Annotated in this window: 57 protein-coding genes and 1 pseudogene (2 of these 58 running past the window's edge); 21 read left to right on the top strand and 37 right to left on the bottom strand. The window is 66.4% G+C overall.

Annotated features, from left to right (window positions below; translation table 11 throughout):
• The 3 genes from ACFTS5_RS08800 to ACFTS5_RS08790 form a co-directional block, all read left to right on the top strand.
• Positions 1 to 560, top strand: the 3' portion of a protein-coding gene (locus tag ACFTS5_RS08800) for an alpha/beta fold hydrolase (RefSeq protein WP_378629018.1). 289 nt of this gene lie to the left of the window's left edge; the window shows 560 of its 849 coding nt (coding positions 290–849); its start codon lies off the left edge, out of view; its stop codon occupies positions 558 to 560.
• Between the two features lie 79 nt (positions 561 to 639).
• Complete coding sequence (locus tag ACFTS5_RS08795; RefSeq protein WP_378629016.1) at positions 640 to 1,824, top strand: NAD(P)/FAD-dependent oxidoreductase; 1,185 nt, start codon at positions 640 to 642, stop codon at positions 1,822 to 1,824.
• Between the two features lie 10 nt (positions 1,825 to 1,834).
• On the top strand, positions 1,835 to 2,773 hold the full coding sequence (locus ACFTS5_RS08790; protein ID WP_378629014.1) for a sigma-70 family RNA polymerase sigma factor: 939 nt from the start codon (positions 1,835 to 1,837) through the stop codon (positions 2,771 to 2,773).
• 9 nt (positions 2,774 to 2,782) lie between these two features.
• Here the strand turns inward: ACFTS5_RS08790 and ACFTS5_RS08785 are convergent, their stop codons facing one another.
• The 6 genes from ACFTS5_RS08785 to ACFTS5_RS08760 all read right to left on the bottom strand — a co-directional run bounded on the left by ACFTS5_RS08785 (position 2,783) and on the right by ACFTS5_RS08760 (position 10,749).
• On the bottom strand, positions 2,783 to 3,400 hold the full coding sequence (locus tag ACFTS5_RS08785; RefSeq protein ID WP_378629013.1) for a class I SAM-dependent methyltransferase: 618 nt from the start codon (positions 3,398 to 3,400) through the stop codon (positions 2,783 to 2,785).
• Positions 3,401 to 3,445: 45 nt separating this feature from the next.
• Complete coding sequence (locus ACFTS5_RS08780) at positions 3,446 to 4,522, bottom strand: metallophosphoesterase (RefSeq protein ID WP_378629011.1); 1,077 nt, start codon at positions 4,520 to 4,522, stop codon at positions 3,446 to 3,448.
• 142 nt (positions 4,523 to 4,664) lie between these two features.
• Positions 4,665 to 5,891 (bottom strand): hypothetical protein, encoded by a 1,227-nt coding sequence (locus ACFTS5_RS08775; RefSeq protein ID WP_378629008.1) that lies wholly within the window; start codon positions 5,889 to 5,891, stop codon positions 4,665 to 4,667.
• 136 nt (positions 5,892 to 6,027) lie between these two features.
• Positions 6,028 to 6,786: an HAD family hydrolase gene (locus ACFTS5_RS08770; RefSeq protein WP_378629007.1), complete on the bottom strand. Its 759-nt coding sequence runs from the start codon at positions 6,784 to 6,786 to the stop codon at positions 6,028 to 6,030.
• Positions 6,783 to 9,185 (bottom strand): glycoside hydrolase family 65 protein, encoded by a 2,403-nt coding sequence (locus ACFTS5_RS08765; protein ID WP_378629998.1) that lies wholly within the window; start codon positions 9,183 to 9,185, stop codon positions 6,783 to 6,785. The genes ACFTS5_RS08770 and ACFTS5_RS08765 overlap by 4 nt, the downstream gene beginning before the upstream one ends.
• 85 nt (positions 9,186 to 9,270) lie before the next feature.
• Positions 9,271 to 10,749 carry a sugar porter family MFS transporter gene (locus ACFTS5_RS08760; protein WP_378629005.1) on the bottom strand — a complete coding sequence of 493 codons (1,479 nt, stop codon included), beginning with the start codon at positions 10,747 to 10,749 and terminating at the stop codon, positions 9,271 to 9,273.
• 244 nt (positions 10,750 to 10,993) lie between these two features.
• On the opposite strand from ACFTS5_RS08760, the gene ppk2 reads away from it, so the two are divergent.
• Positions 10,994 to 11,929: a polyphosphate kinase 2 gene (gene ppk2 / locus ACFTS5_RS08755; RefSeq protein ID WP_378629995.1), complete on the top strand. Its 936-nt coding sequence runs from the start codon at positions 10,994 to 10,996 to the stop codon at positions 11,927 to 11,929.
• Between the two features lie 5 nt (positions 11,930 to 11,934).
• On the opposite strand, the gene ACFTS5_RS08750 is transcribed toward ppk2, so the two are convergent.
• Positions 11,935 to 12,672, bottom strand: a complete 738-nt coding sequence (locus tag ACFTS5_RS08750) for a hypothetical protein (protein WP_378629004.1) — start codon at positions 12,670 to 12,672, stop codon at positions 11,935 to 11,937.
• Between the two features lie 134 nt (positions 12,673 to 12,806).
• On the opposite strand from ACFTS5_RS08750, the gene ACFTS5_RS08745 reads away from it, so the two are divergent.
• The 3 genes from ACFTS5_RS08745 (at position 12,807) to ACFTS5_RS08735 (ending at position 15,424) form a co-directional block, all read left to right on the top strand.
• A complete protein-coding gene (locus ACFTS5_RS08745; RefSeq protein ID WP_378629002.1) occupies positions 12,807 to 13,553 on the top strand; it encodes an NAD-dependent deacetylase in 747 nt (248 codons plus the stop codon).
• 9 nt (positions 13,554 to 13,562) lie between these two features.
• Positions 13,563 to 14,210 (top strand): CPBP family intramembrane glutamic endopeptidase, encoded by a 648-nt coding sequence (locus tag ACFTS5_RS08740; RefSeq protein ID WP_378629001.1) that lies wholly within the window; start codon positions 13,563 to 13,565, stop codon positions 14,208 to 14,210.
• Positions 14,211 to 14,272: 62 nt separating this feature from the next.
• Positions 14,273 to 15,424: a glycosyltransferase gene (locus ACFTS5_RS08735; protein ID WP_378628998.1), complete on the top strand. Its 1,152-nt coding sequence runs from the start codon at positions 14,273 to 14,275 to the stop codon at positions 15,422 to 15,424.
• Between the two features lies 1 nt (position 15,425).
• Here ACFTS5_RS08735 and ACFTS5_RS08730 read toward each other — a convergent pair whose 3' ends face one another.
• Together ACFTS5_RS08730 and ACFTS5_RS08725 are read right to left on the bottom strand one after the other, a co-directional pair.
• Positions 15,426 to 16,124: a GNAT family N-acetyltransferase gene (locus tag ACFTS5_RS08730; protein WP_378628997.1), complete on the bottom strand. Its 699-nt coding sequence runs from the start codon at positions 16,122 to 16,124 to the stop codon at positions 15,426 to 15,428.
• Positions 16,125 to 16,297: 173 nt separating this feature from the next.
• Positions 16,298 to 16,516 (bottom strand): annotated as a pseudogene (locus tag ACFTS5_RS08725) (FAD-dependent oxidoreductase); the annotation flags it as partial.
• Between the two features lie 1,007 nt (positions 16,517 to 17,523).
• On the opposite strand from ACFTS5_RS08725, the gene ACFTS5_RS08720 reads away from it, so the two are divergent.
• Positions 17,524 to 17,841, top strand: a complete 318-nt coding sequence (locus ACFTS5_RS08720) for a hypothetical protein (RefSeq protein WP_378628995.1) — start codon at positions 17,524 to 17,526, stop codon at positions 17,839 to 17,841.
• A gap of 4 nt (positions 17,842 to 17,845) precedes the next feature.
• Complete coding sequence (locus ACFTS5_RS08715; RefSeq protein ID WP_378628992.1) at positions 17,846 to 18,787, top strand: DUF6602 domain-containing protein; 942 nt, start codon at positions 17,846 to 17,848, stop codon at positions 18,785 to 18,787.
• A gap of 108 nt (positions 18,788 to 18,895) precedes the next feature.
• Here ACFTS5_RS08715 and ACFTS5_RS08710 read toward each other — a convergent pair whose 3' ends face one another.
• The 4 genes from ACFTS5_RS08710 to ACFTS5_RS08695 all read right to left on the bottom strand — a co-directional run bounded on the left by ACFTS5_RS08710 (position 18,896) and on the right by ACFTS5_RS08695 (position 21,004).
• Positions 18,896 to 19,312, bottom strand: a complete 417-nt coding sequence (locus ACFTS5_RS08710) for a hypothetical protein (protein WP_378628991.1) — start codon at positions 19,310 to 19,312, stop codon at positions 18,896 to 18,898.
• Positions 19,313 to 19,448: 136 nt separating this feature from the next.
• Positions 19,449 to 20,303 carry a helix-turn-helix domain-containing protein gene (locus tag ACFTS5_RS08705; protein ID WP_378628989.1) on the bottom strand — a complete coding sequence of 285 codons (855 nt, stop codon included), beginning with the start codon at positions 20,301 to 20,303 and terminating at the stop codon, positions 19,449 to 19,451.
• Positions 20,275 to 20,802 carry a DUF6879 family protein gene (locus tag ACFTS5_RS08700; RefSeq protein ID WP_378628987.1) on the bottom strand — a complete coding sequence of 176 codons (528 nt, stop codon included), beginning with the start codon at positions 20,800 to 20,802 and terminating at the stop codon, positions 20,275 to 20,277. The genes ACFTS5_RS08705 and ACFTS5_RS08700 overlap by 29 nt, the downstream gene beginning before the upstream one ends.
• Complete coding sequence (locus ACFTS5_RS08695) at positions 20,783 to 21,004, bottom strand: hypothetical protein (protein WP_196153660.1); 222 nt, start codon at positions 21,002 to 21,004, stop codon at positions 20,783 to 20,785. The genes ACFTS5_RS08700 and ACFTS5_RS08695 overlap by 20 nt, the downstream gene beginning before the upstream one ends.
• Before the next feature lie 269 nt (positions 21,005 to 21,273).
• On the opposite strand from ACFTS5_RS08695, the gene ACFTS5_RS08690 reads away from it, so the two are divergent.
• On the top strand, positions 21,274 to 21,420 hold the full coding sequence (locus ACFTS5_RS08690) for a hypothetical protein (protein WP_378628983.1): 147 nt from the start codon (positions 21,274 to 21,276) through the stop codon (positions 21,418 to 21,420).
• 445 nt (positions 21,421 to 21,865) lie between these two features.
• Here ACFTS5_RS08690 and ACFTS5_RS08685 read toward each other — a convergent pair whose 3' ends face one another.
• On the bottom strand, positions 21,866 to 22,699 hold the full coding sequence (locus ACFTS5_RS08685) for a hypothetical protein (protein WP_378628980.1): 834 nt from the start codon (positions 22,697 to 22,699) through the stop codon (positions 21,866 to 21,868).
• A 32-nt stretch (positions 22,700 to 22,731) separates the two neighbouring features.
• Here ACFTS5_RS08685 and ACFTS5_RS08680 point away from each other — a divergent pair, with 32 nt between their 5' ends.
• Together ACFTS5_RS08680 and ACFTS5_RS08675 are read left to right on the top strand one after the other, a co-directional pair.
• Positions 22,732 to 23,676: a restriction endonuclease gene (locus ACFTS5_RS08680; RefSeq protein ID WP_378628977.1), complete on the top strand. Its 945-nt coding sequence runs from the start codon at positions 22,732 to 22,734 to the stop codon at positions 23,674 to 23,676.
• A gap of 125 nt (positions 23,677 to 23,801) precedes the next feature.
• Positions 23,802 to 24,506 (top strand): hypothetical protein, encoded by a 705-nt coding sequence (locus tag ACFTS5_RS08675; protein ID WP_378628975.1) that lies wholly within the window; start codon positions 23,802 to 23,804, stop codon positions 24,504 to 24,506.
• A gap of 43 nt (positions 24,507 to 24,549) precedes the next feature.
• Here the strand turns inward: ACFTS5_RS08675 and ACFTS5_RS08670 are convergent, their stop codons facing one another.
• Both ACFTS5_RS08670 and ACFTS5_RS08665 read right to left on the bottom strand, forming a co-directional pair.
• Positions 24,550 to 24,795: a hypothetical protein gene (locus ACFTS5_RS08670; protein ID WP_378628972.1), complete on the bottom strand. Its 246-nt coding sequence runs from the start codon at positions 24,793 to 24,795 to the stop codon at positions 24,550 to 24,552.
• A 38-nt stretch (positions 24,796 to 24,833) separates the two neighbouring features.
• Positions 24,834 to 25,793 carry an FAD-dependent oxidoreductase gene (locus ACFTS5_RS08665; RefSeq protein WP_378628970.1) on the bottom strand — a complete coding sequence of 320 codons (960 nt, stop codon included), beginning with the start codon at positions 25,791 to 25,793 and terminating at the stop codon, positions 24,834 to 24,836.
• Here ACFTS5_RS08665 and ACFTS5_RS08660 point away from each other — a divergent pair.
• A complete protein-coding gene (locus ACFTS5_RS08660; protein ID WP_378628969.1) occupies positions 25,763 to 26,260 on the top strand; it encodes a MarR family winged helix-turn-helix transcriptional regulator in 498 nt (165 codons plus the stop codon). The genes ACFTS5_RS08665 and ACFTS5_RS08660 overlap by 31 nt on opposite strands.
• A gap of 98 nt (positions 26,261 to 26,358) precedes the next feature.
• On the opposite strand, the gene ACFTS5_RS08655 is transcribed toward ACFTS5_RS08660, so the two are convergent.
• Entirely contained in the window at positions 26,359 to 27,576 is a 1,218-nt protein-coding gene (locus ACFTS5_RS08655) for a helix-turn-helix domain-containing protein (protein ID WP_378628967.1), read from the bottom strand.
• Between the two features lie 804 nt (positions 27,577 to 28,380).
• On the opposite strand from ACFTS5_RS08655, the gene proC reads away from it, so the two are divergent.
• Positions 28,381 to 29,187, top strand: coding sequence for a pyrroline-5-carboxylate reductase (gene proC, locus ACFTS5_RS08650; protein ID WP_378628965.1), 807 nt, complete (start codon positions 28,381 to 28,383; stop codon positions 29,185 to 29,187).
• A 189-nt stretch (positions 29,188 to 29,376) separates the two neighbouring features.
• Positions 29,377 to 29,736, top strand: coding sequence for a hypothetical protein (locus ACFTS5_RS08645; RefSeq protein ID WP_378628964.1), 360 nt, complete (start codon positions 29,377 to 29,379; stop codon positions 29,734 to 29,736).
• Here the strand turns inward: ACFTS5_RS08645 and ACFTS5_RS08640 are convergent.
• The 8 genes from ACFTS5_RS08640 to ACFTS5_RS08605 form a co-directional block, all read right to left on the bottom strand.
• Positions 29,716 to 29,937, bottom strand: coding sequence for a hypothetical protein (locus ACFTS5_RS08640; protein WP_378628962.1), 222 nt, complete (start codon positions 29,935 to 29,937; stop codon positions 29,716 to 29,718). The two genes, ACFTS5_RS08645 and ACFTS5_RS08640, sit on opposite strands and share 21 nt — an antisense overlap.
• A gap of 41 nt (positions 29,938 to 29,978) precedes the next feature.
• Positions 29,979 to 31,217 carry an MFS transporter gene (locus tag ACFTS5_RS08635; RefSeq protein WP_378628960.1) on the bottom strand — a complete coding sequence of 413 codons (1,239 nt, stop codon included), beginning with the start codon at positions 31,215 to 31,217 and terminating at the stop codon, positions 29,979 to 29,981.
• 94 nt (positions 31,218 to 31,311) lie between these two features.
• Complete coding sequence (locus ACFTS5_RS08630; protein WP_378628958.1) at positions 31,312 to 31,599, bottom strand: hypothetical protein; 288 nt, start codon at positions 31,597 to 31,599, stop codon at positions 31,312 to 31,314.
• Positions 31,600 to 31,623: 24 nt separating this feature from the next.
• Complete coding sequence (locus tag ACFTS5_RS08625; RefSeq protein ID WP_378628955.1) at positions 31,624 to 31,926, bottom strand: hypothetical protein; 303 nt, start codon at positions 31,924 to 31,926, stop codon at positions 31,624 to 31,626.
• Between the two features lie 52 nt (positions 31,927 to 31,978).
• A complete protein-coding gene (locus ACFTS5_RS08620) occupies positions 31,979 to 32,539 on the bottom strand; it encodes a DUF4334 domain-containing protein (RefSeq protein WP_378628953.1) in 561 nt (186 codons plus the stop codon).
• A 15-nt stretch (positions 32,540 to 32,554) separates the two neighbouring features.
• Entirely contained in the window at positions 32,555 to 34,219 is a 1,665-nt protein-coding gene (locus ACFTS5_RS08615) for a GMC oxidoreductase (protein WP_378628951.1), read from the bottom strand.
• Complete coding sequence (locus ACFTS5_RS08610; RefSeq protein WP_378628949.1) at positions 34,216 to 35,664, bottom strand: flavin-containing monooxygenase; 1,449 nt, start codon at positions 35,662 to 35,664, stop codon at positions 34,216 to 34,218. The genes ACFTS5_RS08615 and ACFTS5_RS08610 overlap by 4 nt, the downstream gene beginning before the upstream one ends.
• Entirely contained in the window at positions 35,661 to 36,455 is a 795-nt protein-coding gene (locus tag ACFTS5_RS08605; RefSeq protein ID WP_378628947.1) for an alpha/beta fold hydrolase, read from the bottom strand. Before ACFTS5_RS08605 ends, ACFTS5_RS08610 begins: the two co-directional genes overlap by 4 nt.
• A gap of 139 nt (positions 36,456 to 36,594) precedes the next feature.
• Here ACFTS5_RS08605 and ACFTS5_RS08600 point away from each other — a divergent pair, with 139 nt between their 5' ends.
• Positions 36,595 to 37,254, top strand: a complete 660-nt coding sequence (locus ACFTS5_RS08600) for a TetR/AcrR family transcriptional regulator (RefSeq protein WP_378628944.1) — start codon at positions 36,595 to 36,597, stop codon at positions 37,252 to 37,254.
• A gap of 40 nt (positions 37,255 to 37,294) precedes the next feature.
• Here the strand turns inward: ACFTS5_RS08600 and ACFTS5_RS08595 are convergent, their stop codons facing one another.
• Genes ACFTS5_RS08595 through ACFTS5_RS08585 form a run of 3 tightly spaced genes read right to left on the bottom strand, consistent with a single transcriptional unit; the run spans position 37,295 to position 39,505 of the window.
• A complete protein-coding gene (locus ACFTS5_RS08595) occupies positions 37,295 to 37,921 on the bottom strand; it encodes a TetR/AcrR family transcriptional regulator (protein WP_378628943.1) in 627 nt (208 codons plus the stop codon).
• A gap of 25 nt (positions 37,922 to 37,946) precedes the next feature.
• The gene (locus ACFTS5_RS08590) at positions 37,947 to 39,035 is read right to left on the bottom strand and encodes an NAD(P)-dependent alcohol dehydrogenase (protein ID WP_378628940.1); all 1,089 of its coding nucleotides are present in this window, start codon (positions 39,033 to 39,035) and stop codon (positions 37,947 to 37,949) included.
• On the bottom strand, positions 39,035 to 39,505 hold the full coding sequence (locus tag ACFTS5_RS08585; protein WP_378628939.1) for a DUF4334 domain-containing protein: 471 nt from the start codon (positions 39,503 to 39,505) through the stop codon (positions 39,035 to 39,037). Before ACFTS5_RS08585 ends, ACFTS5_RS08590 begins: the two co-directional genes overlap by 1 nt.
• A gap of 92 nt (positions 39,506 to 39,597) precedes the next feature.
• On the opposite strand from ACFTS5_RS08585, the gene ACFTS5_RS08580 reads away from it, so the two are divergent.
• Together ACFTS5_RS08580 and ACFTS5_RS08575 are read left to right on the top strand one after the other, a co-directional pair.
• The gene (locus tag ACFTS5_RS08580) at positions 39,598 to 40,155 is read left to right on the top strand and encodes a TetR family transcriptional regulator (protein WP_378628936.1); all 558 of its coding nucleotides are present in this window, start codon (positions 39,598 to 39,600) and stop codon (positions 40,153 to 40,155) included.
• A gap of 311 nt (positions 40,156 to 40,466) precedes the next feature.
• Positions 40,467 to 41,075, top strand: coding sequence for a GDSL-type esterase/lipase family protein (locus tag ACFTS5_RS08575; RefSeq protein ID WP_378628933.1), 609 nt, complete (start codon positions 40,467 to 40,469; stop codon positions 41,073 to 41,075).
• Between the two features lie 3 nt (positions 41,076 to 41,078).
• On the opposite strand, the gene car is transcribed toward ACFTS5_RS08575, so the two are convergent.
• Both car and ACFTS5_RS08565 read right to left on the bottom strand, forming a co-directional pair.
• Positions 41,079 to 44,534: a carboxylic acid reductase gene (gene car, locus ACFTS5_RS08570; RefSeq protein WP_378628930.1), complete on the bottom strand. Its 3,456-nt coding sequence runs from the start codon at positions 44,532 to 44,534 to the stop codon at positions 41,079 to 41,081.
• The gene (locus tag ACFTS5_RS08565; RefSeq protein ID WP_378628927.1) at positions 44,531 to 46,030 is read right to left on the bottom strand and encodes a carboxylesterase/lipase family protein; all 1,500 of its coding nucleotides are present in this window, start codon (positions 46,028 to 46,030) and stop codon (positions 44,531 to 44,533) included. Before ACFTS5_RS08565 ends, car begins: the two co-directional genes overlap by 4 nt.
• Before the next feature lie 95 nt (positions 46,031 to 46,125).
• Here ACFTS5_RS08565 and ACFTS5_RS08560 point away from each other — a divergent pair, with 95 nt between their 5' ends.
• From ACFTS5_RS08560 to cydB, 3 genes are all read left to right on the top strand, one after another.
• A complete protein-coding gene (locus ACFTS5_RS08560) occupies positions 46,126 to 46,869 on the top strand; it encodes a uracil-DNA glycosylase (RefSeq protein ID WP_378628925.1) in 744 nt (247 codons plus the stop codon).
• 162 nt (positions 46,870 to 47,031) lie between these two features.
• Positions 47,032 to 48,525 (top strand): cytochrome ubiquinol oxidase subunit I, encoded by a 1,494-nt coding sequence (locus ACFTS5_RS08555; protein WP_378629993.1) that lies wholly within the window; start codon positions 47,032 to 47,034, stop codon positions 48,523 to 48,525.
• Between the two features lie 9 nt (positions 48,526 to 48,534).
• Positions 48,535 to 49,557: a cytochrome d ubiquinol oxidase subunit II gene (cydB, locus tag ACFTS5_RS08550; RefSeq protein ID WP_378628922.1), complete on the top strand. Its 1,023-nt coding sequence runs from the start codon at positions 48,535 to 48,537 to the stop codon at positions 49,555 to 49,557.
• Here the strand turns inward: cydB and ACFTS5_RS08545 are convergent.
• The 7 genes from ACFTS5_RS08545 to ACFTS5_RS08515 form a co-directional block, all read right to left on the bottom strand.
• The gene (locus ACFTS5_RS08545; RefSeq protein ID WP_378628919.1) at positions 49,485 to 50,243 is read right to left on the bottom strand and encodes a DUF998 domain-containing protein; all 759 of its coding nucleotides are present in this window, start codon (positions 50,241 to 50,243) and stop codon (positions 49,485 to 49,487) included. The genes cydB and ACFTS5_RS08545 overlap by 73 nt on opposite strands.
• Before the next feature lie 54 nt (positions 50,244 to 50,297).
• Positions 50,298 to 51,155 carry a helix-turn-helix domain-containing protein gene (locus tag ACFTS5_RS08540; protein ID WP_378628916.1) on the bottom strand — a complete coding sequence of 286 codons (858 nt, stop codon included), beginning with the start codon at positions 51,153 to 51,155 and terminating at the stop codon, positions 50,298 to 50,300.
• A 71-nt stretch (positions 51,156 to 51,226) separates the two neighbouring features.
• The gene (locus ACFTS5_RS08535) at positions 51,227 to 51,952 is read right to left on the bottom strand and encodes a GNAT family N-acetyltransferase (RefSeq protein WP_378628913.1); all 726 of its coding nucleotides are present in this window, start codon (positions 51,950 to 51,952) and stop codon (positions 51,227 to 51,229) included.
• Between the two features lie 69 nt (positions 51,953 to 52,021).
• Positions 52,022 to 52,993, bottom strand: coding sequence for a glycine betaine ABC transporter substrate-binding protein (locus tag ACFTS5_RS08530; RefSeq protein WP_378628910.1), 972 nt, complete (start codon positions 52,991 to 52,993; stop codon positions 52,022 to 52,024).
• Positions 52,990 to 53,727, bottom strand: coding sequence for an ABC transporter permease (locus tag ACFTS5_RS08525; RefSeq protein ID WP_378628907.1), 738 nt, complete (start codon positions 53,725 to 53,727; stop codon positions 52,990 to 52,992). Before ACFTS5_RS08525 ends, ACFTS5_RS08530 begins: the two co-directional genes overlap by 4 nt.
• Positions 53,724 to 55,004 carry an ATP-binding cassette domain-containing protein gene (locus ACFTS5_RS08520; RefSeq protein WP_378628904.1) on the bottom strand — a complete coding sequence of 427 codons (1,281 nt, stop codon included), beginning with the start codon at positions 55,002 to 55,004 and terminating at the stop codon, positions 53,724 to 53,726. Before ACFTS5_RS08520 ends, ACFTS5_RS08525 begins: the two co-directional genes overlap by 4 nt.
• Positions 55,004 to 55,047, bottom strand: the end of a protein-coding gene (locus ACFTS5_RS08515; RefSeq protein WP_378628901.1) for an ABC transporter permease. The gene runs 598 nt beyond the window's last position; only the last 44 of its 642 coding nucleotides appear in the window; the start codon falls outside the window, past its right edge — the gene reads right to left on this strand; it ends in the stop codon at positions 55,004 to 55,006. The genes ACFTS5_RS08520 and ACFTS5_RS08515 overlap by 1 nt, the downstream gene beginning before the upstream one ends.

The following is a 55,047-nucleotide window of genomic DNA, read 5'->3' as shown; positions in this document are numbered from 1 at the left end:
GCGGGGCCCTGTTCCTCACCGCCTACGGCCTCGACGAACGGGTCGGGCGCTTGATCATCTTCCCCAGCGAAGCCTTCGACAACTTCCCGCCCGGCCTCCCGGGCAAAACCGCCACGCTCGCCTCAGCCCTGCCCGGCGGCATCAGCCTGGCCCTGCGTCAGATGCGCATCGGCTGGCTGCGCCGCAGCCCCGTGATGTTCGGCTGGATGGCGAAAACTCCCCTCCCCGACGCCCTGGTCCACGCCTGGACCGAACCGGGCCTGCGCGACCCCCGTATCCGCGCCGACCTGCTCGCCTACACCCGTGCCGGCTTCGACAAACGCGAACTCGTCACCAATACCGAAGCCCTGCAACACTTCTCCGGCGAAACCCTCATTCTGTGGTCGTCCGCGGGCAAAGTCATGCCCCGCTCCCACGGCCCCCGCCTGGCCGCCCTGATCCCGCGGTCGCGCCTGGTCGAAATCGACGATGCCTATGTCTTGTCGATGCTCGACCAACCCACTGCCGTCGCCACCGCGATCACCGAATTCCTCGCGACCTCACGTGCCACCCGCGCGTGACCCACATCACTGATTGATCCTGTCAGGATTTCGTCGGCTGTCTCGTTCAGATGGCACGCGAACCAGACAGGAGCCAATCATGAAGCACCGCATCGTCGTCCTCGGGGCCGGATACGCCGGGGCCTTCTCCGCCGGGGTACTGGCCCGCCGACTCCATTCCGACGACTTCGAGATCACCGTCGTCAACGCTGAACCCGATTTCACCGAGCGGCTGCGCAATCATCAACTCGCCGCCGGGCAGAATCTGCGCCACCTGCCGCTGGCGGAGATGTTCGCGGGCACCGGCATCCGGCTTCGGGTAGCGCGGGTGCGCGGCGTCGATGTCGACCACCGGACGGTCACGATTGCCGACGGCGACGACATCGACAGGCTCGAATACGACACCCTGCTCTACTCGCTCGGCAGTACCGCCGACATCCACGGCGTCGCCGGGGCCGCCGAGCACGCCTTCCACGTGGCGTCTCGCCCGGCCGCGCTGCGCCTGCGCGCCCGCCTGACCGAGCTGGGCGCGGACGGAAAGGTCCTGGTGGTCGGCGGCAACCTGACCGCGATCGAGGCCGCCACCGAGATCGCCGAATCCCATCCAGGGCTTCAGGTCGGCCTGGCCACCCGCGGCGAACTCGGCGGGTGGCTGGGCAGCAAAGCCCGCCGCCACCTGTTCGACGCCTTCGACCGGCTCGGGATCACCGTCCACGAGAACACCACCATCACCCGTGTCGACGCGGCGGGCGCGGTGGCCGCCGACGGCGCCGCTTTCCCCGCGCAGGCGACGGTGTGGGCAGCCGGGTTCGCCGTGCCTGCGATCGCCGCGACCAGCGGTCTCGCGGTGCAACCCAACGGCCAGATCACCGTCGACCGGCAGATGCGGTCGGTCTCGCACCCGGATGTCTACGTCGCCGGTGACAGTGCCTTCGTCATCGGCGACAACGGTTTACCGTTGCCGATGTCGTGCGCGTCCGCGGGATTCACCAGCATGCAGGCCACGGCCACGATCGTCGGGGACCGGACCGGGCGCAAGATCTCGACGACCTCACTGTCGTATGTGGGCAACCACATCAGCCTCGGCCGCAAGGACGGGATCTTCCAGGTGGTCGACGGTGACGCGCGATCGAAGTCGTGGGCCCTGCGCGGGCGAGCGGCCGCCCGCGTCAAAGCGGTGATCCTCGGGGTCAACCCGTGGAGTCTGAGCCATCCCACCTTCGGCATGCCCAGCCGCCGCTACCGCGCGGTCACCGATCGACCCCACGCCGTGGTCGCGACCTAGAGTCGTGCTCATGGACACTGCCACCGTGGCGCGTTTCGAGGCCAGCCGCAACCGGCTGGCCTCGATCGCCTACCGTCTGCTCGGTTCGGCCGCCGACGCCGAGGACACGGTCCAGGACGCGTTCCTGCGGTGGCAGGCCGCCGACCGCGACTACGTCGAGGTGCCGGAGGCGTGGCTGACCAAGATCGTCACCAATCTGGCGCTGGACCGGCTCCGCTCGGCCAAGGCGCGCCACGAGCGTGCGGTCGGCGCCTGGATGCCCGAACCGCTGCTCGACGGCGACCCGATGCTCGGGCCCGCCGACACCGTCGAGCAGCGTGAATCGGTGACCCTGGCGGTGCTGACGCTCATGGAACGGTTGTCGCCCACCGAACGTGCCGTGTACGTGCTGCACGAGGCCTTCTCATACCGGCATGCCGAGATCGCCGGCATCCTCGACATCACCGTGTCGGCGAGTCAGCAACACCTCCACCGTGCGCGTGGGCGGATCACCGTCGCGCGCACCACCATCGACATCGATCACGGCTTCGCCCGCCGGGTCGTCCAGGCGTTCATCGAGGCCGCCACCTCGGGTCGCACCGATCGGCTGGTCGCGCTGCTGACCGATGACGCGACCGGCATCTCCGACGGCGTCGGCGGCCTGGCCGCGAAGCTGATCCGCTACGCGAGCCCGCAACGCCTGGCCACCGCGGTGCGGGCCGGTTTCACACCGAGTCCGGCCAAGCGACGCCTCGCCGGTGGCTCACCATCGATCTACGCCGTCGTGGCCAACGGCTGCCCGGCCGTGCTCGTCACACTCGGCGATCGAGTCCTCGGCGTCGCGATCCTGGAGATGCGCGCGGACAAGATCGCCGGCATGCGCAGCATCGCCGCACCGCACCGGCTGGGACGTCTCGCCGCCGAATGGCAGCGGCGCGAGCATGACGCCCCGCTGGTCCGATCGTGGTGATCGGCCGTTTCAGGAAGAACGCGCGACGCCGAGGGACAACGCAGCCCATGCTTTCGGCGCACCCGGCTGGTAGAACCGGTCGAGTTCGGTGACCTCGAAACCCGCTTGGGTGATCAGTCCCGCGATGTCGCGCGAGAGGTGACAGCCGCCGGCGATCTTCTGCTGGATCGGGTCGAGGCGATGCTGCCAGGTCTGCACCGATTCCTCCGGTGCGAGTCCGTGTTCGACGAAGTGCAAGGTGCCACCGGGCCGCAGGACCCGGCCGATCTCGGCGAGTGCCGCCGCGATGTCGGGGATGGTGCACAGGGTGAAGGTGGACAGGGCGGTATCGAAGGTGGCGTCGGGAAACGGCAGCGACTGGCCGTCCAGGCCCGCGCGTTCGATCGGGGTCGAGCTGCCCGCGACACGTTTCGCGGCGATCTTCCACGCGGTGTCGGCGGGCTCGACCCCGCTGACCCGCTCGACCGCGGCCGGATAGAACCCGATGTTGTTGCCCGACCCGAATCCGACTTCGAGCACCGCGCCGTGTAGCCCGGCGCAGGTTCGCTCGCGCAGCGGCCCGTTCTGGGCGACGCCGCAGACTTTGTCGGTGATGTGCGGGAGAATCCGGTCGGTGTAGAAGCCCATCCACCGATCATCCTCCCGCCACCGCGCTTTCTACACCGGTGGCGCTCAGCCGAGTCGTCGGTCGAAGACCTCGGTGCTCGCGCCCGAGGCCGGATCGACAGTGAGCACTGTGAGGTTCGCCGAGTCCGCGGTGAGGTCCAAGACCATGAAACCCAGTTCGTGCTGGGTTTCGAACAGCGCGCTGTGCGCGCCGCTCGTCAGCCGCGGCTGACCGCCCGCGGTCTTGCCCGCGGCACCCGACACGATCTGGCGGGTGCCCTTGGTCGCCGGGGTGGGTTCGAGCACCTGCAGGGTGTGGTCGTGGCCCGACAGCAGAAACGACACTTTGCCCAGCACGTGGTCTTCGAAGAAGCGCTTGGCGTGCACGCCGTTGATCGGTTCGACCGGCAGGCCCTCGTAGTTGCCCGCGTCGCCGTGCGGGCCGTTGCTGATGTAGGCCTGATGGGTGCAGGCGATCTTCCACGGCGCGGTGGACTCCGCGAGTGCGGTGTCGAGCCAGGCGCGCTGTTCGTTCATGTACGGCCCGTCGACGGCCCAGTACGGGTCGAGGAACGGCGGGATGTAGGCCGCGAGGGGGTTGATGTCGAGCACGAAGAACTCCACGACCGGGTTCTGTTCGGGCACGCGCACCGAGTAGTAGCGGCTCGGCATCCACCAGCGCTGTGACTTCGCGTGGTAGGCCACCTCGAAGTTGCCGCGTGCCAGCCAGCCGCCGTCACCGGGGAACACCGAGCTGGTGTCGTGATTTCCGAGCACCATGGCCCACGGAATGTCCAGTCCCGCATTGGGATTCTCGAATTTGGTGGCGAACTGTTCGTCGTCGGGCCCGTTGGGTCCGGTGTCGTAGATGTTGTCGCCCAGACCCACCGCGAGTGAGAACGGCCGGCGTGCGTGGAATTCGCGTGCCGCGTCGGCGACCGCCCACTGGGTGCGGGTTCCGGTGCCCGCGTCACCGGTGACCAGCACCCGCACGTTACGCCCGGCCTGCGGGGTGAACTTGGGCACTTCGGCAGGCACCGCCGCGGCGGGGGTGAGCCCCACCAGCGACAGGCCCGCGACGACGCCGGCGGCGCCTGCCAGAACTTCACGACGGCCGATTCCGGACGAGAACTGATCGTGCATGGTCACCTTCTGGGTAATGGCTTCTGTTGGACAACTGACCTGATCGAAGCACACTGACATGATCGCGACGCCGCCGCAGCCTAACGGGCGCGGCCGCGGATCGTTCGTCAGCCGCGCGCATGTCGGCGAAGCGAAGCCCCGACTACACCGCGCACATCGATTGGATGACACCGCGCACGATCGGCGCGCCGTAGTCGGTCGGTGCGAACACCAGTTTCTGCACGATCGACAGCGGCGTGGTGACCGTCTCGGTGATGCCGGCGAACCCGGCGATGGTGGTGCCCGCCGAGAACAGCAAGCTGGTGATGTCGAGGGTCAGCGTCGCGAGATCGAAGGCATTCTCGACCTGGACCTGCGCCAACGGCACCGTATCGAGGGCCTTGCCTTCGGTCAGGTCGGCGCCGAAGTTGGCCAGGAAGGTCAGCGGGCCCAGGTCGAGGGCCTCGACCAGCGGGCCGAGGTCGTCGGCGCGACGCATCAGCATCACCTTGGCGACCCGGTTGCTCGCCAGGAATTCCTGGAGGGCGTCGGCGGCCTGGTGCATCGCGACCCGGTCCACCGCCACGGCGCCACTGTCGAGGAAGGCGCGTGCGCGCTCCACGACGGTGGCTAGGGTCAGTTCCGCGACGGGCGTGCAGGTGCCGTCGGCATTCATGACCAGTGCGGCCAGATCCTCGATGGGCTGGGGAACCTGCACGGGTTCGATGACGGCGTCGCCGAGTTCGAGCGGCGGGTACACGTTCGGCGCCACGCAGCCGGCGTCGATCGAGTCCTGCACCGCGCGGGCCAGCGCCTTGGTTCCGGTGAACATCGCGCCGACCACCGGCTCGAGGAACATGCCGACGGTGGGCACCATGCCCGCGACGAGCTTGGCCGGGATCTTGACGATGCCGGTCGCCAGGATGAACACCTCGATGGCGTCGTTGACGGTCAGCTGCGAGACCGACACCGTCTCGTCGATGCGCCCGGTGCGCACCGCGTCCAGACCGTTGACCAGGTAGGTGACGATCGGATCGTCGAGTTCGGCGGGCTGCACGCCGACCTGTTCCGGGCGCAGCGGCAACCCGTCGCGGTGCACCCGCAGTGCGGCGATCCCGGCCCGGAAATCGGCGACCTGCTGGTCGTAGGCGAGCACCTGCGCGGGCCCGACGGTGCCGCGCAACACCGAGGCGGCGGCGGTCACCACGTCGTCGAAAGTCGGTGCGCCGCTAGCGCACACGGCGGTGGCATCGCTGATCGGCGTCGTGGCCAGGGTCGGGGAAACCTCGGCCGCTGCGGTGCCGGGCGCGAGCATCATGCCCGCGACAAGGGTCAAGGCGGTGAGGGAGCCGACGCAGGGCGCGGCACGGCGAGGCAAGGGCATTCGCATGCGCGGTGATCTCCGACCAGGGGGGTGACAGGGTGAATCGTTCGATCCGAACCTATTGCCGCCTGGTTTCCGAAACAGTCCCGTTCACATGAACACTTGCCCAATTTGGACGCTCGTTCAGTTTAAGTCGAGTAACTCAGATCTCCTCCGCCGCGGCAGACCTGCGCCGACCCCTGTGGTCTTCGAGCAGATCCGCCAGGTCGCTGACAACGACGTCGGCACCGGCGGCTACCAACGCCGAGGCGCCGGTCCCCCGGTCGACCCCGATCACCCGGAATCCGCCCCGGTGCCCCGCTTCGACCCCCGACACCGCGTCCTCGATCACCACCGTGCGTACCGGATCCACGCCCAAACCCCGTGCGGCCGTGAGGAACATGTCGGGCGCCGGTTTGCTCGCGAGGCGCTCGTCGTGGGCGACCACACCGTCGATCACCACCGTGAACCTGCCCAGCAGCCCGGCGGTGTCGAGCACGAGCACCGCATTACGTGAGCTCGACACCACCGCCATCGGGACACCCGCGGCCGCGAGCGCCTCGACCAGGCGCAACGACCCGTCGAACACCTCGACACCGTCACCACGGATGATCTCGGTGAAACCGACGTTCTTGCGGTTGCCCAACCCGTGCACCGTCCGCGCGTCGGGTGGATCATCGAGCTCACCGTCGGGCACGCTCACGCCCCGCGACGCGAGCACCGACCGCACGCCCGCCGCGCGCGCTTTGCCGTCCACCAGTGCGAAGTAGTCGGCATCGGTGTAAGGGGCGGCTGCCGGCGCGACGGCGGGCAGGAACTCGGTGAACAGCGCCGACCACGCCCGCCGATGCACCGCCGCGGTGTCGGTGAGGACGCCGTCGAGATCGAACAGCACTGCCTGCGCATCGAAGACGCCCGTCATGGCGCCCCGACCTCGGCCACGACACCGGGTTCGAGTGTCACCGGCCGACCCCACACGGTGATCTCCACCGATGGCCCCGCACCGACCAGCTCGAAGCGCGCGTCCCGGTGCCCCAGATCGGCTCGCACCGACCGGCCCCGCCAGTGCACCGCGAACCGTAACCGCTGCCAGGACGCCGGAAGCGCGGGTGCGAAACGCAATCCGCCGGCGTCGGCGCGCAACCCGCCGAAGCCGTGCGTCGCGACCTGCCAGGTGCCCGCCGCCGACGCGATGTGGATTCCCTCTTCGGTATTGCCCTGGTTGTCGTCGAGATCGACGAACGCCGACCGCTCGAAATACCTTTCCGCCGTGCGGGAATCGCCTACCTGCAACCCCACGATCGCATGGATCGATGGGCTGATCGAGGACTTGTGCATCGTGCGCTGCTCATAGAACTCATAGTTCAGCCGCCGGGTGGCCGGCGAATATTCGTCGGGCAGCATGTGCAGCAGCATCACCACATCGGGCTGTTTGAGCAGCGAGGTGGTCTCGCAGTCGAAAGGGCTGTAGCCGACCGGAAGTCGCGGCATCCCGTTGTCGTCCCAGTCGACGATGGGCACCACCGTACGATCGAAATAGCCGTCGAATTGTTCGATGACACCGCAGTCGGGATCGATCGGCGCCCGCAGCCGGTCCGCGGTGGCGAGCCACTGGGCCGGCTCACCCGCGTCCAGCCCGATCGAGGCCATGAGCTCGTGGACACGCTCGGGCCGTTCCCGCGACATCCGTTCGTACACCGCCGCCGCCTGCTGAAGATGCCAGTGCACCAGCCTGTTCGTGTACGCGTTGTTGTCGACGTGGGAGTGGAACTCGTCCGGCCCCATCGCCGTCCGGAGGGCGAGCCGATCACCGTCCTCGACGCACCGCTGCACCCAGAATCGGGCGGTCTCGAACAGGATCTCGGCGCCTTCCCCGAACAGGTAGTCGTCATCGCCGGTGACGGCGGCGTAGCGCATGATCGCGTAGGCGATATCGGCGGTGATGTGCAGTTCTTCTTCGCGCGTGTAGAAACGGTCTTTCCCGTCCGGGGTGTATCGCGGACATTCCTCGCGGCCGGTATCGGCCGATTCCCACGGATAGCGCGCGCCGCCGGTTCCGTTGTCGGCGGCGACTTCCCGTGCCCCGGGCAGGGTGTGGTGCCGGTAGCCCAGCAGCGCGCGGGCAGCGCGGGGCTGGGTGAACAGGAAGAACGGCAGCAGCATCACCTCCGTATCCCAGAAGACATGCCCGCGATAGCCTTCGCCGGACAGCGCTTTCGCGCCGATGCTCACAGTCGGATCGTGGGGGTTCGCGGCGATGAGCAGGTGATAGATCGCGAACCGCAGCGCCTGGGTCACCCGATCGTCGCCGACCACTTCGCAATCGGCGCCGGCCCACAGCTCATCCCACGCTGCCCGGTTGGCCGCTGCGGCGGTATCGAACGAGTCTGCGCGCGCGACGGTGTCGAGTGCGCGCGCCCGAGGTGGGTACACCGCTCGGTAGTCGCGGCTGGTGGCGATACCGACGAGCTTGTCCACCCGCACGGTTTCGTCTGCGCGCACCTCGCAATGCCATTGCACCTCGATGCCGTCGTGGCGGACCCGCTGGTGACGCTGCCCGCTGTCGGCGGAGCAGGTGAAGGCGTAGGCCAGGTCGACCCCGCTGTCGATGGTGCGGCTTTCGATGACACCGACCTCACCGTCGAATCCCGCACCGACCGACACCAGGTGCGTGGACTTGGCCCACTTGTCCCACTTGCGTTCGTAGCCGAATGCCGTCTGTTCGTGGTAGTTCGGCAACCGTTCGAGGTTGCGCCGGTTCGCGTCGATACCGGTTCGCACCGTGACCGCCCCCGCGTGGTCCAGGCACGTCACTTCGATCCGCAGACAGCACAGATTCCGGTCGGCGGTGCTTGCGAACCGCTCGGTCCGCAGCCTGACCCGCGCGCCGCCGGTCAGCCGGAACACGGTGTCGCGGTGCAGGACTCCGCTGCGCAGATCCAGTGCACGACGGTGCTCGACCACCTGCGCGGATTCGGTGTCCAGGCGCAGACCGTCGACGAAGACCTCGCTGTCGAGCCAGTCCGGTGCGTTCACCAGATCGATGACCGGGGAGTCGTAGGCGTCGTAGACACCGGCGATGAACGTGCCCGGCAAAGCCCCTGTGTGCCGTTCCTCGAGCGATCCACGGGTTCCGAGGCGCCCGTTGCCGATGGTGAACATCGTCTCGAAGTAGTTGGCGCGCTGCGGGTTCCAAGCATCCTCGACCACCGTCCACGAGGTGGTCTCGCTCGTGTGGGTCCGGGCGTTGACAGTCTCACCGCCGCGGACCGCGCGCGATGCCCGGTTCGTCTGCGCCGGGTAGCCGTAGGCCGAATGCATCACACAGCCTTCCTCGTCGAAGGGTGATCGATGACCGCACTGCGATGGTGACGACGTGGTCGAGCCGGTGGAAACTCGGGCAGGGTCAGGCGCTGGCGATGGGCCGTTCGTAGCCGGCGGCCTCGTCCATGTCCTCGAGCGACATCCCCTTGGTCTCGGGCACGAACTTGGCGACGAAGCCCAGCGACAGCAGCGCGAACACCGCGTACATCCCGTAGGCGAAGCCGAGCGAGAAGGTTTTCAGGCTGGGGAACGAGACGGTGATCGCCCAGTTCGCCGCCCACTGGCCTGCCGCCGCGAGCGACAGCGCGGCGCCACGGATCCGGTTGGGGAACATCTCCCCGAGCAGCACCCACACCACCGGGCCCCAGCTCATGCCGAAGAAGACGACGAACAGGTTGGCCGCGACCAGCGCGATCGGGCCGAGCGCACCGGTCAGGTGTGGCTCCATGACGCCTTCGGCGTCGGGCACCTGGTCGGCGCCGCCGAAGCAGATCGCCATCGTGGCCAGCGTGACGGTCATGCCGATCGAGCCGGTCAGCAGCAACGGTTTGCGGCCCACCTTGTCGATGAGCATGATCGCGACGATCGTGGTGGCGATATTGACCACCGAGGTGAACACGCTGATCTGGAACGACTGGGATTCCTCGAAGCCGACGGCCTCCCACAGCACATTCGAGTAGTAGAAGATCACGTTGATGCCCACCGCCTGCTGGAACACCGACAGCATCAGCCCCACCCACACGACGGGATAGAGCCCGCCCGCCGGTCGGCGCAGGTCCTTCCAGGACGGCTTGGTATCGCTGCGCAGGCTCTCCTCGATCCGGCCGATGGTGAGCTCGAGGTTCTTCTCACCGAACAGCATCGACAGCACGCGCCGCGCCTCGGGGATCTTGTGCGTGGCGACCAGGTAGCGCGGCGACTCCGGGATCGTGGAGGCCAATACGCCGTATACCACCGCAGGCACCACCATGGACAAGAACATCCAGCGCCAGGCTTCGAGCCCGAACCACAGGATCTCGCTCGCGCCACCCGCGAGGTGGGCGAGCACGTAGTCCACCAGCAGTGCCAGGAAGATGCCGAGCACGATCGCCAGCTGTTGCAGCGATCCGAGCCTGCCGCGGATCCGCGCGGGCGAGGTCTCGGCGATGTAGGCGGGGGCGATGACCGAAGCCACACCGACACCGAGACCACCGATCACCCGGCCCACGACCAGGATCCACACATCGGGCGCGAAAGCAGTGACCACCGCGCTGATGAAGAACAGGACCGCGGCGATCCTCATCACCTTGAGCCTGCCGATACGGTCGGCGATCCGGCCCGCGGTCATGGCGCCCGCGGCGGCGCCGAGCAGCGCCGAGGCCACAGCGAAGCCGAGAACGGCATCGGCGACATCGAATTCGGATTGGATCGCCGAGACAGCCCCGTTGATCACAGCACTGTCGAAACCGAACAACAATCCACCCAGCGCCGCGACGGACGCGATCCGGATCACGCGGCTGCCCGAGGCCGGCTCGCCATCGGGGAGAGCGGACCGGTCGGTGAAGGAGCCTCCATCATGCATCGGCGTCGTCCTCTCCACGGCGGGCAGCAGTGCCTCGCGAGTAGCGGCGTGAGACCACAGTCTGCCCCGAACAAGGTGCCATCTGCAGGAATTGACGATAGCGAGCCCACATCGCCGTGTTGTCGTCGAGAAAATGAACACGCGCGCCGTGCCCGTTCGCAGTGCGGCGGGATCGGCGTGGCTTCGCTGCGCTGGGCACCGCACGTTCATCTTCGCGACACGCACACCATTTAGCGTCACGGGGATGACCGATGTCGAGATTCGTCCGATCCCCCGTGATGTCAGCGAGATCGCCGATCTCGCGACCGTCGTGAACCTGGCCGACACCACCGGATTCACCGTCGACGACAGCGACGACGACGATCCGATCCTGCTCACCGAACCCGGCGGCCTGGTCGTCGACACCTGGCGCGAGGGCTACCCCTACGACGAGCGCCTCTCGCGCCTGCAATACGACCTCGACAAGCGGTTACTGCAGATCGAGCTGCTGAAACTGCAGAACTGGGTCAAAGCGACCGGCCGCCGCGTCGTCATCGTGTTCGAAGGTCGCGACGCCGCGGGCAAGGGCGGCACCATCAAACGCTTCATGGAGCACCTGAATCCGCGCGGGGCCCGGGTCGTGGCACTGGAAAAGCCCTCCGCGCGCGAATCCACCCAGTGGTATTTCCAGCGCTATGTCGAGCACCTGCCCGCCGCGGGCGAGATCGTGCTGTTCGACCGCTCCTGGTACAACCGCGCCGGTGTCGAACGGGTGATGGGCTTCTGCACGCCCGAACAGCATCGACGGTTCCTGTCGCAGGTGCCGCTGTTCGAACGGATGCTCGTCGACGACGGTATCGACCTGGTCAAGTTCTGGTTCTCGGTCTCGCCGCTGGAGCAGCGCACCCGCTTCGCCATCCGCCAGGTCGACCCGGTGCGGCACTGGAAGCTCTCGCCGATGGACCTGGCCTCGCTCGACAAATGGGACGACTACACCGCGGCCAAGGAAGAGAACTTCGAGCACACCGACACCGATCACGCACCGTGGATCGTGGTCAAGAGCAACGACAAGAAGCGTGCCAGGCTCAACGCGATGCGGCACGTGTTGAGCGGGTTCGATTACGGCAACAAGGATGTCGAGATCGTCGGCACCGCCGACCCACTGATCGTGGGCCGCGGGCGCGACGTCATCGGTTCCTGAACGTTCTAGCGAGTCAAGGCGACTCGGTGCGCGTCGAGCATCAGCGTGGCGAGCTCGTCGCGCTCGGCGTCGTCGAGGACGTCGAAGCAGGGTGCGATCAGTTCGTCGGTCAGCTTCTCCGCCGCGTTCCAGCGCACCCGCACATCGTCGGTGACCGTCTCGAACGGTTCGGTCCAGCCGAGGAATTTCGCGTGCCCGGGTCCGTCGAGGATCGGGGAGCCCGCGACCAGGATCGCCTGCAGTGGGGTGAGGCCGTTGGCCATCACCGCGACCAGGTGCAGTCCGCCGCGAAGCTCGCGCAGCACATGGGTCAGTTGCAGCACCGCGGCCCGCCCGTCCTCGGGCACCGGCATCGCCCGCCAGCCGGCGAACAGGGGCAATCCGGTCGAGGGCGCGGCATCGACCACGCGGCCCAGCAGGTACGCGAGACGGTCGGCCTGCTCGAACGCGGCCAGTTTGCGTTGCCCGAAATCGCGACACGCGAGCATGTATTCCGCCGCGGCGTCGGCGGCGGGCATCGGCACCGATTCCCAGGCGGCACGCACGCATCCGGGTTCGAAGAAGCCGAAGGCGGCGGTCACCACGTCGGCGTCGACGTCACCGAGCACCCCGCCACGGCCTCGCGTGTAGGCGCCGTGAAACCCGGCCACACCGGTCGTCTCCCCGAACGCCCTGGCCTCGCGCGAGATCATGAACGCCCCACCGAGTTCGAGTACCTGCCGTTTGACCGTTGCCGACGTCATTCGCCTGCCACCTTCCGCTGTTGTCCACTCCTGGCAGACTTTAGCGTTCCATAGCCAGATGGGGTAGCCCTTCGCGAGGACAACGACCGAAATCCCGTCGACCGCACCGCTCGACCGGCCCTAGTCTGGATCCCATGACCAACCAGCTCGTGGCGATCCTGTCCGGCGCCGGTGTCTCCACCGACAGCGGAATCCCGGACTACCGTGGCCCGGCGGGCCTGTGGCAGCGCGACCCCGACGCCCAGAAACTGGTCACCTACGACTACTACATGGCCGATCCCGACATCCGCCGCCGATCCTGGCTCATGCGCGGCGAACACCCCGCCTGGCGCGCTCAGCCCAACCCCGCCCACCAGGCCGTCACCGCGCTCGCCGCCACCGGGACGGCAGTGCGCGTGATCACCCAGAACGTCGACGGGCTGCACCAGCTCGCCGGCCTGCCCGACCGCAAAGTCCTCGAACTGCACGGCAACGCCCGCACGGTGCTGTGCACGTCCTGCGACGACCGCACCACCACCGAGCAAGCCCTCGACCGCGTCAGCGCGGGCGAACCCGACCCCGCCTGCCTGCGCTGCGGCGGCATCCTCAAAACCGCGACGGTCATGTTCGGCCAAGCACTCGACCCCGAAGTGCTCGCTCACGCCATGGCGATCGCCCAGGCTTGCACCGTGTTCATCGCCGTCGGCACCAGCCTGCAGGTCCAGCCGGCCGCGTCGCTGGCCGGTGTCGCCGCCGATCACGGCGCCCGCCTGATCATCGTCAACGCCGAACCCACCCCCTATGACGAGCTCGCCGACGAGGTCATCCGCGAACCCATCGGCACCGCCCTGCCCGCTCTGCTGGCAACATTGGCCGCGACGAAGGCCGAGCGCAGCGGCTAATCTCGGCAGATGACCGTCGACACCGGCCGGAACGCCTGGCTCACAGTCGAATTCGTCGCCCTCTTCTTCGGCCTGACCGGCTCGGTCGCGGTATTGCTGCGCGGTGTGAGCCCGCTGCCGTTCCTTGCGGTGATCACCGTCGTCATTGTGATCTATCTGCGCCGCACCGGTTTCGACCGCCGCAACTTCTGGCGAGCCGACGCACTGCGCCCCGCCCTGCCCGGCATCCTCGCACTCTGGGCGATCTCGGCCCTCGCCCTCACCGCCGCGGTAGCGCTGTCGCGGCCCGGCTCGCTGTTCGATCTACCGCGCGAACGTCCCCTGATCTGGGTGCTGGTCCTGGTGTTCTATCCGCTGGTCAGCGTCTATCCGCAGGAACTGCTCTTCCGCGCGTTCCTGTTCCACCGCTACGCCCCGATCTTCGGCGACGGTCCGCGCATGATCGCCGCCAGCGCCCTCGCGTTCGGTTTCGCCCACTTCATCGTCGGCAACTGGATCTCGGTGCTGCTGAGCACGGCGGCCGGGGCTCTCTTCGCAGCCCGCTATCGGCGCACCCGCTCGCTGCTCACCACCTCGGTGGAGCACGCTCTCTATGGCATCCTCGTCTTCACCGTCGGCCTCGGCGACTTGTTCTATCACGGTGCCGCGGCCGCGTAACGCTGTCTGGATGCGGCGAGGGCCGAGGTGAACTATCGGCATCGTTGCGCCGTAGTGCTTGGATGGTGGGGGTCGAGACCGCGGCCGCCGAGGGCGATGACGGAGACCGGATGCGAGTGCTGTTCGTGGCGATGCCGTTGATCGGGCATCTGTTCCCGATGATGCCGCTGGCCGAAACTCTGCGCGAGCGCGGGCACGAGGTCATGGTGGCCACCGGCGGCGACGCGGCCGCGGTGGTGCGGGCGCGATTGCCGGTCGCCGAGGTCGCCCCGCCGATCGACTATCTGCGTGCCGCGGTGCGGGGGCTGGGCAGGCATCCGGTGCTGGCGTGGCGATCGGGGCAGGGGATGGCGGATGCGCGCGGCGGTGCCCACGTGTTCGCGGTCACCAATCGGCCGATGATCGAACCGCTGCTGCGTGCCGCCACCGAGTTCGGGCCGGAGGTGATCGTGCACGAGCCGTTCGCGTCGGCGGCGGCGATCGTGGCCGACCGGCTCGCAGCACCCACGGTCCTGCACAACATCGCCCTCGACAACGGCACCGTCATCCGCCGCGAACTCCTGCGATTGCTCACCGACGCCGCCCTGCCCGCACCGGCGAGCACCCTGTCCATCGCCCCGCCCAGCATCGTCCGGGTCGACGGGCAGCCGTTGCGCTATACCCCGTACTCCACTCCGGGCGCGGACACACCCGCATTCCTGCGCGAACCGTCCACGCGCCGACGCATTCTCGTCACCCGCTCGACCATGCTCGGCGACGGTCCGGACACGATGCTGGGTGCGATCGTGCGCGCCGCACCGTATGTCGATGCCGACATCGTCATCGTGCGACCCGATCGAAAGACAGTGCGCAACACCGCCCTTCCCGCGAATATCCGCACGACCGGGTGGATCGCCCTGCACGAAGCTCTGCCCCACTGCACTGCCATGGTCAACCACGCGGGCGCCGGTTCGGTCTATGCCGCCCTCCACGCCGGCATCCCTCAGATCGCCACCCCCGCACCGGGCGACCGAGCGTGGAATGCGATCTCGGTGCAGCGGCGCGGCGCCGGACTGTCGGTGCCTGCCCGTTCGATCACCGCCGCCCACCTCAATGCCCTGATCTCCGATCCCGCCCTGGCGGCCAACGCGCGGGCGGTCGCCGCCGAGATCACCGCGATGCCCGGTGTCATCGACATCGCCGACGAGGTGACCCGATCGGCCGGCACCCGGTGAGCTAGGGCGCTTGCACCAGCGTGAGCTTCGACTTCTTGCGCACGGTGAAGCCCAGCGTCTCGTACAGACTGATCGCCGTCGTGTTGTGTGCGACCGCGTGCAGAAACGGCGTCTCACCCCGCGCGCGGATTCCGGCCCCGACCGCCCGAATCAGCCGCGAGGCGATCCCCCGCCCCCGAAATTCGACATCAGTGCACACCGCGCTGATCTCGGTCCACCCCGGCGGATGCAGCCGCTCCCCCGCCATCGCCACCAACCGGCCCTCGACCCGCAGTCCGAGATAGGTGCCCATTTCGATGGTCCGCGGCGCGTACGGGCCCGGTTCGGTTCGGGCGATCAGCTCTAGGATCTCGGGAACATCAGCGGCAGTGAGTCTTTCGAGCTCAGGATCGAGGGAAACCCGCAATCGCGCGCCGTCCATCTGCACGGTGTCGAACTCGGCGAGCACCGTCCACCCCGCCGGCACCGCATGTCCGATCCCGCGAATTCCAGCACTGCCGCCCGACCCGAGCACAGCGCCCAGATCAGTCCAATCCTGCTCATCCAACACCGCCGGATGCCCGACGAATCGCGCGACTTCCGGCTCATAGCGCCCGATCCGCCCCGTCCACTGCGCGAAACGACTGTGCTCGCCCCGCAACGAAGCCCGCACCGGATCATCGAGCGGATGCACCGCGATATCGACGTCGACGGTCAACACACTCTCCTCACCAGACAACCCGACCGCCGAAACGTTAGCCGAGCACACAACCACCGGTCACCGTTTGCACTCACCACGATTCCGACCCCCTGGCCTCGAACACGTCCCGCAACCGCCCCACCACCGTCTGCCGCCACCCCTCCGGGAACCGCCCGCGCAACGAGCGGACCGAGTCAGTGCTCGGCGAGCGAAAGCTGGATATCCAGTTCCAGCAGATAGTGATTCACCGCCACAGCGGCTCTGGATCCCGCGGCCGCGGCGTGGACGAGTTGCGCAGGCGAATCGGCGACATTGCCCGCGGCCCAGATACCAGCGACGCTGGTGCGCCCGGTGGCATCGACCGCGACCCAACCGTCGTCGCCGACCGCGCATCGCAGCCGAGTGAGCAGCTCATCACGGGGAGCAACCTAGCGACCGTACCCAACGATGATCCGGCGTATCCGGCCCGCGCACCCCGACCCAGGTAGACCCCGGTTTCCGTGCTCCCCCGTTCCCGTCGGTCATCGGGCATGTGTGACCACATCGTGTGCACACTCACCTTGGTGTTGTCGAGGACAACAGGGTGAAGTTCGGGGGTGTTGAGTTCGGGTCGTCTTCATCATGCCGAGGCCAATGAACGTCGGCCAGCATCTGCGTCAGGAACTCGACCGGCACGGTCCATCTATCGTTCTTGGCGATCTCTTGGAACGCATGGCACAACCGGGTAGCACCAAGCAATGAGCCCATAAAACCGTCATCGAGGCGAACCGTCCGAACCTTCCAGCTTGTCACCGGGCGATCGAAATGCGTAAGTAGATCCCTGGCGGTAATTACCCATGCCCAGTGACAGAACCAGGGCTGTAACCGTAGAGGCAGCGGCGACGATCGGACGTGCGGAACCAGCGAACCCCACGACCGCGTATCACGACAGCATGCAAGACACGGTCCGTCCGAGCACGATCCGAGCGAACATGACCGGTACTCCGGTGAGTGCAACGCCACAGGCTGGGCGAGGAAGACGTACACGACTGGATACGGCATCCGAGCGTAGTCACTGAGTTGCTTTCGCTTGATCTCGATACGCCACGGAGCCCGAGGATCTACGGATTGGTCACTGCTAACGGCTTTGCATTCGAAGACACCGAAGCGAGCGCGTTCCCCGCACAAGGCATGATCGGCCGAGTCCTCGAACTGAGCAGGTGACCAGATCAGCGCGTACGGATCGTGCCTAATCAACTCGGCAGTGAACAGCGAATCAATCGTGCGCTCAGGTATGAGTCGTTCGTATCCCATCCGCCCTCCTTCGACCCCGAACCATACCGCTCCCGATGGACCAAAGATCACGGCTTCCTACAGATTTGGCAGACGGCGGCGGCTGGTTTCTTACGGTCCTTCCACCCGATCGAAAGGACCCCGGACCATGACCACCAAGGCCACCACCGAATCGCTCACCACCAAGCAGGTCGCCGAGGCGCTGGGCACCGACCCGAAAACGCTGCGGGTGTTCCTCCGCGCGTCGGCCGACTACACGGCGGTCAGTTCCGGAAAGCGGTATGCGTTCACCACGAAGGATGTCGGCCCGATGAAGACCCGGTTCGCCAAGTGGACCAAGGAACGCACGGCCCCGGCCACACCCCCCCGCCGAGTAATCCGGCCCGCACGACGGCCCCATGCCCCGCGTTGGGTGTGGGGCAGTGGCGCAGTCAGGCATTGGGCGGCCAAAGTTGGCGTACCGTAGATCGGTGATCCACGAACATCACGAGTGGCTGGCAGACGTCGCGGCACAAATGTCACGTGAGTACGAGAAAGCCCATGCGATGGCTACTACCCCTTCGGGTGTACAGCAATCGGGCCACAAGGGAGAAGCAGCTTGGGTAGATGCACTTCAATCGTGGCTGCCGCCACGATACGAAATCGGCAAGCGCAAATACCTTTTGCTTGAGGATGATTCATTCGGGGTGGTGAAGTCGGCAGAGACGGACATCGTGGTCTTCCAGCCCTCATATCCCGAGAGATTGCGTGAGCGCGCAGAGGTTCTAGTCTCTGGCGTGATCGCTGCTTTCAGCGTGAAATTGAGCCTTGACCGGAAGGGTATAGCAGAGGCAGTTAATGAGGCTGCGCTCGTACGTCGAGCAACTAAGGTGCGTTCTGAATCGGTTAAGGATGAACTCCTACCGCCCCTTCTCTATGGCATACTCGCTCATTCCCATTCCTGGAAGCAGCCTAAATCATCGCCAAACGAAAACGTCAGAACAGCTCTTGAGCAGTTTGACCTACAGTCAGTCAAATCTCCCCGCGAAGGCCTTGACCTTGTGTGCGTAGCCGATCTGAACTGCTGGTCGCGCACATCGGCTATTCTGACGCGTTCAAACCTGGGACCCGAACTTCTAAAATCGCACCCGGATGGCGGCGTCCTTTCCGGCTTCGTTGATCCCTTTTCCAGCGAAACGGACGAGAGCCCGACAAGCATCTCGCCGATCGCTGTATTCATCACACTCCTTCTGGGAAAGCTCAGCTACTACGACACCAGCGTGCGTCCGATCGCGGAGGGGCTTCGCGTTACCGGTACAGGTGGTAGGGCTTCAGGTAGCGTTCGAGAATGGCGTCTTGACGAGGTCTTTAGCGAACGGGCGCGAGTCGAATTACGCAAGTCACCGTGGGCATGGGACGCCTACTACACGTAAGTGCGGACGATCCAACGCGGCGGCATCGGCCCCACCCCGACATGCCTCGAAACGGCGAGAGCCGCCCAGTATCGAAACTGGACGGCGGTATCGGCGGGGTGTGGCGGGTCATCGACCCCCGGCACGGTTCCGGGCGCGTTCGGCGGTGGTGACGCACCCCTGCACCTTGGTCCCGTAGTCGTCACCGGCGCTGATGTCCAACACCTTTCGGCCATCGGGCAGGGTGGTCCGCCTACGGGCATCCCCGGACAGCGAGTACACCGACCCGTTCCGGACGGCCCACACGTCGGCGCTGGATACCTTCGTCGTCCCCTGCATGATGTTGGCCCCGACGTACACCACACCGCCCGGTGCAGTGACCGCGTACGCATCGGCCAACGTATTCGACCGGTCCGAGAAAGCCGCTGAGATCGTCGCCACCGCGTCGGCGGGTGCCGGGTCGCATCCGGGCGGGGTCGGCACATCGGCGGGCACGGTGGACGGGGTGGGCGCGGCGGACGGTTGCGGGGCGGGTGTGGTGACCACGGCCCGCGTTGTCACAGTGACGGGCGGCTGGGTGGGTGTGGCGGTAGGTTGCTCTGTCGCAGCGCATCCGGTCAGCGCGAAGGCGGTAAGCACGTATGGACGGATCATTATTTCTCCCCTGTGGAATGTGGATTTGTCAGCGTCCCAGTTCGCCGAGGACAGTGACGATGAGTCCGCGGGCGTCCCGGCCGTAGACGGCGGACGACTTGAGTGCCTCGAACATCCGGGCGTACATATGGATTTCTTGAGGCCGCGTGACCTGAATGCTTGCGGTCGGGGTTTCCAGTGCGACCAACGAGTCATCGAAGATCCAGAACCCGGCCGATCCGACCGCGACCCGTTCCCGCATGAGCGGGATGATGCCGAGCGAAACATTCTGCTGGGACATCAGTTCGAGCAACCGGCCGAGTTGCCCGGCTTGAACCTCAGCGGTGCCGAACCACGTGCGCAATGCCTGCTCTTCGAGCAATGCGACGATCCGCTTTCCGCCGTACTGGATGACGCGCTGGCGCTCCATCCGGACGGCTACGGCTTCGTCCACATCGTCGGCGGTACCGAGGAACTTCACCCAGAACCTCAACATCGAGGCCATGTACTCCGCCGTTTGGAACAAGCCCGGAATCACGTTGTGTTCGTAGATCCGGAACACGTCGGTGTGTTCGTATCGCTGGGGGGTGTGGGCACCGAGTACCCGCTTCATCCCGGCGCGGCTCTGACGCCGGAATTCTAGGTATGCCGAGTCGACCGCCCGCAACGTCGCGATCAGGTCGGGTAGTTGATCGTCGGCACCACACACCCGGCACCATTCGCGGATGTCGTGATCGGTGGGCGCCTGGGTGCCGTTCTCGATCTTCGACACCCGCGTGAAGTGTTGGCCCGTGGCGTCCGCCAGTGCCCGACCGCTGAGACCCGCGTCTTTCCGCAGTTCCCGCAGTCGGGCACCGAGCGCTTTGCGCGCCTGTTCAGCCGAACTCGACGGGCTTGTATTCACGGTGGGGTATGGCCAGCGTCCACACCGCCTCGAATGCCGTGCGGCACCGCTGGATGTCGTCGGGATCGGTGGATGTGACCTTGGCCGTGCCCAGCCCGTTTCCGGCGTAGTGCAGGAATACGACCAAGCGGTCATCGAACAGATAGAAGTCGTTGCCCGGTATCGCGACCGACGACACGAGACGACGTGGCACCCAGCGGATGTCCTCGCCCGCGTCCACCATCGGCCCCGCGATGCTGTACGACCACCGTTGGTAATCGCTCAGCGGTTCGGACACCACACGGGCACGACGAACGGAACGGCCCGCGTCCACGTGGTCGCGGAGTGTGGCACACCAACCCTGCAACCATTCGAGGTCGTCGGGTTCGCCCGCCGCCCATTGGGCCATGTGTGGCAACTCCACCGCCGTGCCGTACGCATCGCGCGTTTCGAGGTGGACCGACTCGCGATCGAACGTCATCAGCAACCGGTCGAACTCGTCATCCGTTATCGACGCCACTGTCTCCCTGCCTGAAAAACGGGATCATCCTGTCCGGAATCTCTACACACGATTCACCTTCCGGGATGTCCATCTGTGCGAGCGTTTCGGGATCGGTCACCACCCATCCCTGCACCACCCACGATTCCCGGTCCGTGCGGTACACGGTCGGCGAGCCGGTCGGATTCGATCCCGGATCCTTGCCGATGAACGTTAGCCGCATGATCACTCCCCTGCCTTCGATGTTGCGAACGATTGCGTCGCACGGTCCATCGTGAACCCGCCATTCGCTCAGGTCAATCGCTATCCGAACTGCGAAAAGCTCACTGTCGCAACAAGTCGCAACAACGTTCCGAGCCACCGCCCCGCCTTCATAACGTGTGGGTCGGCCCCGACGCCGGGCGGATGCCCCACGGGCACATCTGCCGGAAACGGCTCCGGTGGGTGACGCGACACCCCGGCGTCGGGAGCCATCGAGCGGGAGGGTTCGGCATGGCTGGATGGCAGGTTTTCCTGATCGCGTTCTTCGCGGTGGTTCTCGTGTGGAGCATCACGTGGGCGATGCTGTCCACACCCGCCCAACCGTCCGGCCCCACGGTTGCCGACATCATCGCGCGCATCGAACGCGAGGACTGCTGAGCGATGCTCGTCTATAGACGCACCACACCCCCGTACGAACGGATCTACCGAACGTCCACACCCACCGGCATCACGGCGTCGTGGATCGCAGGCACCAGAGCGATAGCGGACGTGTGGGCGGTGCCGCTGAGGATCCAGTACGTGGACGACCCGACCACCGACCGCGAACCGATCGAATGGCCGGAAGTGCCGATCCCCTACCCCAGCCGGGGACACATCGCCTTCGCACCGTATCCGACGCTCGACGAAGCGCGGTCACGGTTGCCACGATACGAATCACTCTGGGCTGCAATCGAAATTGAATCTATTGCCGCCTCAGCGGGCCGTGTGGTCGTCGGGGCATCCCCGGCACCAACCGCCCCCGATAGCCCGCCCACGGCCGATATAGCCGCTGCTTCCGACCCATCCCGCCATGATCGTGCCCACACCGCCCCGGAATGACGCCCTACCCGGCCGGGAACGGTTCCGCGAGCAGGTCAGCGACCATCCGCTCAAGTTGCCCAGCAGCGGCGGTCACCCCTGCGCGATCGAGGCGGTTCGCCTGGCCGTGCACGATGTCGCCCCGGATGTGGTAGCAGTGAATGAAGAAGTCGCCCGACGGCATTCCCCCGTACTGCCCGTTTGGCAGTTTCGTCGCGACGAACGTCTCCAATGTCCGCGTGATCGGTCCACTTCGCTGGTTACCGTGGAATGCCTCTATGGAGCTGGTCAACAGTATGATCCGTGCTTCGGGGTTCGACTCGAAGAATGATGCACTGAACAGGTCGTACGCCGCTTCATCTTCCGCCCGTGGGGTAGTCCGCGGTGCAGTCAACGCGCCCTTGAGCGCGGTTGCCATTTGATCGGCCGACGGTGCGCTGTATCCAGTCGCATGCCCAGTGCCGAACATCGGCGACGGGTCGTCCGCGAATACGAGGGTGCCGTGATACCCCTGGAATGTCGGCACACCGAACTTCTCTTGGACCATGCGATCCGCCGGTTGTTGAGTCGGTTCGCGCGGAACCCGATCGCCGAAGTCGGCCCCGATATGGAGCTTCGCGAAGGCCCCCTGAACCGCGATGCGCCACCGTATTGCCGCATTCTCGGCGTCGACACGCGATCCGTACGATCCGCCGATCAGATATAACGTGTCCGCCTTCTCGACCGTCAGCTCATCGTTGCCGGTCGACAGCCGCACACGTGGGCTCGCCCCGACCGGGGTCAGCTCGTGCCGTGGTGTGGCGATGTCCAACCGTGCACGTCCGCTGATCTTGATATGGATTCTGAACGAGTAGCCCACCGGACGATCATGGCAACCCGTATCCTGCCCTGGTGCCGAAACGCACCAACCTCTTCCAGACCGTCGTTGCGGTGATCCATCAGCACCTCGCCGACGGCGCTCCGATCGAAGAACCGGCGATGCTGACGAATCGACTCACCGGCAAGGAGCGTGAGGTCGACGTGGTCCTACGTTCCAAGGCCGCCGGTCATGAGTTCGTGATCGGCATCGAGGCCACGTCACGGCGGCGTGGTCCGGTGTCGGCGCAATGGGTCGAGAGCATGATCGGCAAGCACAACAACCTTCCGACCGACAAAGTCATCCTTGTGTCGGAGAGCGGCTTTACGGATCAAGCCCGCGACCTCGCGCTCCGTGAGTACATGGTTCCGATCTCTCCCCAGACCCTCGGCGACGGTGACCCGGAGTACCGGATCGTCAACTCAGTCCGATCGCTGTGGCCGAAGCAGATCGACCTATCTCCCCGAAGTGCCCGTGTATGGGTCGATGTTCCCGGCGACGGCATCAAGTGGTTCCGTGCTCCACACAACTTGGACGTGTTCGCCAAAGGTGATGAGTCGTACATCCCGCTCTTCTCGATCGTGAACGAACTCATTCGAGGCAACTGGCCCCGGATCGCTGACCAGCTCGACCTCGCGAACGTCGCAGAGGATTTCGACGGAACCGCCGTTCTATCGGTCGGGCCGGAATGGACAGTCAAGCTCGACGGCATCGAACAACCGTTGTATGTCCGCAACGTAGAAGGCAGCAAGACGGAGTTCCATCGGATCGACGGTATCGAGATCGTGGCGAATGCTCTCATCACCGTGACTGAGATTCAGCTCCACCATCGGCGCCTCGCAGAGATCAACCTCAGCTACTCGTACGGCGAGGGCCGGATCGGGGACACCCCCGCACTGGTCGTCGCCACGGAGTCGGAGACCGGGAGCATGATGTCTATCAAGTTCAATCCGGCCCACATGACGAAGATGGGTGACTGACATTTTGGCGTGACCACACCCTGCACATGCACGATCTGACGTGCAGCAGGCCGGCCTGAATTTCATGTCGAATGACGTAGGCTGCCGTCCGCATGATCCATCCCTCCGACTGATCGAGGTTGCCCATGCCGTCGTATCACTTCGTTGGCCTCGTACACCCCCAAGGCGGCGGATGGTTCCTTGATGCGCCCGTGACGTTCCAGAACGACGCAACCAAGGTTCATGTGATTATCAGGCAATCGACGTTCCAGGCGATCGTTAACACCGCATCGGCCGACGACGCCGCGACCGTGTGGAATCACACTGCCTCGGTTGTCCGGGGGGTTCTCGACAGCATCGGCTTCCATCGTGCCGCCGCTCTCAGCATCGAGCTGACCGGCGGGTCGATGGATGGCAAGCATGTCCTCGCGGTCGACTACGTGTGGAACGAAATCGCTGAAACCAAGAGTCCACGCATCGAAGGCGACGATCTCGGGGCGTACGCACTTGCAGCCGCAAGCAACCACCTAGTGCGATACGCCTTGGCCGACCTCCGATTGGCACTGGAGTCGCCCGACGATACCGGCTTCTACTGCTACCGGGCGATCGAGAGCATTCGCCACAACTACACCGAGGATTCGGACAAGAGTGATGGGGATTCGTGGAAGCGACTTCGTGAAGATCTGGACGTATCCCGGAGCGAGATCGACTCATTCAAGGTGCTCGCTGATGACCGACGGCATGGGCGGCAACTCGGGCCGGTGTCAGAGGACGAACGCCGATCGGCATTGGTAACCGCGCGAAAAATCGTCAAGCGTTACGTGCACCGCGACAGCCGTGATTCTTGGTGATCTACTCTTCTGCCCGCGACAGATTCGTCACGGGCAGAGAGTGTCAGGCGCTCGCAGCCAAAGCCGCGTCCAGCATCCGGTCACGCATCGCTTCACCGCGTTCGCGCTTATCGGCGGCTCCGGTCACCGTACGGATCTCGTCGGCACGGTCCGGGGTGTGGAGGGCGTGCACAACCGGCTGCGCGTTGCGACGCGGGTAGCCCTTCTGGCCCTCCTCCACGGCCATCGCGTGGTAGTCGGTATGCGGCTTGACGAACTGCGCGCGCCACCGCTCCGCGTCGTCCGGCACGGGCGTAGTGGTGGACCCGTCCGTACCTCTGGACGTGTTCAGCCCGAGCGCACGGGCACGGCCCACGATTTCGGACTGCTCGCGTGTGCGTTCCTCGATGAGTCGATGGAGGTACGCGACGGACACCACCATGTCGGCGTACGCGTCGCGCAGTGCGGTGAGGTCGGCCCCGGCAATGTACTCCTCGTGAAACGCGGCCCGACAAAGACCGCCGTCCGCGTAATGAGCTGTCCCGATGCGAGTTCCACGCCGTCGAGGCGACCGTCGTGCGCAACAACTCGGTTCACCTCGCCTTCGACAACGTGAACATTGCGCGTGGACAACCGGAGGCGCTCATCCGCCGACAACACGATCTCTTGCGGGAAGAAGAGGACGTCGTCGGACCACTGACGCACCAGCGACGCCTGGTGAACGGAAAATGCCCTGTTCGCACCACCCAGAACCGCCAGCGGCGCGTCCCGCACCTCGTATCCATGACAGTACGGACAGTGGAGAACCCCCTTTCCCCACTGCTCGCGAACTCCGGGAATCGCCGGCAGTTCATCGCGCAGACCTGTCGCCACAACCACAGCCCGCGCCACAACGACGGCCCCGGTTTCGGTCTCCACCGAGAAACATCCGTCGACCGCGGCGATGTCCACGACTCGGTCCGCCAGTACCTGTGCGCCGTAGCGGCGCACCTCCGCGCCGCCTGTCGCCAGCAACTGCTCGGGCGCGACTCCGTCCCGTGTCAAGAAGCCATGCGTCGTCTCGGCAGCCATGTTTCGAGGTTCACCGGAGTCGATGAGCACTACCTGCCGACACGATCGAGCCAAAACCAGCGCGGCACTCAGACCTGCCGCACCCCCACCGATCACCACGACATCGTGAACCACAATTCCCCCTCGACCGCTCCGCACGACCTTGTCACCGTCCGGGTACGCTCCGAACGTACCGAATTGTTTACTAGTTAACAAAAGGAGAGGTGATGGCCGAAAAGTCGCTCCGAGAACGGACATCCGATCTCTGGCGTGTCCGAAACCCCGACCTCGACACGTCCGCCATGGTGGTGGTCGGCCAGGTCAAACGCATTTCCGCCCTGCTCGACCGTGCCGTGGAGGACATCTACGCCGAAGCCCACATCACCACGGCAGAGGTGGGGCTACTGGTACCCCTCCGGTATGCCGACCCACCCCTCACCGCGATCCGACTGGCCGAACACCTCGGCATGTCCAGGGCCGGGGTCGGAAAAACACTCACCAAACTCGAGCGGCGAGGACTGATCACCCGCACCCAGAACCCGACCGATCGACGATCGACCCTGATCCGCCTCACCCCAGCAGGAATTGGCTTGATCGACGAGGTCTTCCCCCGCGAACTCGAAGCCCACGCACAGCTGCTCGCCGACCTGGATCAACAACATTCCGCAGTACTACAGGGCTTGGACCACCTCGCCCGGAGTCTCGAAGCTCGAAGCGACCGCTGAGACCGCGACCGGTCACGACACCGAAGGCGACTGGCAGGCGTTCGAACCCCGCCTACGCTCGCCGCCGAAGCGGTGCGTGGACCCGAGGGCAGGACAACTCAGGCCCCCACGCCAACGCGCTGGCACAACTCGCGCACGTCCTTCGCCATTCCCACAGGTGGGCGCTTCGACAGCCCCAGCAACAGCTCCTTGGCGAACCCGTTGAAGCCGATCGTCTCAGATGCGGTGCGGTGCGCTTTGTTCAACAAAGCCAGCACGGCAGCGCCCTCGTCGCGCTGATGGTAGGCGCGGGCCACCTCGATCAGATGACGTGCCCTACGCGGCACCGACACGATCGCTTCCTCCTCGAGCGCACGCGCCGCCCGTAGCGCTTCCCCGGATCGACGCAGGTCCACGCCGAGGGTGACCGCATTCGCGCCCTGCACTGCCTGCCCGAAGCTGGTTTGAATGTGACGATAGTCCGGGCCCAACCGCTTCGCCCAGCGGTCGGCACGGTCCCACGCCGACCACGCATCTCCGTGACGGCCGCGGCGAGCATGCACCAGAGCCGCCTCGGCTTGCAAGGCACCGGTGATACCCCGCCAATCGTCGGGAGTGTTGTCGCGATCCAGGTAGGGGGCGAGGATTTCGGTACCCGATTCGATCAGGGCGAGAGCCTCATCCCATCGGCCCGAGTCCCGCAGCGCCTGCACCATCGACCACGAGGACGTAGCGACGAGGTACGGGTCGTCTGCTTCGTATGCCTGCTCCAACGCGCGGTCCGCGACCATCCAGACCAACGAACTGTCCCGCTGATAGGCCACGAAAAAGTCCACCAGTTGATAGACGCCAGCCAGGACTCGACGTGCCTCCCGTCGGCCGGGGTCTGGTGCGCGCGCCGCCTCCTGGGCGTCGCGAATCAGACTCGGCAGGATCCTGCCGAGCTGTGTGCGGTGATCGGGGCTGGCGTGCCGGACCTCCCAAGCCAGGCGTAGCCGCTCGGCCAGGTGCGCAGCGTTGTGGGTGCGACCGGGCGAAGGCCGACGGAAATCCGTGAGTGCGGCTTGGACGTCGCCGAGGGCCTCGTGTCTCGCCCCCGCGTACAGATTCACCGAGACGGCGTGCCCGTTGCCTGTCAGGTCGGCAAGGTCGGCCAGCCCCAGGGCGTCAGCGATGGCCAACAGCATCGGCAGCTTCGGTGGTTGCAGCACCCCGTTCTCGATCTGCTTCACCCAGTCAGATGACCGGTTGATCCGGTCGCCGAGCACCGGCCGACTGATTCCCGCACGCTCGCGGTGGCGTTTGATGCGCAGCCCGATCGGGGCGTGATCTTCCATGTTCCGTACCCCTTCACGGCGGGCGTGGAAAGCAATGTGCCCAGTCTAGGTGGCATAGGGGGCGAAATCCTCCCCATACCTCGTCTTGGCCGACCTTAACGTTGCGGCATGTCAATCGCCGGGCTACCAAGTCTGCTCGCCTTTCCCGAATCCCACGGTGAAGGCAAACGTCAATGACCACAGTCGATTCCAGAATCATCGTCGGCCGGATTGCTGCCGCGCAATGAACGACATACTCCTCTGTGGGCGCGATCCTGGTCCGCTGACCGCCGAACAAGCTCATCGGGCGATGCAAGTCCATCTGGAATGCGCGGTCGACACGTGCCGGTGTCGGCGACGTGCCCGAACCACCCTGGTGGAGCAGAAGCGGATGGTTCTCGACGAACGCGCACAACAGGTCAGGGGCTCGTGATGAGCGAGGATCACCTGACTCACTGCCAGGACTGGATTTTGACCAGCTTGTGCGAGTTCTCCCCGACAGCGCCGATCACCACTCCTGACCTCGCCTCGAAGTTGAGCCACTCGGTTCGCCGTACCGAGATGTACCTCGAACAGTTGGTCGCGATGGGATTGGTTCGTGTGCATGAGGTTTCGGGTGAACCAGCTTGGCGGCCATCCTCTGACGGTCTAGCGATCGGCAGCGTCGAGTAGATCATCGGTGACCGCACGACGATCAATCTCGCGGTCTCAGCTCGGGAGAGCTCGATTCCATCAGCGATCAGTCGCGTCGGCCCGACAGGGAGGCGCGGCGGGTGTTCGGTGAGCGGGTCGTGTCCGGGAACTCGTCCGCTAACCTTGCGTTTTGTGGCGAGGATTGCGGTGATCGGTGGTGGCCGGATCGGGGAGGCGTTGATTGCTGGGCTTCTCGAATCCGGATGGGCACGTGAGGATCTGGTGGTTGTGGGGCGGGTGCTGGCGCGGATCGAGCGGTTCGGCATTCGGGCGATGAGCAGCCTCGCGGATGCGACCGAGAATGCGGATCTGATAGTGATCGCGGTGAAACCGCGCGATGTGGACGGCGTGCTCACCGAACTGGCCGAGTCGATGGTCGGCAGGGCGCGCGATCAGGTGCTGGTGTCGCTGGCCGCGGGTGTGTCGACGGCACGGATGGAAGCTGGGCTGCCCGCCGGTTTCCCGGTGGTGCGGGTTATGTCGAACACCCCGATGCTGGTCGGCCAGGGCATGAGCGCCATCGCGGCGGGCCGTCACTGTAGCGAGGAGCAGTTGCGGCTGGTCGGTGATGTGATGGAGGCCGTCGGCAAGGTGGTGACGGTCGCCGAGTCGCAGATGGACGCGGTGACCGCAGTGTCGGGTTCGGGGCCCGCGTACTTCTTTCTGGTGATCGAGGCCATGATCGACGCCTCGGTGCAGCTGGGTCTGTCCCGGGAGGTAGCTGCCCAGTTGGTGCAGCAGACCATGCTCGGTTCGGCCGCGTTGTTGACGGAGTCGCGCCGGCCTGGCGTGGAGTTGCGCGCTGCGGTCACCTCACCCGCGGGAACGACCGCGGCGGCGGTGGGAGAACTCGAGCGGGGTGGTGTGCGTTCGGCTTTCGGTGAAGCATTGATCGCGGCAGAACGCCGTTCGGCCGAACTGGGCGCGATGTCGAACTAGCCTCGCTCTTGGTTGTGGTTGACGGGGCCGGCCTGATCGGTTCCAAATCGGCTGTCCGAATCCCTACCTCCCCCAGCGATTTCCGGCGCTCGACCGCTGTTTGAGTCGCACCAAGGCGGGCATTCGCACTGAGCAAGGACAAACCTCTACCGGAGGGACAGCGTCGTGTTCACACATCTACGAGGGGCCGTGCTGATCGGGCTGCTGGTTGTCGCCGGCTGCGCTACCAGCACCGAGGCACCTGATCCCGGTTTGCCACCGTCGGCCGAGGGCGCACCTGAAATCTCCGATGAGGCGGCCGCGCACCTGTGCGAGATGATGGCCCCGGATCTCGATAATTGGCGTGCGCAGGGAGTCACTGTGGCGCGCGTGTCGTTCAACGCCACAGTGCAGAACTGGGCGGTGCGCAGCGGCGGCATCAACGTGGCGGTGGCTCGCAATCGCGAGGTGATCGATGCCGTCACCCAGCAGCACTGCGCTGATGTGCGCCAGCAGGCCATGCAGGCCCTGGATGTGCCGGATCTGGCCTCAGCGCTCGCCGGAGTCTGAGACGCCTGGGTCGGAAACCGTGGCGGGCGAGGTGGCCTCGACACCACGGCGCCGGTCGCGCAACACCAGCACGCCCGCCGCGACCGCCCAGATCACCGCGAACGCGACAGCTCGCATCAGACTCCAGTTGACCATCAGCATCACGAGCGCGACGCCACCGAACAGTGTCAACAACCGGGCGGTACTCGTCTGACCTTTCATCGCCAGATCATCGCACGGTCCCCCACGACCTGACACGACGCTCAGCTCTCGACCCGCACGACCTCGTCGGGAACCGCAGGCCGACGAGCGGCCCAAGCCAATGCGGGCACGATCAGCAGCGCGATCCCCGCACCGAGGAACGCCAGACCCGGGTAGTCGGCGAATGCCACGACCACCCCGGATCCCAACCCACCACCCGCACCCGCGATGGCGATACCCACATCGACGGTGCCCTGTGTTCGAGCACGGGTGGCGACCGGCGTCGCATCCGCGATCATCGTCGTCCCCGCGACCAGTCCCAGATTCCAGCCCACCCCGAGCAGTCCGAGCGCCACCGCCAGCGCCCCGATTGAACTCGGCGGGGCGAGCGCGGCCGCCGAACCGGCCGCGACCAAGGTGGCAGCGGCCGCCACGGCCACCAGGCCCGGTCCGAACCGATCCACGAGCATCCCCGACAGCAACGACGGCAGATACATCCCCGCGACATGCACCGCGATCACGAATCCCGCCGCGCCCACCCCGTGCCCGTGATGCTGCATATGGATGGGCGTCATCGTCATGACCGCGGCCATCACCAACTGCGTCACCACCATCACCGTCGTCCCGGCCACGATCGGCGCCGACCACCGTGTCGGAGCGTCCGTCACGACCACCTCGCCGGGCGGCTCGGCAATCGCGCGGGCAACAACAAGCGGGTCCGGCCGCAGCATCACCCACAGGACAAAAGCCGCCAGCACATACGCCACCCCCGACAGCACGAACGGCCCGGAAAGCGCCGGAATGCCCCAGCTCACCGCCATATTCGACATCGGCGTCGTCAGATTCGGCCCGACCACCGCACCGACCGTCGTCGCCACCAGCACCGTGCTGATCGCGCGCGCCCGATGCGCGGGCTGCGCCAGATCCGCGCCGGCGTATCGCGCTTGCAGACTCGTCGCGGTGCCCGCCCCGTACACGATCAGCGACACGAACAGCAGCGCCAGGCTCCCGGTCACCGCAGCGGCCACCACCCCGAAACTCCCCAGCGCACCGGTCAGATAGCCCAGGGTGAGGCCTGCCCGTCGACCCGCACGCTGCGAAATCCGACCCACTCCGACCGCCGCCGCGGCCGACCCGACCGTGAACATCGCCGCGGGCAACCCCGCCAGCCCGGTCGATCCGAGCATGTCCTGCGCCAGCAACGCGCCGACGGTGATGCCGGCGGCAAGCCCCGCGCCACTGAAAATCTGCGCCGCGACCAACACGGCCAGCGTGCGCCGTTGCGCGGGATGCTCGCTCATGGCGTCATCATCGCGGCAGAGATGGACGCCGGTCCAGTCGTTAGGCGCAGAAAGGTCCAGTGACGACGAACCGGCCTCCTCGAACGGCGCGAAGCTAGCGCAGGTACGGCCCCAGCTTGATATTCACCTCGGACCCGGCATCCTCGATCGAGGTGATCGGCCACACCCGCCCGGGCTGCATCGTGCCCGCGGCCGTGGCGTAACCGACGACGTCGAGCGCCGCGACCCCGTCGTCGTCCTGCAGGATGCCGGCCTCGGTGCGCATTCCATCGGAGAACACCACATCGAACTCGTCGGCCATACGATCGGCGCGCACCACCACACCGGGGAACAGATGCGAATAGTCGACGATGATCCGTCCCGGCTCAGCGCGTTCGTTCATCGACGTCCTCTCCGAGTTCTGACCTCAGTGACCACACGGATCGGTGAGGTGCAGCCCCTCGCCGACCTTGATCCGGCGATGCTCGGCGAGCACGATCCCGACCCCGAACAGCAAACACACACCGCTGAGGATGCCGGCGATCACCGCCCATCCGACGAACCCGGAACCGGCGGCCGTCAAGGTGGCCGCGAGCATCACGATGCCGACTCCGACGAGGAACAGCCCCGGCCAATTGAGCGAGTCCTGAATCGACTCACCCGCGTGTGAGCGCGTCGTGCGCTCGGTGTCGGGAAACTTGTGTTGATGGGGATCGATGTAGTCAGTCATGGCACGGCCTCCTTCCGACGAGAGCTCTCCGTCTTCGGCGCGTACCCCCGATTCAATCGGGCAAACGGCCAGAATCACTCGAGTTCTCCCGCACGAGCACAAAGAAGTACGGCTCGGGGAAATTGCGGTAGTCCATCAGGCCCAGTACGGTGTCGTCGTCGATCCGGCGGAACACATCGATGATCGGCAGATGGTCGTACACCATCGCCGTGGTGACCACCCCGCGGTGCTCGACCGCCCGCAACCGAGCCCGATAACCACGGGCGCGCAACGCCGGTTTCAGCACCCCGAGCAGCCCCCGACCCCGGTCCACGACCTTGCTCGGGACCTTCCCGACCAGGCCCAACGGCACCCGTTGCGGATCGACGGCGAAAATATCGCCCGCCGGAGCGCGAAACAGCAGCGGATGCACACTGTCGAGACCGTCGAATTGCTTGCCGTACCACCCCGACGCGACGAGCAACCCGTCCATCGGGTGCCCGGTGCCCAGCTCGCGACCACTCCATCGGCCACTGAGCTGGGTCGCCGGCACCGGCGCGAGACTGTCGAACAGATCCAGCGCGTCCTGTCGGGAACAGGCGGGTTCGAGCGCGGTAAGTCGGTCGATCGTCATGAAAATCCTCTCGACTCAGGCGGGCAGTCGCAGCGCACCGGGCGCGGAAGCGGGCACAGCGGGCTGTTCCGGGGCCACCGGACTGATCCGCTGGTAGGCGGCACCGAGATCCGGACGCGGATCCGGCTCACCCTTGTTCGGCCAGAATGCCATCGCACGCTCGGCCTGCGCGGTGATGGTCAGCGACGGGTTGACCCCGAGATTGGCGGTGATCGCGCTGCCGTCGGCGATGTGCAGCCCGGGATAGCCATAGACCCGCTGATACGGGTCGATCACGCCGGTCTCGCGGGAGTCGCCGATGGTGCAGCCACCGATGTAGTGCGCGGTCGCGGGGATATTGAAGATATCGGTGGCGATATTGCCGGTGATGCCGTCGGACTCGGCGGCGTATCGGCGGGCGATGTCGTGCGCCATCGGAATCCACTCCGGGTTCGGCTCCCCGCTGCCCTGCTTGGTCACCAACCGCTTGCCCTTCAGGTAGGAGGTCAGCGAATTGTCCAGCGACTGCATCACCAGCAGGATCACCGACCGCTCCGACGCACCGTGCGCATTCTGCGAGCGCAGGAACTGCACCGGATGCAACACCATCGACAGCAACAACCGCAGGAACCGGAACGCGCCACCATCGATCATCGGCACGGTCTGCAAGAACAGCGCGTTCTGCCCCTTGCCGTAGGTGCACACCTCCACATGCGTCTGCGGTTCCGGGTGAATGGAGGACGTGATCGCCACGCCCTGGGCGAAATCACGCCGGGACTTACTGGTGACCCCGATGATCGCCTCGGAATTGCTGCGGGTCAGCTCGCCGACCCGCGAGGACAACTCCGGCAGCGTGCCGTCGCTACGCAACTTGTGCAGCAACTTCTGGGTGCCCAGTGCCGCCGCCGCGAACACCACCTGCTGGGCGGTGAACGTGCGACGCTGCTTGCGCACCCAACCGTTGGACTGCACCGTCTCGACGCGATAGCCGCCCGCACCGTCGGGCGCCACCGACGTCACCGTGGTCAACGGATGCACCTGCGCGCCGTTGCTCTCGGCCAGGTGCAGGTAATTGAGCGTGGTGGTGTTCTTGGCATTGTGCTTGCAACCGGTGAAGCACTCCGAGCAGTGGATACAGCCCGCCCGGCGCGGACCCGCGCCACCGAAGTACGGGTCCTCGACCTCGACACCTTCAGAACCCTCGTTGAAGAACACGCCCACATGGGTGCGATGGAAGGTATCGGCGACCTTCAGATCCCGCGCCACCTGCAACAGCACGTCGTCCTTCGGCCCGACCCGCGGATTCTCCACCACGCCCAGCATCCGCGAGGCCTGGTCGTAGTACGGCGCGAGCTCGGACTTCCAGTCGGTGATGTGCGCCCACGCGCGATCGCGATAGAACTCCGGCAGCGGTTCGTAGAGCGTGTTGCCGTAGATCAGCGACCCGCCGCCCACGCCCGAACCGCTGAAGACCAAGCATTTGCCCAGCGCGCTGATTCGCTGCGGCCCCGTCAGGCCGAGGCGCGGCGCCCAGATGGCCTTGGGAATGTTCCAGTTCGTCTTCGGAAAGTCCTCGGCATTCCAGCGTCTGCCGGATTCCAGAACTCCCACCCGGTAACCCTTCTCGGTCAGCCGCAGCGCTGTGACGCTGCCACCGAAACCGGAACCGACGACGATCACGTCGTAGTCGTAGTCACTCATCGCGACACCACCTCATAGTCGGCGGGATCGAACCGCGCCTGCTTCTTGTATTGGATTCCCAGTAGTGGCCAGTTGGTCGTGATCCGGCCGTCGGCCTGGCGGTACCACGACGAGCAGCGACTCCACACGCTGCCGCCGAGCTGCGCCTGGATCCGCTCGTCATAAGCCTGCTCCACGTCCGGACGCACCGTCAGTGCGCGACCGGACGCCGCGAGATGGGCGACATAGTCGCCGAGGTACTTCGCCTGCGCCTCGAGGAAGTAGATGATCGAGCCGCCACCGGTGTTGGTGTTGGGCCCGTACATGATGAACAGGTTCGGAAACCGCGGCACGGTCATGCCGTAGTAGGCGTGTGCACCGCTGTCCCACTCCTGCGTCAGCTCCCGGCCCTGCGCGCCCGTGATCGTCATCGGCGCCAGGAACTCGGTGCTGGTGAAACCGGTCCCCCAGATGATCACATCCACCTCGTGATCCCGCCCGTCCGCGGTGCGCACACCCGAGGACGTGATCTCGGCGATCCGCTCGGTGGTCACCTCCACATTCGGTTCGGTCAGCGCCGGAAGATAGTTGTCGGAGAACAGAATTCGCTTACACCCGACCGGATAGTCCGGCCACACCTTCTCGAACAGCCCCGGCTTGGCCTTGGTCTGCCTGCGCATGTGCCACTTCGACACAGCCTTGATCGCGGCGGACAGCGGCTTGGAGTACACCCAGGCGACGCTGAGCCCTTCGACGACGCCGTACCAGGTGCCACGTTCGGCGAGCTCGGTCACCGGCAGCTTCTCGAACACCCGATGATGGCGCGTCGAGAACTCGCGATCGGGGCGCGGGATGATGTAGGGCGCGGTCCGCTGGAACAGCGTCAGTTTCTCGGCCTGCCGCTGGACCTCGGGAACGAACTGGATCGCACTCGCCCCGGTACCGATCACGGCGACGCGCTTACCCGTCAGATCCACCTCGTGATCCCACTCGGCGGAATGGAAACTGGCGCCTGCGAAGCTGTCGCGCCCCGCGATCGCGGGCACCGAGGGCCGCGACAGCTGGCCCACCGCCGACACCAGCACATCGACCACCACGGTGTCCCCGCCGCCGAGCCGGACCGTCCACTTCCCGGTCGCGTCGTCGAACGCCGCGCCGAGCACTTCGGTGCCGAACCGGATATGGCGGCGCACATCGTATTTCTCGGCGACGTGCCTGATGTAGTCGAGGATCGCCGGCTGCCGCGAGAATCGGTGCGGCCACCGTGGATTCGGCTCGAAGGAGTACGAGTAGAACGGGGAGGGCACATCGCAGGCCGCACCGGGGTAGGTGTTCTCTCGCCAGACGCCGCCGACATCGTCGGCCTTCTCGAACACGACGATGTCGTCGAAGCCGCGCTTCTTCAGTGCGATGACAGCCGCCAGGCCACCGAACCCGCTACCGATCACTGCGATGGACGGGGTCATGAGGTCCCTTCGAGAACGAGGCGAGCACAGGTTTCGGGGTCGTCGCTGAACGGGAGGTGCCCGCAGCCGGGAAGGTCGACGTGCTGCGCGAACGGCAACACCGTCCGCGCGCGGGCGCTCTGGGTGCGGTGCACGAGCACGATGTCGCGGGTGCCCCACGCGATCGTCACCGGAATCTCGCCCAGCGAGCCACGGTCGTCGCCGGGGTCGAGCACATAGTTGCCGAAGTCGTCGCGAGCGGCGGCGAAGGAGGTGGCCCCCGCCAGCCCGGCCAGATCGGTGCGGGCGGCATCGGGATCGACACGCACCGGGCGGCCGAACATGGACGAGAGCAGGACCACGCGGCCGGCGGGGTGCTCGACCAGCCGGTCCAGTGCCGGTCCGGCAACCCGAGCGGCGCCACGCATGCTGGTGAGCAGGCCCTGCGTCCATCGCCGTCCGAGCGGCCCGTAGAAGCCGACCGGGGAGAACGCGGTGACCCCGGATGCCACTCCGGCCCGGCCCAGCTCGAGGGCGATCCCGCCGCCCATCGAACTCCCGACCACGTGCGGGCGTTGAATCTCGTTGTCCGCCAACCATTGTGCGAGCCAGGTGGCATAGCCACGCGGCCCCGGTCGCACAGTGTCCAGCGCGGGTGAGTCACCGAAGCCCGGGAGGTCGATCGCGATGACCTCGTGCTGCTCGGCGAGCAGATCGATGATCGGTGCGAAAACCTGCCAGCGGCTGCCGAGACCGTGCACCAGCACGATCGGCGTACCACTGCCCCGGCGGAGGTGGGAGATCTGCGTCATCGCAGCCCTTCGTCCAATAAACAGTTACTGCGTACGGTTTCTTGATTGCACCAGCTCCATCGGCCGTCGTCAAGAGGTGACGGCCGACACTTTTCACTCAATCTACCGAATCTTGTCGGCAGCACGTACGATTTCTCAGGTGACCGTGCAACCTCCACGCCGCACCCAGGCCGAACGTCGGGCATCCACCCGCGCCAGAATCCTGGCCTGCACCGCCGAATGCCTGCTCGAACGCGGCTACGCGGCAACCACCGTCAGCGCGGTCCAGGAACGCGCCGGACTCGCCCGCGGCACCGTGCAGCACCACTTCCCCACCAGAGCCGAACTGCTCATCGCCGCCACCACCCAGGTCGTCGACACCCGGCTCGACAAATTCCGGCGCGAAGCCGAACTCCTCGCGCCCGGCCGCGACCGCCTGCAATCCGTCGTCGACCTCGCCTGGCGCGACCTCAACAGCCCCGCCTTCTTCACCGCACTCGACCTGTGGGTCGCCGCACGCACCGACACCGAACTCCGCGACCAGCTCGTCATCGAGGAACGTCGCGTATTCACCGAAATGCGCAGGCTCTACCTGGAAGTGCTCGGCGAACCGTATGCCACGGATCCGCGCGCCGAAGTCCTCGTCGAATTCACCATCGACCTGCTCACCGGGCTCTCGATGACCGCCATGCTCACCGGCACACTCGGCGAACGCGAGGCGGTACTGCGCCGATGGAAGCGCGCGCTCGCCGTACTCATCGGACAGCTACCCAGCGAGGAACTGCTCGACGGAAGTCCACTGCCGGCAGCGTTGAACTGACCGCCCTCGACGTCGCTCCCCATCGAGGGCGCGACGGGCCCTAGTCCCCCGTCGTCTCGACCCCGGACAACCCGTTCCAGCACAGCGAGACAACGGTATCGACCGCATCGCCCTTCGGAATCGGGCGACCCGTGTCCAGCCACTGGCGCGCCGCGAGGTGGCTGGCCCCGACCACGCCGAACGCACACGCATAGGCCCGGACATCGTCCATCCCCGCCGCGCGCAGCTCAGCGCTCACCAGCACCGCGCACTCGCCCATGGCATTGCGCACCCGCCACCGCACACACGGCTCGCTCGGCACCGGCGACTCGAAGACCAACGTGTGCCCGCCGGCGTCCTCGTCGACGAAGTCGAAATAGGCCAGCACCGCGCGACGCACCTTGTCCTCTTGACCGTTCGCGTCGGCCAGCGCATCGCGAATGCCGTCGACCATCCGGTCCAGATACCCCTGCAACACCGACAGATACAGATCGAGCTTGCTCGCGTAGTGCGTGTACAGCACCGGCTTGCTCATCCCGGCCCGAATGCCGATGTCATCCATGCTCGCACCGTGATACCCGTGAGCCACGAAGACCGCACGCGCGGCGTTGAGCACCATGAGCCGACGCTGGGTGCGGGCAGTTTCGGCGCTCTCGTCGGTCTGGATGTCATTGAACAGAAGTGTCATGGCGCGTCCGTGGATTCGAGGGTGTTCACCATGTGAGCACCGGCTTGACCACAGTGCCCGCACGCTGATCGGCCAGTGCGGCGCCGACCTCGGCATGCGGATACCGGGCGGTGAGTCGCTCGGCCGGGAAACGACCAGCCGCGTACAGATCGAGCAGATGGGGAATGAAGGTGGCGGGCACGCTGTCTCCTTCGAGGCAGCCGCGAATCGCCTTGCCGTGCAGCACGAGATCACCGACATCGATCGGCGGCGTACCCCGACCCAGACCCACGGCCACCACCGTCGCCCCCACCGCGAGCGCGGCGACGGCATCGGCGAGCACGGTGGCGATGCCGGTCGTGTCGAGCGCATGCGTCGCACCGCCCTCGGTGAGCTCACGGATGCGCGCTGCCGTCGGCCCGTCGGCAGGATCCAGCGCGGCGTCAGCTCCCAGTTCGACGGCCAGTTCCCGCCGCGCAGCCGATGTCTCGACGACGACCACGCGCACATCGGGAACTGTCCGGGCTGCGAGTAGGCCCGCCATCCCGACCGCGCCCGCCCCGTACACCGCAACCCACGAACCCGGCTCCGGCGCCAAAGCGTTGAGCACCGCACCCGCACCGGTCTGGAATCCGCAGCCGAACGGCGCCGCCACCGTGAGGTCGATCGCGGGGTCGACCACGATCGTGTTGTCCTCGGTGCTCAGCGCGTAACCGGCGAAACTCGACTGACCGAAGAATCCGCCGAGAATCGGGGACCCGTCGACCAGCGCCCGGGGCGTGGCGTGCGCGCGTCGCCCGAACTGGTTGAGCGCGGTCGCCCGGTGGCAGTACGCAGGCCGACCGGCCGCACAGTTGCGACAGGTACCGCAGTGCCGAAAGGTCAGCACGACATGATCAGCGGGCCGGACCGTACGCACATCGGACCCGACCGCCGCGACGACACCCGCGCCCTCGTGGCCCAGCAGGATCGGCCGATCCGCGGCGCCCGCGCGACGGCTCACCAGGTCGGTGTGGCAGATACCGGCAGCGACGATCCGCACCAGGATCTCGCCCGCGCGCGGCTCGTCGACTTCGATCGGCTCGATCGAGAAGTCCGCGCCCGGATCGCGCGACAGCACCCCAGTCGTGCGCATCAAGAGACCCGTTCCAGCAGGAAGTAGAAGTATTCGCCGCGCGCGAGAACCAGTTCGGGACGCCCGTTCATGATGCCCATCAGGGTGGTGTCGTCGAGCCACTTGAAGTGGTCGAACACCGCGCGACCGTCGTAGACCATGGTCGCGGTGACCTCACCGCGGAACTCGATGTTCCACAGGGTCGCTTCACCCTGTCCCAGTTCGACATTGGAGAACAGGCTGCCGTCCTCGGCCCGGCAGATCAGCGGCTTCGCGTCGTCGAGAGCGTGGAAGTTCTTTCCGTACCAGCGACTCGCGGGCAGTGCGCGGCACAGCGGGTGACCGGTCTGAAACGCGTCACCGCGCCATTCGCCGAGGATGTCCTCAGCGCGCGCCGGGCGTAGCCGGGTCCACAGCTGATCCAGCTCGGCGGTCGTCACACCGTCCGACTGCTCCTTGAGCTGCTGCCACCGTGGTTTGTCCGCGCTCATCAAGCCCTCGTCTCACAGAGTTCAGAACCGTTCGGTTCACAGTGGACCATAGTTCCGAACCAGATGGTTCGGCAAGGGGTAGGATTCGGCGCATGCGTGCGGCAGGTCAGGCAACCAGGGAGCGAATACTCACCGCGGCGAAAGCGGAGTTCGCCGAATTCGGCATCGCCGGCGCTCGGATCAACCGCATCGCGGACGCCGCGCACGCCAGCAAGGACCGGCTCTACGCCTACTTCCCCGGCAAGAACGAGCTCTACGCGGCCGTCACCGAACGCTGGACCACCGAAACCAGCAGCGAGGCCGCCATGTCCGCCGACGACCTACCGGCCTATGCCGGCCGCCTGTTCGACCACTTCGTCGCCCACCCCGACAACGCCCGCCTACAAGCCTGGGCCGAACTCGAACCGTCCGGCGACATCCCGCAAGCTCTGCGCCGCACCATCGACGCGAAGATCACCGAGCTCCGCCGCGGTCAACACGAAGGCCTCGTCACCACCGATATCCCCGCCCCGATCATGCTCCGCATGCTCACCGATCTGACCCGCACCTCAGCCACCCATGCGAGAACGGGATCCACCGACGACGGTCGCCTGGCGGCGCAGCGCGCGGCGGTGGTGGCGGCCGTGGCGCGAATGGTCGCCCCGCCGTAGCAACCGGCATGCTCCCCCACTACGGCAAGCTCTGACCCCCCTCCCCTCCTTGTGCTTTTGAAGGGTGTTGAGGTCGACGAAGTCGAGCACGGCCGGATGATGGATTGACATAGTTAGATGCGCATATCGCAATATCGCGATTAAATATCTAGGAGGGAGAACCTTCACCGACGATCGTCGGTAGCTCCACCCATGGCCGCCGTGATCGTCACCGGGTTTCAAATACCCTCTGCCCCTTGGCTTGTGCACTCCCCCGCCGCCGATCAGGCCGATCCCCGAAACCCACTCCCCCACCTCGTACAGTTGCCCGAATGAATGAGGATCTGCGCATCTGCTTCATCGGCGACTCCTTCGTCCAGGGAATCGGCGATCCGGAGTACCGCGGCTGGGTCGGCCGCGTACTCACCGCGAGCGGCCCCGGTATCACCGCGTTCAACCTCGGCATCCGGCGCAATACCTCCGCTGATGTCCTGCGCCACTGCTGGGGAGAGGTCGAGCCGCGCGTCCTGCCCGGCACCGACAATCGTCTGGTGATCTCGTTCGGCAGCAACGACGCGGTCGTGGAGAACGGCGACGTCCGGGTGGACAGGGCACAATGCCTCGACAACCTCGCGACCCTGCTGACCGAAAGCAGGGAACGTGCGATCCATCCGCTGGTAGTCGGCCCACCACCTGTCATCGACGGCGGCGCGGAGCACCTGCGGCGCACCGCGGAGCTCGCCGACGACATGGCGGAGCTGTGCGAATCACGCAAGGTGCCCTTCGTCGCCACCACAAGGCACTTGGCCGACGACCCCGTCTGGACTCGCGAAGCCATGGCGGGCGACGGTGCCCACCCCGGCAGCGGCGGCTACCAGCGCCTGGCCGAGCTCGTCCTCGACAGCCGCTGGCAGTCCTGGATCGCCCGGCCCACCCTGTGAGGACTACTCCAGCAGGCCGAGGCCGGTCAGGTCGCGGACATATTTGGCGATGAGATCCGCCGGTAGGTGCGGGATGTCGTTGTCGGGACCGATCTGTGCGGCGCGAACGGCGGCGTGGAATCCGTCGGCGGGGAGAGCTGAGCCGGGCAGTGGACGACCGGGTCGGCGATAGGCGTCGAGCAGCGGGAGCAGGGTGTGTTTGCGCTGCGGTTCGGGGAGGGCCCGCAAGGCTGTTTCGAAGCGGGCGAACCACTCGTCGTAGCTGTCGATGCGATCGATGTGGCAGCCCGCGTCGATCAGCCAGTCGACGAAGACGTCGAGGGAGATGCCGTCGTCGTGCGGGTTCAGGACGTCGTAGGTGCGGTAACCGCTCGTAGCGGCGGCGCCGAGTGCGGTGACGGCCGTGGCGACGAAGTCGGCCGGTAGCCCGTCGTAATGGGCACGCTGTCGTTGCCCGGCGGAATCGGTGCGGTAGAACGACTTCGGTGCGAGACCGGTGACGAGCACGCTCAGCAAGAGCCGGGTGAAGACGTCGGGCACATTGAGCTGCCCACGAAAGTGACTGTGCGCCAGGATCATGTCCGAGCGGAACACCGCGACGGGCAACCCGAACCGCTCAGCCGCCTCCCGCAGCAGCACCTCACCCGCCCACTTGCTGTTGCCGTAGCCGTTGGCATAGGAATCGTCCAGCCGGCGGACCGGGCTCATGGTTCGCACGTCACCGTCTTCGACGAAGGACTCCCCCTGCGCCGCGACGGCCACTGTCGACAGGTAGCTCACCGGCTTGCGCGTCGTTGTCAGCGCCAGCCGGATGATCTCGGCGGTGCCCACCACGTTCGGGCCGAACAGAGCCGCGTACGGGAGCACATGGTTCACCAGTGCCGCGGAGTGCACGATCAGATCGACCTCGGCGGCCAGCCGGTCCCATGTCGGCTGTGGCAGACCGAGATTCGGTTCGCCGATGTCGCCGGGCAGCACTTCCAGCGTGTCCTTCGCGAGGAGCTGGAAATGGGTGTCGAGGTCGCTGTCGCTGGCGAACGCCGCGTCGAGGCGCTCGCGAGCGGCGATCGCATCGCCGCCGCGGACCACGCAGATCACCTTGCCGCCCCGAGGAGCGAGCCGTTCCAGCCAGGTCAGGAGGAGGAACCGGCCGAGGTAGCCGTTGGCGCCGGTGATCAACACCGTCCGCGCGAGTGCTGCGGCAGGCACCTGCGCTACGTCGGCGACATCCAAGAACTTCTCGAGTGTCAGATCCGCGGCACGAATCTCGGTCGCATCGGTACCGTGTATCGCGTCGGAATCGGTTCTGTGCGTGCCCGGTTCGCGTTCATGGCGCACGTAGTCGGCGATGCGCGCCAGGTCGCTGTCCGGTCCGAGCAGCACATTCACCGGCACATCCACCGCGAGCAGTTCCCGCAGCAGAGACGAATACGACAGTGCTGCCAGCGAATCGCCGCCGAGATCACCGAATCGCGCGTCGGGTCGCAGATCTGCCGGGTCGCCGCCGAGCACCGCGCTGGCGGCACGCACGACGGTCTCGTACACCGGTAGGCCGGGCGCATCGCGACGCAACCGCTGCAGTTCGTCCTCCTGACCCCGCGCGAGGTCCGCGTAAAGCTGCTCGAGACGCTCGCCGTACCGCTGTTTCAGCTTCGGGCGCAACAGTTTCCCGACTCCGGACAAGGTCCCGCCGGTGGTCGTGAACGGTTCGGTCTCGATGATGAAGTCGCGCGGAATCTCGTACGGCTCGAGCCCCGCCGACACGGCGGCGCGGTGCAGCGACGAACTCACCGCGGCGCGCAACCCGCCGGCAGGTCCCGCGAGGGCGGCCTCGGTGGGCACCACGACCGCCAGCAGATAGGACCGTTCGCTGCTGCCGTACACATAGATCTGGCGCACCAGATCGGCGCCCGCGAACACCGCTTCCAGCCGCGATACCGTCACGAACTCGCCCTGGGACAGCTTGAGGACATTGTTGCGGCGGTCGACGTAAGCCAGCCGGTCCGGTGCCAGCTCCGCGACCACGTCGCCGGTGCGGCAGAAGCCGTCGGCGTCGAAGACCTCGGCGGTCACCTCCGGGCGGCGGTAGTACCCGGCGATCATCGTGGTGGTCTTGAGCAGCAATTCCCCGCGCGGATACGGCTTGTCGGTACCGAAATAGCCGAGTTCGGGCACGTCGACGAGTTTGTAGTCCAGCACCGGCGGGCGCATCACCTTCGTATCGAAGATCACCCCGCCGCCGGTCTCGGTGGAGCCGTACCCGTCGTGGAGGCGCAATTGCAGCACCGATTCGACGAAAGTACGCAGCTCGGGGGCGATCGGCGCGCTGCCGCACAGCACCGACATCAGTCGGCCACCCAGGAACTGTTCACGCAGTTCGGTTTTCACCGCATCGGTCGCCGCCTCGCCACGTTCGGCGACCTCATGACGGAAACGCTGCATGATCATGTCGCACACCCGCGGCACCAGGAAGATCTCGGTAGGCCGCACGAGCGTGATGTCGGTGAACAACGTCGACAGGTCCGGCGCCGCCGCGAAGAACGCGGTGCCGCCACGGGCGAGCACGCCGTTGAGGGTGAGGCGGGCCGCGATATGGCTCATCGGCAGGAAGTTGACATTGATCGCGGCCAGCGGCCGCGCGGGCTGCCAGCCGACCGCGACCAAACGCTGGGTGTACATCGCGCCCTTGGGCGTACCGGTGCTGCCCGAGGTGTAGATCAGCAGGGCGAGGGGATCGTCGCCGTCGGCGGGCACGCTCAGCGGCGCCGCATCGGCGAGCCGACCCTGTTCGACGATGTCGGCGAGCGTGCTGGGCACCAGGGCCGATCCCCCGGCACGCAGCCGGGCACGGGCCGCGTCGAGCGCGTCGCGGTGATCGTCGTCGTCGGCGTGATGGTCGAACACGATCAGCGAACGTGGTGTCGCGCCGGCGAGTATCGCATCGATGGCGGTGTCCAGGTGGGCGGTATCGACCGCGAACACCGTCGGCTCGGTCTCGTCGAGGATCGAACACAACTGTTCGAGGCCCGCGCCGGCCTGTAACGGCACCGCGACCCCGCCGACGTGGATCGTCGCGAGATCGAGCACGGTGTAGTCGGCGCTGGTGAACCCGAGCACCGCGATGAAATCCCCCGCGACGACGCCGTCACTGTGCCAGGCTGCGGCGAGCGCGCGGGTGCGCTCCCACACCTGCCCGTAGGTCAGTACATCGAACTCCGGCAACAGCTTTCGAGTCATCCGTCCGCCCGACTCGACCAGTTCGGTCCGGCGCGTGCCGAGCGCCGGGCGCTCGGCGTAGGCGGTCATGACGGTCTCGACGATGCGCGCCGGCGCGAGCCCGGGGGTCGTCACGATGGCGTGTACGTCCTCGGCGGGACGCGCCGCACGGATCTGCCCGTCTTCGGCGTAGAGCGCCCTGATGCGATCGGCCAGCTGCTCCGCGGCGAGCTCGACGGTCATGCTTCGCACTTCCGGATGCCTTGCCACGCTTCGCGTCGCGCGGACTCGGGGTCGACCAGCACGCGCGGTGGATGGTCGATGATGGAGGTCGTCCGGCGTTCGGCGGTGTAGGGGCTCCAGGGCGGCAGCGGACGGCCGGTGCGGGCGAAGCTGAGCCAGTTGTCCTGGATATGGTCTTGGACCGCCAGGAACGCCCGCCTGCCGCCTGCCGCTGTCATCGCGCGGCCGACCGGTCCGTCGACCCAGCCGAAAACCGGGACGAGATCGAGCGCGTGGGTGGCGCCGAAACCTGCCAGGTGCAGTGCGCGCGGGGCGTAGTCGTACCGGTAGGCGTAGGTGGGGGCATAGCGGCTGTGGCCTTCGAGAACGGCCAGCGTCGGGCGCAGGAACAGGTGGTCCCCGCCGATGCGCACCGCGGTCCGCGCGGCCGGATAGCCGGGGTATCGGCTGGTCACCGCCTGTTCGGCGCCGGGTTCGTAGCGTCCGAAGATGGCCGTCAGCTGCTCAGGGGTGTGCGGCACCGCCTTGGCGAAGCGCTGGAACAGCGTCGCCTCGTCGCGGTTGGTGCCGATGATCAACGGCACCGGATGCGCCCGGCCCGCCGCGATCGCGTCCAAGGGCGTTTCCGGCAGGAAATCGCCGTCCGCGACCGGCGCGTAGGGAAAACTGCCCGGATTCTCGCGCAGCGCCCGGCCCAGCGCACGGTCACCCGCCCGGCACAGCTCCTTCGCTGACACGGTGTTCAGCACGGTCGCGGCGTCGGCGGGGGCGGCGCCGAGCCGGTCCAGGCAACGGCGGGCGAAGCGGCGCGCCTCGTCCGGAGTCGAGGTCCAGTCCGCCGGGGCGCTCTGCGCGATCGCCCGATGGAACAGGCCGCGGGCGGCGGGGGTCGCCAGCAGGCTGACCACCGCGTGCGCACCCGCCGATTCACCGAAGATGGTGACGTTGTCCGGGTCACCGCCGAACGCGGCGATATTGCGGCGCACCCATTCGAGTGCCGCGACCTGATCGCGCAATCCGAGGTTCGACTCGAAAGGTCTGTCCGGTGTGGAGAATTCGCTGAAATCGACATACCCGAGCGCACCGAGGCGATAGTTCACCGACACCACGATCACGTCGCCCCGCGCGGCCAGCCGTGCGCCGGAATACATGCTCGACGTGCCGATCAGGTAGCCGCCACCGTGGAAGAACACCATGACCGGGCGCGGTGTCGACGAGGGCGTCACCGGTGCGGTCACATTGAGCGTCAGGCAGTCCTCCCCGGTGGGTTGCCAGGTTCGCGGCCCCACGCGGGCACCGTTGGGGTTCTGCACCGCGGCGAAGCCGAACTCGGTCGCCGATCGCACCCCCGTCCACGGTCGAACGGGCTGGGGAGCACGCAACCGCAGCGCTCCGATGGGTGGGGCCGCGTAGGGCAGGGCACGCCAGCGGGCGATTCGGCGACCCGCACGACCGCGCACGACTCCGTCGGCGCTCACGATCTCGGTGGACAACATCTCCCGAATGTACCTGGTACCGACGGTACCGCGCATATGGTTCCGTCGGCGAACTGTCTCGAAACCGCATCAGGGCCGCCGACTAGACTGTGCCGATGACCGGCGTGGATCCGGAAGCAGCCCCGAGCGCGGCAGCCCACACCCCCGATATCGCCGCGCTCGACCGCCTGGTTTCCACCTGTCGCGCCTGCCCCAGGCTCGTCGCCTGGCGCGAGGAGGTCGCCGTCGTCAAACGCGCGGCCTTCCGCCACGAACAGTATTGGGGTCGGCCGGTGCCGGGCTTCGGTCCCGCCGACGCGCGAATTCTCGTAGTCGGCCTCGCGCCCGCCGCCCACGGCGGCAACCGGACCGGGCGCATGTTCACCGGCGACCCGAGCGGCAACGTCCTGTTCGGCGCACTGCACGCGGTCGGTCTGGCCACCGGCGCGCACCCGATCAGCCGCGACGACGGCATCGAACTGCTCGATACCCGGCTCACCGCACCGGTGCACTGCGCCCCGCCGGAGAACAAACCGACGCCCGAAGAGCGGCAGCGCTGCGCGCCTTTCCTCAGCCGGGAATTGGAGCTGCTGCGCCCGACGCTGCGGGTGATCGTCGTTCTCGGCACCTTCGGCTGGCAGGCTCTCTTTACCGTCCTGCTGACAGGGGGCTGGAATGTGCCACGCCCACGTCCCCGTTTCACCCACGGCGCACAAGTGGTCATCACCCATCCCGACGGCCGATCGGTCACCGTGCTCGGCAGTTACCACGTGAGTCAGCGCAATACCGCTACCGGTCGGGTGACTCCCGCGATGATCGAGCACGTCCTGCTGCACGCGAAGAAGATCGCCGAGTCCTGACCGGAATTCGCGACCTGGTCACCTAGGATCGAACAGCGCTCCCGGAAATCCTGCGGGCGAAAGACATTCGCTACGTCTAATTGGTAGTCATCCATTCCCCTCGACACCGTTCGGCACCAGTTCACTGCGATGGCAGGAGATCCGACGATGAGTTCGCTGGCAATGAGCACACTGGATGTCTCCAGATGGCAGTTCGGTATCACCACGGTCTACCACTTCATCTTCGTCCCGCTCACCATCGGACTGGCACCGCTCGTCGCGGGAATGCAAACGGCGTGGGTGATCACCGGAAAAGAACACTGGTACCGGCTCACCAAGTTCTTCGGAAAGCTGTTCCTGATCAACTTCGCCATCGGTGTCGCCACCGGAATCGTGCAGGAGTTCCAATTCGGGATGAACTGGAGTGAGTACTCCCGATTCGTCGGCGACGTCTTCGGTGCACCCCTGGCATTCGAGGCGCTGGTCGCCTTCTTCCTGGAGTCGACATTCCTCGGACTGTGGATATTCGGCTGGACTCGCCTGCCCAAACTCGTTCACCTCGCGACGATCTGGATCGTCGCGTTCGGTGTCAACGCGTCGGCCTACTTCATCGTCGCCGCCAACTCGTTCATGCAGCACCCGGTCGGCGCGAAATACAATCCCGAGACCGGACGCGCCGAGCTGGACAGCATCTGGGCGCTGCTCACCAACAACACCACCCTCGCGGCGTTTCCGCATGTGGTCGCCGGCGCGTTCTTGACCGCGGCGACCTTCGTCGCCGGCATCGCGGGCTGGTTCATGGTGCGCAACGTACGCAGTGGTGATGCCACGAAACTCGACGAAGCCGAGACCATGTGGCGACCGGTGGCGCGGGCGGGCATGTGGGTCATCGCCGCGTCGATCGTCGTAGTGGGTCTCACCGGCGATATCCAGGGCAAGATCATGTTCGATCAGCAGCCGATGAAGATGGCGTCGGCGGAATCGCTGTGCCACACCGAGACCGATCCGAAGTTCTCGATCCTCACCGTCGGCACGCACAACAACTGCGACAGCGTCACGCATCTGCTGGAGGTTCCCTACGTCCTGCCGTTCCTGGCCGAGGGCAAGTTCACCGGCGTCACCTTGCAGGGCGTGGAGGATCTGCAGAAGTCCTACGTCGAGGACTACGGGCCCGGCAACTACCGGCCCAACCTCTTCGTCACCTACTGGGGCTTCCGCGGCATGATCGGCCTTCTGGCCGGACCGGCGCTCTTGCTGCTCGCCGGGCTCTGGATGACCCGCGGTGGTCGAGTTCCCGGCAAGCGCTGGTTCTCCTGGCTGTGTCTGATCGCCATCCCGACCCCGTTCCTGGCCAACAGCGCGGGCTGGGTCTTCACCGAGATGGGACGTCAGCCGTGGGTGGTGGTGCCGAACCTGACCGGCGACACGACCATTCGCATGACGGTGGCGCAAGGAGTCTCCGATCACGCACCGGGGACGGTCATCTTCTCCCTCGCTGTCTTCACGCTGCTCTACGGCGCGCTGGCGGTGGTCTGGTACTACCTGATGCATCGCTACACCGTGGTCGGGCCCGAACCAGGGCCGACGGCTTCCGATGACGAGTTCGGTCCCGATGACGACGGCGGTGGCGGCAGGCACCGCGCCGAACCCGTCGAGCCGCTGTCCTTCGCGTACTAGGAGACGACGATGAGTCTGCAGCAATTCTGGTTCGTGCTGGTCGCCGTGCTGTTCACCGGCTACTTCATCCTCGAGGGCTTCGACTTCGGTGTCGGCATGCTGATGCCGATCCTCGGTAAGGGTTCCGATGTGCGCAGGCGCGTCGTGCTCAACACCATCGGCCCGGTGTGGGACGGCAACGAAGTCTGGCTGATCACCGCGGGCGGTGCGATGTTCGCGGCGTTTCCCGAGTGGTACGCGAGCTTGTTCTCCGGGTTCTATCTGGCCCTGCTGTTGTTGCTGGTCGCGTTGATCCTGCGAATCTGCGCGATCGAGTGGCGAGCGAAGATCAACTCGCCGAAGTGGCGGGCCTGGTGCGACATCGGCATCGGCATCGGCTCGTGGATTCCGGCACTGGCGTGGGGCTGGGTGTTCGCCAACCTCGTGCGCGGGGTACCGCTGAACGAGAAGCGACAGGTCGTCGGCTCGGTGTGGGATCTGCTCAGCCCCTACGCGCTGCTCGGCGCGGCGACCACGGCCATCCTGTTCGCCCTGCACGGCGCGATCTTCCTCGCGCTCAAGACCGGTGGTGAAGTCCGCGACGATGCCCGCGTCTGCGTGCGGATCCTGTTCGTGCCCACGGTGGTGATCGTCGGCGGGTTCGGGCTGTGGACTCAGCTCGCCTACGGCTCCGGCTGGACCTGGGCCGCGCTCGGCGCGGCCGTGCTCGGCCTGGTCGTCGCCGGTGGGGCCACCGGCGCGGCCCGTGACGGCTGGGCGTTCCTCGGCACCACCGTCACGATCGCCGCGGCCACCATCCTGCTGGTCGGCTCGCTCTACCCGAACGTGATGCCCTCGACGATCGACCCCGCGTTCGATTTGAACATCCACAACGCCTCCTCCAGCCACTACACCCTCCAGGTGATGAGCTGGGCAGCGGTCCTGTGCACCCCGGTGGTCCTGATCTACCAGGGCTGGACCTACTGGGTCTTCCGTAAACGACTCACCGTCGAACAGATTCCCGAACCGACCGGGCTGCCGCTCTCGAAATAGGCTTTCCTGCCGAGTAGGCGGATCGCCAGCAGGACAACCCACAGGCCGCCGGCAATGATCCCCACCCGTTCGATGAGCCCTGCCGGTCCCCCGTCGACCAATTTCGCAGTGCAGGCGAAGGCGACGTAGGTGGTGGCGACCAGCAGGCCGGTGGCCACCGAATACCGGGACCAGCCGCGACTTCCGGGCAACTGATCGTGCCGTGCCAGCACGAAGCAAGCCACGGTCAGCGACGTGAACTGAACGAGACCGAGAAGAGTGTGCACAGCGCCGTGCACGGTCAACGCTTCCGACGCTCCCGCGGGGTACCCCAGCGACGGGTCGGGAAGGATGGGCCCGATGGCGAAGAAGGTGAAGCCGTAGATGCCGAGCAGGACCGGACCCCAGGTGGAACCGCGTCCGGTACGCAGAAGCCGCCTCGTCCCGATCGCAAAGGCGAGCAGGAGTGTTCCGGTGACGATGTAGTTCGTGATCTGCATCCACCCACCGGGCCCCAGTTCGAGGTTGCTGTCGGGGACCACCCAGGCGTTGTAGTCAGGGCGAACGGCCCCGAGGACGAGCATGACGACAATGTTGATGAGCGGAGCGATGACACCGCAGGCCAGCAGCGGTCTCGTTGCCACGGACTGCTCACCGGTACGTCGTGCTGAGGTGTGGGGATCGGCAGGGCCGAGCGTATCGGTCACGGCAGGTGTCCTCTCGTCGATCGGGGTGAGGGAACACCACTATCGACCGATCGCTCACCCCGGGGATTGGAAGAATGTTCCCCACGCCCGGTACCGATCCCGGGCGATGACAGGAAGATTGTCCGCGTGCAGCGTCCCCGGGGTGCGATCGGCGAAGATCGCCACATCCCGGCACAGATGAGCCTGATCGGTGTACCCGCAGACCGCGGCGACGTCGGCGGCCGGCCTGCCCGCCAGCAAAGCGGTGGCCGCGCACCGGAATCGGACCAGCATCGCCGCGCGCTTGGGTGTCAGACCGATCTGGGATTCGAACCTCGCCCACAGCCGTTTACGGCTCCACCCCAGCGAATCGGCGAGCTCGCTGACCTTCACCCGGCCACCGGAGGCGAGGAGGCGATGCCAGGCAGCGATCACCTCCGGGTCCGGCGTGAGCATCGGCCTGTCACGCTGTGCCAGAAACGATGCCGTCAGTGCGAACCGGTCCTCCCAGGTCCCCGCCTCCGCGAGTTGCTCCCGCAGTCGCCGAACCCCGGGTCCCCACAGCTCCTCCAGCGGGACAACGCCCCGGCCCAGATCGGTGGCGGCGATACCCAACAGCGAATACGCCCGGATCGGCGACAAGCGAATCTCTACGCACTCGGCTTGTCCGCTACGAATGCGCGCGGCAGCCAAGGGAAGTCCGACGACGAAACCCCCCAGCGCCTGCCGTCCATCCGCGTCGTCGACAAGCAGTTCCCGCCCCCCGAACTCGATCACCACAGCGACCGCCGTCGTCGCGGCAACCCGCAAGTCCAACCCGGCGCCACCCACATCGCGGTATCCGATCATCGCGGCACCCGATGCCGCGGCAGCGGACGGACCCGCAAAATCCCAGCCCAGAGCGGGCTCGCACCCGACCTCCGCAACTCCCACTGATCCAGGCTACGCACACGCGAACCCCTCGTGGCGCTACGCGTATCAGCGCAGCGGTAGCCGACCGCGTTTCAGCGCAGGGGTGCCGCGGACGAGTTCACGGGACGCCCGAGGTCGCGAAGGCGGCCGGCAAGACGCGCTCTGACGTCCGGCCAGTCTTCCACCGTGATCGAGAACAGCACGGAGTCGCGAATGGTGCCGTCGGCACGCCGGGTGTAGCGGCGCAGTGTGCCTTCGTAGCGGGCGCCGAGGCGCGCGATGGCCTGTTGCGAACGGTGATTGCGAACATCGGTTTTGAGCTCGACGCGACCGGCACCCAGCGTGTCGAACGCATAGCCGAGGAGCAGCAGCTTGGCCTCCGGGTTCACCCCGCTCGCCCACACACCCGGGGCGAAGAGGGTGGCGCCGATCTCCAACCGGGCATCCCGCGCTCGGGTTTCGAGATAGGAGGTCATCCCGACGATCGCACCGACCGGGTAGCCCGCGACGGCCTGGCGCGTTCGGACGATCCACAGATAGTTCTCCGGCGTCGCGTGCCACGACCGCAGGAACGCTTCGAGTTCCTGTCGATCACGCGGACGAAACGGAATGTGGGCCCACACGACATCGTGATCGAGCACCGCGAACAACTCGGCTGCATCGGCTGCCGGATCGACCGGGTTCAACCGCACTGTCCCACCGGCGAGTTCGGCAGACGGGGAAACCGGCCACTTCAGCTCCGGCCACACCTCATCGGTCGGCCGCGGGTCCGGCACCGGATCGAAGCGTTTCACGTCGGCTAGACCATCCTGAGGCACAGCCGGATCATAGACCGGCGCCGATCACCTTCCCCGGCGCCGGATCGCCCGCGACAGCCCGCTACTCCGCTAAGCGATCAGGTTCGCGCTTTTCAGCCAGTCGTAAGCGACGTCGGAGGGGTCTTCTCCGTCGATGTCCACGCGGCCGTTGAGTTCTCGCATCAGGTCGTCGGTGAGCAGTTCGGAGATCGTGCCGAGGAGTTCGCGCAGTTCGGGGTTGGCGTCGAGGACGGGGCCCCGGACGACCGCGGTCCCGCTGTAGGGCAGGAAGAACTTCTTGTCGTCGTCCAGGACGAGCAGGTTCAGGTTCTTGACCCGGCCGTCGGTGGTGTAGACCATGCCGAAGTGGCAGGGCGAGTCTTTGGCGGTCGCGGTATAGACGACGCCGGCGTCCATGCGGGTGACATTGCCCGCAGGCACACCGTTGGGATCGTTGTAGGGGATGCCGTATTTCTGCAGCATCGGAATGAAACCATCCGAGCGACTGAAGAATTCGTCATCGACACAGAAGGTTCGTTCGGCGACCGGCAGCGCGGCCACGTCCGAGAGCGACTTCACGCCGAGTCGCTGCGCGGTCGGTGTCGACGCACCGAACGCGTAGGTGTCGTTGAAGTTCGACGGGGGCAGCCATTCCAGGTTGTAGTCACGCTTTTCGACGTCGTGGACGCGCTGCCACAGCTCCTGCGGGTCCACGATCGTCTCGGTCTCGTTGTGGTAGTTGACCCAGCCGGTGCCGGTGTATTCCCACAGCACGTCGGCGTCGCCGTTGAGCTGCGCCTGCCGCGACGACGCCGATCCCGGCGCGCCGGTCAGATCGGTGACCGAGGCACCCGCCGCGGCCAGGTAGGTCGCAGTGATCTTGCCCAGCAGCACGCCCTCGGTGAAGCTCTTCGAGGTGACGACCAGTTTCGCGCCGTCGAGGGGCCGTTCGCCGCCGGGCAGACCGGCGTCGTGGAAGGTGCCCGACGAGCTCACCAGCCCACACCCGACGAGCAACGACAGCGTCGCGACCAGTGCGGAGATCAACGGGACTCGCCTCATGAGACACCTCGTGGGGTCGCGGCCAGTTCGACGAGTCGGCCGAGCCAATCGATGGTCAACGCCAGCAACCCGACGAGCACGGCACCGGAGATGAGCAGCTTGGGCAGGAACAGGGTGACACCGGTCGTGATCAGCGTGCCCAGGCTGGTCGCACCGATGAAGGTACTCAGCGTCGCGGTGCCGACCAGGATGACCAGCGCGGTGCGCACGCCGTTGAGGATCACCGGCACGGCCAGCGGCAACTCGACCTGAACCAGCGTCCGCCCGGCCGAGAAGCCGATACCGCGGGCGGCCTCGATGGTGCGGTGATCCACCTGCCGCAGCCCGACGATCGTGTTCTGCAGGATCGGCAGGATCGCGTAGACGACGAGACCGACGACCGCCGTGCGGAATCCGGTGCCGAGCCAGAAGGTGAACAGCACGAGCAGTCCGACGGCGGGCGCCGCCTGACCGATATTGGCGATGTTGACGGCGACCGGCTCGAGCCGCTGCAATGCCGGCCTGGTCAAGGCGATGCCGAGGGGAATCGCGACCACTACGACGATCAGCGTGGCGACCACCGTGAGCCGGATGTGCTCGAGGATCGTCGTCTGCAGGTTGGCCCAGCCGAGCGAGGCCTGTTCGGTGGCGGTGAACGTCGACGACCGATACCAGAGCACGTATCCGATGCCGATCACCACGATGATGAGCGGTTCGAACCACACATCGATCGGGACCCGGCGCAGTCGGTTCATGCCGGTCCGGCCGATCCGGGTTCGTCGTCGGCGGCGACGACAGGGGTGGGTGTGGGATCGGAACCGTCGACGTAGGTTTCGTAGGACGGGTCCTCGACAGCGGCGTGCCCCTCGGCGAGCTTGGTCTGGATCACGTCGGTCACCGAGCCGATGTTCAGCGAGCCGACGACAGCGCCGCGACCGTCGGTGACCAGGGTGGCGCCCTGACTGGCGGCGAGCATGGCGTCGAGCGCGTCGTTGAGGGTCGAGGACTGCGCGACCACGGGCAGTCGGCGATCGAGGTAGTCCGAAACCTCCGGCTTGCTCGCCACTTCCGTCAGCGAGGGCCACGACCGCGGCCGCCCCGCGTCGTCCACGACCACCACCCAGGTGTGCCCCGCGGCTTTCGCCCGCCCGATCACGACCTGCGAGGATTCGCCGATCCTGGCGGTGGTCACCGGGTCGACCTCCACGTCGCGGACCCGAGACACCGTGAGATAGGCCAGTTTCGCGCCCGATCCGACGAACTCCTCGACGAACGGCGTCGCCGGGTCGGTGAGGATCTCCTCGGGTGTCGCGTACTGCTCGACGTGTCCGCCCTCGGACAGGATGAGCACCTTGTCACCGAGTTTGGTGGCTTCCTCGAAGTCGTGGGTGACGATCACGATGGTCTTGCCGAGTTCGTGCTGGATCGCGATCAGACTGTCCTGCAGGCGAACCCTGGTGATCGGGTCGACCGCGCCGAACGGTTCGTCCATCAGCAGCACCGGCGGGTCGGCCGCGAGCGCGCGGGCGACGCCGACACGCTGCTGCTGGCCGCCGGACATGTCCTTGGGGAGACGGTCGGCGAAGGTCGCGGGGTCGAGACCGACCAGATCCAGGAGGTATTCGGTGCGCTCGGCGATTCGCTTCTTGTCCCAGCCGAGCACCCGCGGGATCGCGCCGATGTTCTTGGCGACCGACCAGTGCGGGAACAGCCCACCGGACTGGATGACGTAGCCGATCGACTGCCGCAGCTTGTCGGGATCTTCGCGGGTCACGTCACGTCCGCCGATGAATATCCGGCCCTCGGTCGGCTCGATCAGCCGGTTGATCATCTTGAGCGTGGTGGTCTTACCGCAGCCCGACGGTCCGACGAAGGCGACGATATTGCCGGCGTCGATCTCGAGGTCCAGGCGTTCGACCGCGGGGGTGTCCTGGCCCTTGTACCGCTTGACGACCCCGTCCAAGGTGATGGCATCGCCGGTCACGTTGCGCTGGGGCGCGGTCGGCGCGGGCTGGCTGGTCACATCGGTCATCACAGTCCCTTGGCAATCGTGAGGCGTCCGAGCAGGACGAGGA

The organism is Nocardia sp. NPDC056952, from assembly GCF_042674185.1.
Lineage (GTDB): Bacteria > Actinomycetota > Actinomycetes > Mycobacteriales > Mycobacteriaceae > Nocardia.
This window is presented reverse-complemented; position numbering and strand designations above follow the sequence as displayed.

What these genes read in the sequence shown, in the direction of transcription:
- ACFTS5_RS08795 (WP_378629016.1), top strand. Translation starts at nt 640, where the DNA reads ATGAAGCACCGCATCGTCGTCCTCGGGGCCGGATACGCCGGGGCCTTC.
- ACFTS5_RS08790 (WP_378629014.1), top strand. Translation starts at nt 1,835, where the DNA reads ATGGACACTGCCACCGTGGCGCGTTTCGAGGCCAGCCGCAACCGGCTG.
- ACFTS5_RS08785 (WP_378629013.1), bottom strand. Translation starts at nt 3,400, where the DNA reads ATGGGCTTCTACACCGACCGGATTCTCCCGCACATCACCGACAAAGTC.
- ACFTS5_RS08780 (WP_378629011.1), bottom strand. Translation starts at nt 4,522, where the DNA reads ATGCACGATCAGTTCTCGTCCGGAATCGGCCGTCGTGAAGTTCTGGCA.
- ACFTS5_RS08775 (WP_378629008.1), bottom strand. Translation starts at nt 5,891, where the DNA reads ATGCGAATGCCCTTGCCTCGCCGTGCCGCGCCCTGCGTCGGCTCCCTC.
- ACFTS5_RS08770 (WP_378629007.1), bottom strand. Translation starts at nt 6,786, where the DNA reads ATGACGGGCGTCTTCGATGCGCAGGCAGTGCTGTTCGATCTCGACGGC.
- ACFTS5_RS08765 (WP_378629998.1), bottom strand. Translation starts at nt 9,185, where the DNA reads ATGCATTCGGCCTACGGCTACCCGGCGCAGACGAACCGGGCATCGCGC.
- ACFTS5_RS08760 (WP_378629005.1), bottom strand. Translation starts at nt 10,749, where the DNA reads ATGCATGATGGAGGCTCCTTCACCGACCGGTCCGCTCTCCCCGATGGC.
- ppk2 (WP_378629995.1), top strand. Translation starts at nt 10,994, where the DNA reads ATGACCGATGTCGAGATTCGTCCGATCCCCCGTGATGTCAGCGAGATC.
- ACFTS5_RS08750 (WP_378629004.1), bottom strand. Translation starts at nt 12,672, where the DNA reads ATGACGTCGGCAACGGTCAAACGGCAGGTACTCGAACTCGGTGGGGCG.
- ACFTS5_RS08745 (WP_378629002.1), top strand. Translation starts at nt 12,807, where the DNA reads ATGACCAACCAGCTCGTGGCGATCCTGTCCGGCGCCGGTGTCTCCACC.
- ACFTS5_RS08740 (WP_378629001.1), top strand. Translation starts at nt 13,563, where the DNA reads ATGACCGTCGACACCGGCCGGAACGCCTGGCTCACAGTCGAATTCGTC.
- ACFTS5_RS08735 (WP_378628998.1), top strand. Translation starts at nt 14,273, where the DNA reads ATGGTGGGGGTCGAGACCGCGGCCGCCGAGGGCGATGACGGAGACCGG.
- ACFTS5_RS08720 (WP_378628995.1), top strand. Translation starts at nt 17,524, where the DNA reads ATGACCACCAAGGCCACCACCGAATCGCTCACCACCAAGCAGGTCGCC.
- ACFTS5_RS08695 (WP_196153660.1), bottom strand. Translation starts at nt 21,004, where the DNA reads ATGCGGCTAACGTTCATCGGCAAGGATCCGGGATCGAATCCGACCGGC.
- ACFTS5_RS08690 (WP_378628983.1), top strand. Translation starts at nt 21,274, where the DNA reads ATGGCTGGATGGCAGGTTTTCCTGATCGCGTTCTTCGCGGTGGTTCTC.
- ACFTS5_RS08675 (WP_378628975.1), top strand. Translation starts at nt 23,802, where the DNA reads ATGCCGTCGTATCACTTCGTTGGCCTCGTACACCCCCAAGGCGGCGGA.
- ACFTS5_RS08660 (WP_378628969.1), top strand. Translation starts at nt 25,763, where the DNA reads ATGGCCGAAAAGTCGCTCCGAGAACGGACATCCGATCTCTGGCGTGTC.
- ACFTS5_RS08665 (WP_378628970.1), bottom strand. Translation starts at nt 25,793, where the DNA reads ATGTCCGTTCTCGGAGCGACTTTTCGGCCATCACCTCTCCTTTTGTTA.
- ACFTS5_RS08655 (WP_378628967.1), bottom strand. Translation starts at nt 27,576, where the DNA reads ATGGAAGATCACGCCCCGATCGGGCTGCGCATCAAACGCCACCGCGAG.
- ACFTS5_RS08640 (WP_378628962.1), bottom strand. Translation starts at nt 29,937, where the DNA reads ATGAAAGGTCAGACGAGTACCGCCCGGTTGTTGACACTGTTCGGTGGC.
- ACFTS5_RS08635 (WP_378628960.1), bottom strand. Translation starts at nt 31,217, where the DNA reads ATGAGCGAGCATCCCGCGCAACGGCGCACGCTGGCCGTGTTGGTCGCG.
- ACFTS5_RS08630 (WP_378628958.1), bottom strand. Translation starts at nt 31,599, where the DNA reads ATGAACGAACGCGCTGAGCCGGGACGGATCATCGTCGACTATTCGCAT.
- ACFTS5_RS08625 (WP_378628955.1), bottom strand. Translation starts at nt 31,926, where the DNA reads ATGACTGACTACATCGATCCCCATCAACACAAGTTTCCCGACACCGAG.
- ACFTS5_RS08620 (WP_378628953.1), bottom strand. Translation starts at nt 32,539, where the DNA reads ATGACGATCGACCGACTTACCGCGCTCGAACCCGCCTGTTCCCGACAG.
- ACFTS5_RS08615 (WP_378628951.1), bottom strand. Translation starts at nt 34,219, where the DNA reads ATGAGTGACTACGACTACGACGTGATCGTCGTCGGTTCCGGTTTCGGT.
- ACFTS5_RS08610 (WP_378628949.1), bottom strand. Translation starts at nt 35,664, where the DNA reads ATGACCCCGTCCATCGCAGTGATCGGTAGCGGGTTCGGTGGCCTGGCG.
- ACFTS5_RS08605 (WP_378628947.1), bottom strand. Translation starts at nt 36,455, where the DNA reads ATGACGCAGATCTCCCACCTCCGCCGGGGCAGTGGTACGCCGATCGTG.
- ACFTS5_RS08595 (WP_378628943.1), bottom strand. Translation starts at nt 37,921, where the DNA reads ATGACACTTCTGTTCAATGACATCCAGACCGACGAGAGCGCCGAAACT.
- ACFTS5_RS08590 (WP_378628940.1), bottom strand. Translation starts at nt 39,035, where the DNA reads ATGCGCACGACTGGGGTGCTGTCGCGCGATCCGGGCGCGGACTTCTCG.
- ACFTS5_RS08585 (WP_378628939.1), bottom strand. Translation starts at nt 39,505, where the DNA reads ATGAGCGCGGACAAACCACGGTGGCAGCAGCTCAAGGAGCAGTCGGAC.
- ACFTS5_RS08580 (WP_378628936.1), top strand. Translation starts at nt 39,598, where the DNA reads ATGCGTGCGGCAGGTCAGGCAACCAGGGAGCGAATACTCACCGCGGCG.
- ACFTS5_RS08575 (WP_378628933.1), top strand. Translation starts at nt 40,467, where the DNA reads ATGAATGAGGATCTGCGCATCTGCTTCATCGGCGACTCCTTCGTCCAG.
- car (WP_378628930.1), bottom strand. Translation starts at nt 44,534, where the DNA reads ATGACCGTCGAGCTCGCCGCGGAGCAGCTGGCCGATCGCATCAGGGCG.
- ACFTS5_RS08565 (WP_378628927.1), bottom strand. Translation starts at nt 46,030, where the DNA reads ATGTTGTCCACCGAGATCGTGAGCGCCGACGGAGTCGTGCGCGGTCGT.
- ACFTS5_RS08560 (WP_378628925.1), top strand. Translation starts at nt 46,126, where the DNA reads ATGACCGGCGTGGATCCGGAAGCAGCCCCGAGCGCGGCAGCCCACACC.
- ACFTS5_RS08555 (WP_378629993.1), top strand. Translation starts at nt 47,032, where the DNA reads ATGAGCACACTGGATGTCTCCAGATGGCAGTTCGGTATCACCACGGTC.
- cydB (WP_378628922.1), top strand. Translation starts at nt 48,535, where the DNA reads ATGAGTCTGCAGCAATTCTGGTTCGTGCTGGTCGCCGTGCTGTTCACC.
- ACFTS5_RS08530 (WP_378628910.1), bottom strand. Translation starts at nt 52,993, where the DNA reads ATGAGGCGAGTCCCGTTGATCTCCGCACTGGTCGCGACGCTGTCGTTG.
- ACFTS5_RS08525 (WP_378628907.1), bottom strand. Translation starts at nt 53,727, where the DNA reads ATGAACCGACTGCGCCGGGTCCCGATCGATGTGTGGTTCGAACCGCTC.
- ACFTS5_RS08520 (WP_378628904.1), bottom strand. Translation starts at nt 55,004, where the DNA reads ATGACCGATGTGACCAGCCAGCCCGCGCCGACCGCGCCCCAGCGCAAC.